Here is a 55,685-nt window from a genome sequence, read left to right on the forward strand (position 1 = left end):
CGGGACGCCGAGTTCAGTGCCTCCGGCAAGACGATCACCTTCCACGGCTTCATGAAGGCCTACGTCGAGGGCGCGGACGACCCGAACGCCGAGCTCGACGACCGCGAGAAGCGGCTGCCGCAGGTCGCCGAGGGCGACGCGCTGTCGGCCGAGGAGATCACGGCCGACGGCCACTCGACCAAGCCGCCGGCCCGGTACACCGAGGCCTCGCTGGTCAAGGAGCTCGAAGAGCGCGAGATCGGCCGCCCGTCGACGTACGCGTCGATCATCGGCACGATCCTGGACCGCGGGTACGTCTTCAAGAAGGGCACGGCGCTCGTGCCGTCCTTCCTGTCGTTCGCCGTGGTCAACCTGCTGGAGACGCACTTCGGCCGGCTCGTCGACTACGACTTCACCGCGAAGATGGAGGACGACCTCGACCGCATCGCGCGGGGCGAGGCCCAGTCCGTGCCGTGGCTGAAGCGGTTCTACTTCGGCTCCGAGGACGCGTCGGAGGTCGTACCGGCCGACGGCGACCACCTCGGCGGCCTGAAGGAGCTGGTCACGGACCTGGGCGCGATCGACGCCCGGGAGATCTCCTCCTTCCCGGTCGGCGACGGCGTCGTGCTGCGCGTCGGCCGCTACGGGCCGTACGTGGAGCGCGGCGAGAAGGACGCGGAGGGCCACCAGCGGGCCGACGTCCCGGACGACCTGGCGCCGGACGAGCTGACGGTCGCGTACGCGGAGGAGCTGTTCGCCAAGCCGAGCGGCGAGTTCGAGCTGGGCAAGGACCCGGTGAGCGGGAACGAAATCGTCGCGAAGGACGGTCGTTACGGCCCGTACGTGACGGAGATCCTCCCCGAGGGCACCCCGAAGACGGGCAAGAACGCGGTCAAGCCGCGGACGGCCTCGCTCTTCAAGTCCATGACCCTGGACACGGTCACCCTCGACGAGGCGCTGAAGCTGATGTCGCTGCCGCGCGTCGTCGGCGCGGACGCGGAGGGCGTGGAGATCACGGCCCAGAACGGCCGCTACGGCCCGTACCTGAAGAAGGGCACGGACTCGCGGTCGCTGGAGACCGAGGACCAGCTCTTCTCGATCACGCTGGACGAGGCCCTCGCGATCTACGCGCAGCCCAAGCAGCGGGGCCGTGCCGCGGCCAAGCCGCCGCTGAAGGAACTGGGCACCGACCCGGTCAGCGAGAAGCCGGTCGTCGTCAAGGACGGCCGCTTCGGGCCGTACGTGACGGACGGCGAGACGAACGCGACGCTGCGGCGGGACGACGACGTCGAGACCATCACGCCGGAGCGGGGCTACGAACTGCTCGCGGAGAAGCGCGCGAAGGGCCCGGCGAAGAAGACGGCCAAGAAGGCGCCCGCGAAGAAGGCCCCGGCCAAGAAGGCGACGGCGACGAAGGCCGCCGCGGCCAAGAAGACGACGACCGCGAAGAAGACGGCCGCCAAGAAGACGGCGACGAAGACGGCGACCAAGACCGCGGCGAAGAAGACGGCCGCCGCCACCCCGGCTTCGGACGAGTAGGCAACTGCCGCGACGCCGGCGGGGCTCCATCAGCCCCGCCGGCGTTCGAGGCGCGGGCGTTCGGGGGCGGAGCCCGCCGTAACGGCGCCGCACCCGAATCCCCCGGCAGGCGCGATGGGGCCGGGGTCACATCCGGGGTTGTCCACAGGCCCCCGCACCTGCCAAGCACAGCGGATAGGCTGGGCGGATGACGCGAGCCGAGCAGCCAACGGTCGTGACCGCCCCCGAGAACCCCACCTACGACGAAGCCCTAGCCGCGGACTCCCGCGAGCGAGCGGTGCGCGCCTTGCTGCGCACACCCAGGCTCCGTCGACTGTGGAGCGCCCAGCTGGTGAGCGGCATCGGTGATGCCCTCGCCCTGCTGGTCCTGGTGCTGCTCGCACTCCAGGCGGCCGTCTCCGAGGGCGCCTTCGGCGACGGGTACCGCGGCTGGGCGTTCGCCGTCGCGGCCGTCTTCGGGGTGCGCGTCCTGGCCACCCTCACCTTCGGCGCGGTCCTGCTCGGGCCCTTCTCCAAACTCCTCTCCCCGAAGGAGTCCGGCGGCCGGCTCGACCGCCGCTGGACGATGGTCGGCGCCGACGGGGTCCGCATCGCGCTGTTCGTGGTCGCCCCGCTCTGGCTCGACTGGATCCCGGCCCACGCGCTGACCGCGCTCCTGGCCACCGTGTTCGTCGCCGGCGCGGCCGAGCGGGTCTGGACCCTGGCCAAGGAGAGCGCGGCGCCCGCGCTGCTGCCCGCGCCGCCGCCGGAGGGGGCGACCGTGCGGCCGCTCCCGGACCACCTGGACGCGCTGCGTCGCCTGAACCTGCGTACCGCCTTCGCGGCGCTGCCCGCCGCGGCCGCCGCGCTGCTCGTCGCGACCCTGGTCGGCGAGGCCCTCGGCCTCGGCGTGGACTGGTTCGCGCTGAACCAGGCCGCCCTGGGCTCGTACGTGGCCGCCGGGTTGTTCGCCGCGTCCGTCTCGCTGCTGCTGCCGCTGGTGCTGCCCGGCGCGAAGACCCCGCGCCCGCGCTCCCCGCTGGAGGGGCTGCGCGCCCCCAAGGCGGGCGACCGGCCCGAGAAGGGGCGTACGGGAGCCATCCCGCTCCTCGTCCTGGCCTGCGCGGCGGTCGCCGGAGCCGTGGCGTCCGCCGCCGCCGTCGCCGTGCTGCACGCCTTCGACCTGGGCGGCGGCCCCGCCACCTTCGCCCTGCTGGTGCTGGCCCTGATCGGCGGCACCGGCCTCGGCATCCGCGCCACCCAGGCCGGGAAGGTGCTGCCCGCGCTGTCCCGGCGCCGGCTGCTGGCCCTCGCCATCGGGGTGTCCGGGCTGGCGCTGCTGCTGACCGGGCTGGTCCCGGACACCGCGACCGTGCTGTTCCTGTCGCTGCTCGCCGGCACCGCGGCCGGCGTCGCCGCCAACACCGGGCACACCCTGCTGGACCAGGAGACCGAGGAGTTCCGCCGGGCCCGGGTCACCGAGCACCTCCAGGCGGCCGTCCGCGTGGCCGTCGGCGTGGGCGCCGTCCTCGCCCCCGTCCTGGCCGCCGCGATCGGACCGCACCGGCTCGGCGGCGACGAGGTCGTCTTCGAGCACGGCGGCGCGGCGTTCACGCTGATGCTGGTCGGCGCCCTGCTGCTGCCGGTCGCCGTGGTCGTCCTGATCAAGGCCGACGACCGCGGTGGCGTACCCCTGCGGCGCGATCTGCGCGAGGCGCTGCGCGGCGGGGAGCCGGTGCAGGCCGCCTCCGACGCCGGGTTCTTCATCGCCCTGGAGGGCGGCGACGGGGCCGGCAAGTCCACCCAGGTCCAGGCGCTCGCCGAGTGGATACGGGGCAAGGGCCACGAGGTCGTCGTGACGCGCGAGCCGGGGGCGACCCCGGTCGGCAAGCGGCTCCGCTCGATCCTGCTCGACGTGTCCTCGGCCGGGCTGTCGAACCGCGCCGAGGCGCTGCTGTACGCCGCCGACCGGGCCGAGCACGTGGACACGGTCGTCCGGCCGGCCCTGGAGCGCGGCGCGGTCGTCATCTCCGACCGGTACATCGACTCCTCGGTGGCCTACCAGGGCGCCGGGCGCGATCTGTCCCCGACCGAGATCGCCCGTATCTCGCGCTGGGCCACCGGCGGGCTCGTACCGAACCTGACGGTGCTGCTGGACGTGTCGCCGGAGGCGGCGCGGGAGCGGTTCACCGAGGCGCCGGACCGGCTGGAGTCGGAGCCGGCGGAGTTCCACCAGCGGGTGCGGGCCGGATTCCTGACGCTGGCCGCCGCCGACCCCGGGCGCTACCTGGTGGTCGACGCGGGCCAGGACCCCGAGTCGGTGTCCACGGTCGTACGGCACCGCCTGGACCGGATGCTTCCGCTCTCGGAGGCCGAGGTGGCCGCGCAGATCGAGGCCCGCCGTCTCGCCGAGGAAGCGGCGAAGCGCAAGGCCGAGGAAGAGGCGGCCCGCAAGGCGGAGGAGGAGCGCCTGCGCGCCGAGGAGGAAGCGCGCCTGGCCCGTGAGGCCGAGGAGGCCCGGATCAAGGCCGAGGCCGAGGCCGCCCGCAAGGCGGAGGAGGAGCGGCTGCGCGCCGAGGAGGAGGCCAGGGCGCTGGCCGAGGCCGAGCGGCTGCGCGCGGAGGCCGAGGAGAAGGCCCGCGCGGCGGAGGCCGAGCGGCTGCGGAAGCAGGCCGAGGAGGAGGCCCGGCTGCGCGCGGAGGCCGAGGAGCGTCGGCTGGAGAAGCAGCGGCGGGCCGAGGAGGCGCTGGTGCGGGCCGAGGAGGCGCGCCGGCTGGCGGAGGCCTCGGCGGCCGCGGCTGCGGCGAAGGCCGCCGCCGATGCGGCTGCCGCCGCCGCTGCCCAGGCCGCGGCGCCTGCCCCGGCTCCGGCTGCCGAGCCCGCTGCGGCTCCCGCCCCGGCCCCCAAGGTCGAGATGCGCAAGGACCCGCTTCCGGACGACTCCGTGACCGTCGAGACCCGGACGGTCAAGCGGGTCGTGCGGCCGGACGACGAGACCCAGACCGTCCCGGTTCCGAAGGTGGATCCGGCGTCCTTCGAGGAGACCGCGGTGCTGCCGCCGGTCCGCCCGGCGGACGAGACGGCGGTGCTGCCGCCCGTACGCCCGGCCGACGAGACCGCCGTGCTCCCGCCCGTACGCCCGGCCGGCGGGGACGAGCCCGCCGCTCCCGAGGCCCGTGCGGCGTCGCAGCCGCCCGCCGCCCCGGCCGGACGGCGGCCCTCCGCCACGCGGCCGACCAGCCGGCGCCCGGAGGAGAACCCGGCCGACCGGGTGCCGCCGGGCATCTTCCGGGACTCCGGCGACGACGTGACCCGCGAGCTCCCGGTCGTCTCCGAGGAGGGCCGCCCGCGCCGGGCCCGACCGGCGTGGGCCGAGGAGACCCCGATGGACGATCTCCCGACCCTGGCGGACGAGCTGCTCGGCCCGCTGCGGGGCGACGAGGACGGCGAAGGCCGGTCCCGCCGCCGCTGACGGGGATTGTCAGTGGCGGGCGCCACACTGTGAGCAGGCGAACGGACAGCGAAAGGCGGTGGGCGGGATGCCCGTATGGGACGACCTGGTAGGTCAGGAGCGGGTGCAGACGCAGCTGGCCGCCGCCGCCCGCGACGCCGACGCCCTGGTCACGGCCATCACGAACGGGACGGCTCCGCCCGCCGCGTCCAAGATGACGCACGCCTGGCTGTTCACCGGACCGCCCGGCTCCGGGCGGTCCACCGCCGCCCGCGCCTTCGCGGCCGCGCTCCAGTGCACCAGCCCCGACCGCGCCCTCGGCGGTGAACCGGGCTGCGGGTTCTGCGACGGCTGCCACACCACCCTGATCGGCACGCACGCCGATGTGGAGATCGTCCGCACCGACCTGCTGTCCATCGGCGTGAAGGAGACCCGCGACCTGGTGCGCCGGGCCCAGCTGTCGCCGGCCGTCGGGCGCTGGCAGGTCATCGTCCTGGAGGACGCCGACAGGCTCACCGAGGGCGCCGGCAACGTGCTGCTCAAGGCCGTGGAGGAACCCGCTCCGCGGACGGTGTGGCTGCTGTGCGCGCCTTCGCTGGAGGACGTGCTGCCCACCATCCGCTCCCGCTGCCGGCACCTGACCCTGCGCACCCCGCCCGTCTCCGCCGTCGCCGATGTGCTGGTCCGGCGCGACGGCATCGCGCCCGCCGTCGCCGAGGCGGCCGCCCGCGCGACCCAGGGCCACATCGGCCGGGCGCGCCGGCTCGCCACCGACGAGGCGGCGCGGGCCCGCCGGGCCGCCGTGCTGAAGCTCCCGCTCCGGGTCGACGACGTGGGCGGCTGCCTCAAGGCCGCGCAGGAGCTGATCGACGCCGCCGCGGAGGACGCCAAGCAGGTCGCCGAGGAGGTCGACACCAAGGAGACCGAGGAGCTGCGGGCCGCCCTCGGCGCCGCCGCCGGCACCGGCGGGCGGATGCCGCGCGGCACGGCGGGCGTGATGAAGGAGCTGGAGGACCGGCAGAAGCGCCGCCGGACCAGGACCCAGCGCGACACCCTCGACCTGGCGCTGACCGACCTGACCGGGTTCTACCGGGACGTACTGGCCCTCCAGCTCGGCTCGGCCGTGGCCATCGCCAATGAGGAGATACGGCCGGACCTCGACCGGATCGCCCGCGCGTCGGGCCCGGAGCGCACGCTGCGGCGCATCGAGGCGATCATCGCGTGCCGGAACGCCCTCGACCGGAACGTGGCCCCGCTCCTCGCCGTCGAGGCCATGACCATGTCGCTCCGGGCGGGCTGACCGCCGGCAGTCGGCCCTGCCCGGCGGGTGTCCGGCACGTGCCAGGCGGGCGGTGCGCCGCGACGCCTGTTGACTCGTCCACCCGTACGAGTGATCCGGCGGTCCGGGGGCGGACAGTGCCCGGTCCGCGCGGGTCGGTGGCCACGCCCCGGCCGGCGGTCCACCGGCCGGGGCCGACGCCATCCGGCGGGCGGCGCGGGCAGGCCGTAGGCTCGCCGCATGGACACCAGTCGCCTGCTGCGTACCACCGGGACCGTGATCGCAGCCGCCGGGCTGCTGCTCTCCGGTTGCACCTCGGGCGGTGCGGGGACATCCCGGGCCGCCGAGTCGTCACCCGGCTCCACGCCTCCCGGCCCGGCCGCCACGCCCGGCGAGATCCCGGCCGCGCTGCGCCCGTACTACGACCAGAAGCTGAGCTGGCGCGACTGCGGTGTCCCCGGTTTCCAGTGCACCACCATGAAGGCCCCGCTGGACTACGCCAAGCCCGGCTCCGGCCAGGACACCGACATCGCGGTATCCCGCCGCCAGGCCACCGGCCCCGGCGAGCGGCTCGGCTCCCTCGTGGTCAACCCGGGCGGACCGGGGGGCTCCGGCATCGGGTACCTCCAGGCGTACGCGGGCATCGGCTATCCGACGTCCGTCCGCGCCCGCTACGACATGGTCTCCTTCGACCCGCGCGGGGTGGACCGCAGCAGCCCCGTCGAGTGCCTGACCGGGCCGGAGATGGACAAGTTCACGCAGGTGGACCAGACGCCGGACGACGAGGCGGAGCGGGCGCGGCTGGTCGAGGCGTTCAAGGAGTTCGCGGCGGGCTGCAAGGAGCACTCGCAGAAGATCCTGCCGCACGTCTCCACCGTCGACGCCGCCCGCGACATGGACATCCTGCGGTCGGCGCTGGGCGACAAGAAGCTGACATACGTCGGCGCCTCGTACGGCACCCTCCTCGGCGCGACGTACGCGGACCTCTTCCCGGGCCGCGTCGGCCGGCTGGTCCTCGACGGGGCGATGGACCCGTCCCGTCCGGCGCTCGAACTGAACCGGGACCAGACGGCGGGCTTCGAGACGGCCTTCGTCTCGTTCGCCAAGGACTGCGCCAAGCAGCCCGACTGCCCGCTCGGGCAGGGCGGTCCGGACGCGATGACGCAGCGCCTGAAGGAGTTCTTCCGCAAGGTCGACGCCCAGCCCGCGCCCACCGGCGAGCCGGGCCGCCCGCTGGGCGAGTCCCTCGCGACCACCGGGGCGATCGCGGCGCTGTACGACGAGAGCGCCTGGCCGCAGTTGCGCGAGGCCCTGACCGCGGCGATGAACGGCGACGGCTCCGGGCTGCTGGGCCTGGCCGACAGCTATTACGAGCGGGACGCGGACGGCAAGTACGCGAACCTGATGTTCGCGAACGCCGCCGTCAACTGCATCGACCAGCCCCCGGCCTTCAGCGGGCCGACGGCGGTCGACGCGGCCCTGCCGTCGTTCGAGAAGGCCTCCCCGGCGTTCGGCGCGGGGCTCGCCTGGGCCTCGCTGAACTGCGCGTACTGGCCGGTCAAGGCCACGGGCGAGGCGCGCCCGCTGGCGGCGAAGGGGGCCCCGCCGATCGTGGTGGTGGGCACCTTGCGGGACCCGGCGACCCCGTACAAGTGGGCGCAGGCGCTCGCGGGCCAGCTGGAGTCTGGCACCCTGCTCACGTATGACGGCGACGGGCACACGGCGTACGGGCGCGGCAGCGAATGCGTGGACAGCGCGATCAACCGCTACCTGCTGGAGGGCAAGCCCCCGGCGGACGGCAAGAAGTGCTGACGCCGCGCTTGTGGTGACGCGCTAGTGCCCTGACCCGGTCGCCTTGAAGTCCTTCGGCACCATCCACACCACGAGCACCAGCACCGCGCCCGCGATGGCGATGGAGACGTACGAGGTGGTGGTCAGGGCGCTGTCGAAGGCGTCCCGGGCCCGGTCCAGCAGTGCGATGCCCTCGGCGGCCGGCAGCCGCTCGGCGAGTTCCTTCGCGCCCCCGATCGACTCGGCGGCGCCGGCCGGGGCGCCCGCCATGTGCCGGGCGTAGGCGGCCCCGTGGATGGACCCGAGCAGCGCGACGCCGAGGCCCACGCCCAGTTCGTACGAGGTCTCGGACACGGCGCCGGCCTGCCCGGCTCGCTCGGGCGGGACCGCGGAGACGAGCACGGAGGCGGCGGTGGTGACGGCGAGGCCGTCGCCGAGCCCGATGGAGATGAGGAAGACGGCGACGTAGGCGTACGAGGTCGGCTGCGGGGCGAGCGCGAGCAGGACGAACCCGGCGACCAGACCGGCCAGACCCAGCGCCATGGCGGCGCGCACGCCGGGGCGGTGCATCAGGGCCGGCGCCAGCAGCGAGCTGACCAGCATCGCGAGCGCGGTGGGGAGGGTGCGCAGGCCGGCCTCGAAAGGCGTGTACCCGTGGACGTACTGGAGCCACAGCGACACCAGGAACAGCGCGGCGCCGGCGGCGAGCATGGCCATCAGGGTGGTGAGCGCGGCGGCGGTGAAGGGCGGGTTCCGAAAGAGCCGTACGTCGAGCAGCGGATCGGGGAGCTTCAGCTGCCGCCGGGCGAACCAGGCGAGGAGCCCGATCGCGACGAGCAGGATGACGAGGTCGGCGGCGGCCGGGCTGCCCCGGGCCACGTGCTTGATCCCCCAGGCGAGGGCGACGATGCCGACGACGGAGAGCACGGCGCTGGGCCAGTCGAGGGGGTGGCTGCCGGCGGCCTTGTACTCGGGCAGCAGCCAGACGCCGGCGATGACGGTCACGACCACGACGGGGACGTTGACCCAGAAGGCCGCGGCCCAGCCGTACCGCTCGACCAGCAGCCCGCCGACGAGCGGCCCGATGGCGGCACCGGCGCCGGCCACGGCGGCCCAGATGCCGATGGCGCGCGCCCGCTCGCGGGGGTCGGTGAAGATGTTCCGGATCAGCGAGAGCGTGGACGGCATGACCATGGCCCCCCCCGATGCCGAGGAGCACGCGCCCGGCGATGAGCTGCGCGGAACTCCCGGCGGTCGCGGCGACCACCGAGGCCACGCCGAAGAGCACGAAGCCGATGAGGAACAGCTTCCGGCGGCCGTACCGGTCCCCGACGGCTCCGGTGGTGACGAGCAGCCCGCCGAGGACCAGGCCGTAAATGTCGATGATCCAGAGCTGCTGGAGCGCGGTGGGCTGTAGATCATCGATGAGGGAGGGCAGCGCGACGTTCAGGATGGTGGCGTCCATCGCCACCAGCAGCAGACTCGCGCACAACACGGCGAGCATCGCCCAACGCCCGCCCCCGGCACTGCCTGCGTCATCCACGGCTCGGGCCACGGCATCCCTTCGGGGGCGCACAGCACCACAACGTGCCCGATAGGGCACATCTGCCCCAGTATGCGACGCATTTCCACCCCTCGCACAACCCGGTTCGGGGCACCCCGATTCACCCTGTAGACTTGGCGCCGCTGCTGATGAGCGCCTCCCTCACCCGGAAGACGTGTCTCCGCAGCGGCGCCGCCTTAGCTCAGTTGGCCAGAGCAACGCACTCGTAATGCGTAGGTCTCGGGTTCGAATCCCGAAGGCGGCTCTGTAGAAGCCCCAGGACTCACTCGCCGTGACCTGGGGCTTTTGCTATTTCCGGGATACTGCGCCGCCGCCGTGCTCCGGCCTGGCGTTGGCCTGGATCGGCGGGCCGTCGCCCCCCGCGCGCTGCGGACGGCTCGCCGAGTAAGACGTGTTGGCGCGGCCCGGCCTCTGTGGGGCGGGTGGCGCGGCAGCCGGCCCGTCGAGGCCCGGGGGTTGGCGACCGATGGGTTTCGGTTCGTCTACCGGGAGTCCGTTCCGGGGTGTGTCCGTTGCCAGGCCCAGCGGGTGAGGGCGCCGATGGCGAGCGACACGATGATGGCGCCCCAGTCGATGACGTGGGGGAGGCCGGGGAAGAAGGCGAAGAAGGCGAGGGCCGTCAGGGCGCCGGCGAGGAACGCGGCGGTGCCGGCGTGACGGAGTCTCGTGGGCGGGCGGTTCGGGCGATTCATGTGCGGCTCACTTTGTGATGTGGTGGCACTGACTGACCCGGCGCACGCCGTTGATGTGGAGGTGGGCGCAGGCTTTGCCGAAGCGGGGGAGGGTCTGCGGCGCGTTGTTGCGCATCGGGTGGATCTCGCACTCGGTGTGGGTCTTGCCGCTGGAGGTGCGGTACGTCTTGTTGTTGGTGTCCGCGTACGTGAAGTCGATGCGCCAGTTGCAGAAACCGGCGTTGAGGGCGCCGACGAAGCCGCAGTCGACGCCGGCGTTCTGGTAGGTGATCTTGCGGCCTTCGCCCCGGATGATGTGGGTGAACATGCAGCCCGTGGGGACCTTCATGGTCACGCCTCCGATCGGGTAGTCGAAGGTGGCGACGGGGGTCGATCCCGCGGCCGTGGCGTGGGCGGGTGCCGGGGATAAGAGGGCGAAGGCGGCCGCGCCGGCGACGGCGGCCGCGATGCGGGACGTGACGTTCGTGATCACGCTGGTGCGCTTTCGGTGGGGGTGCGGCTGTCGAGCGGAGAGCTGCTCTGGCCGCTCGCGGGTGCGCCCCGGCGCCGCCGTCCACTACGAAGAGTGATCAGCTGATGTGCATGCTGACCCGCTGATAGGCCTGGCTGCGTTGCGGGCACGGCACCCCGGCCGCAGCGGTCGCCGGGGGGTGGGGGCGGGGATAGCTTGGGGAGGTGGGGGCCGGGTCGCGTGTGGCAGGAGGCCGGGTATGAGTACACGGTGGTGTGGGGCCGCGGCCGGGGTGGCCGCGGTGGGGTTGGTCGTGGTGCCCCTGGGGTTCGGGGCGGGGTACGTGTCCGAGGGGGCGCCGACGCCCGGGGCTTCACCTTCCGTATCCGCGACCCCGCAAGGCGACGCGTTTCCTCGGCTCACGCCCGCCGTGGCCCGGCAGTTGGACCAGGTGGTGCAGAAGGTGATGGCCGACGCCAAGGTGCCGGGGGTGATGGTGTCGCTGTCGGCCCCCGGCAAGGGCGAGTACGTGCGGACCTTCGGCATCGCCGACAAGGCGACCCGTGCGCCGATAGCCACCGATATGTACATGCGGATAGGGAGCGAGACCAAGACCTTCACCGTGACGGCCCTGCTCCAGCTCGTCGACGAGGGCAAGGTCGGGCTGGACGACCCCATCGGGAAGTACGTGTCGGGCGTGCCCAACGGCGACCGGATCACCCTGCGCGAGCTGGCGGGCATGCGTTCCGGGTTGTTCAACTACTCCGAGGACGAAGGCTTCTTCAAGGCCCTGACCAGCGATCCTCGGCGGCCCTTCACCCCGCAGGAGCTGCTCGACTACTCCTTCAAGCACCCGGTGCTCTTCGAGCCCGGCGCGAAGTTCTACTACTGCAACACCAACCTGATCCTGCTCGGACTCGTGGTCGAGAAGATGACCGGGCAGAACCTCGCCGACTACGTCAACGAGAAGGTCACCAAGCCGGCGGGACTGGCCCACACCCTCTTCCCCAAGGGCGCGGAGTTCCCCACTCCGCACTCCCAGGGCTACACCAACCAGACCGCCACCGGAAAGGTCGAGGACGCGGCGGACTGGAACCCCTCCTGGGGCTGGGCGGCCGGTGCGATGATCTCCCGGCTCGACGACCTGAAGCAGTGGGCCAGGGTGCTGGCCACCGGCGAACTGCTCACGCCCGCCACCCAGGCGCAGCGGCTCAAGGTCGTCCCCGCCGCGGGTCTGCCCGACACCGGATACGGCCTGGGCATCTTCAACGTGGACGGCTGGATCGGCCACAACGGCTCGCTCCCCGGCTACCAGTCGCTGACCATCTACCTCCCGGAGCCCAAGGCCACGCTGGTCGTGCTGCTCAACACCGACATCTCCCATCAGGGCTCCGAACCCAGCTCCCTGTTCGGCGAGGCCATCACCAAGACGGTGACCCCGGACCACGTCTTCCGGCTGCCCGCCCAGCCGGTCCCCGGGTCGAGCTGAGCGGGCGCCCCCGCGCACAATGGCGTGCATGAGCAATCAGGCAGAGATCGTCATGCGCGCCGCGGACGAGGACGACATCGACACGGCGGCCGCCCTGTTCCGCGGCTACCTCGACTTCTACGAGGTCGCCGTCGAGGACCCGGACCGCCCCCGCGCGTTCCTCGCCGAGCGGATCCGGTCCGGCGAGTCCCTGGTCCTCCTCGCGGACGCGCCCGGGGCCGGCACGGTCGGGTTCGCGCAGGTCTACCGGACGTTCTCGTCGCTCGCCCTGCGCCCCATGTGGATCTTGTCCGACCTGTACGTGGCCCCGCCCGGGCGGCGCAGCGGCGCGGGCCGGGCGCTGCTGAGGGAGGTGCTGCGGCGCGCCGGGGCGGCCGGGGTGGCGGGCGTGCAGCTGGAGACGGCGTACGACAACCACGTCGCGCAGGCGCTGTACGAGGCGGAGGGCTTCGAACGCGACGAGTTCCACATCTACTTCCACGGGCTGAAGCCTTCGGAATGAGGCAGGCAATGAAGCAGCCGAGCAGCCGAGCAGCCGATGAAGCAGCCGATGATGCGGTCGGGGTGAAACATTCTCCCGTCCTCGTCGCGTCAGTGGGGTGAGGCGTACGCGAGGGGGAGTTCATGCGGCAGGGTCGCGGAGACAGATCAGGGTTCCGTGAGTTCGCGGCGGCGCGGTCGGGGCACCTGTACCGATCGGCCTGCCTGCTGACCAGCGGGGACACCCACCTCGCGGAGGACCTCGTCCAGGAGACCCTCGGGCGGATGTACCTGCTCTGGGGGCGGATCTCCCGGATCGACAATCCGGCGGCCTACGCGCAGAAGGTGCTGGTACGGGCCTTCCTGACCCACCGTCGGCGCCGGTCGGCGGGGGAGAGCCCGGTCGGGGAGTTCCCCGACGCGGGCGCGGCGGCTGGCGGCGGCGACGCGGCGCTGCGGATCACGCTGTTGGACGCCCTGGGGCGGCTGGCGCCCAAAGACCGGGCGGTGCTGGTGCTGCGGTACTGGGAGGACCGCAGCGTCGAGGAGACCGCCGACGCGATGAACGCCAGCTCGGCGGCCGTACGGACCCGCACCACCCGGGCGCTGGCACGGCTGCGGGAGCAACTGGGCTGCAGCCTGGCCGAGTTCGCCGAGCGTTGAGCCGATGCGTTGCCGAGTGGCCGAGTGGCCGAGTGGCTGAGTAGTTGAGTCGTTGGGCCGTTGAGTTGTTGAGCGCGCCGTTCCCTCTCCTTCTTTTTCTTACCCCGTGACGTGGAAGGTCTGGTTCCCCATGCCCTTTGAAGATGAGCTCGGCAATGCCCTCCGGCACGCGGGGGACGGATTCACCACTGACGGGCAAGCCCTCGTGGACGCCGGCGAGCAGCGCGGACGCCGGCTGGTGGCGCGTCGGCGGGCGGCCGTGGTCGGCGGGTCGGTGCTGGCCCTGGCGGTGATCGGTACGGGCGGCGCCTACACCGGCGGGCTGTTCGACGGCCCGGGCGGCTCTGGCGGTGCCGGGCAGGTGAACGTCGCCACGCCGCCGGAGGTGTCGAGCGGTCCGACGACGGCGCCGGCGGCCGGCGGCGCGCGGTCGCGGATGGGCAGCGGGGCGGTCTCCGCCGAGCAGCTGGTCACCGTACTCAAGCAGCTGCTGCCCGGAGGGAAGGTGTCCGGCACCAAGGCGCGGGGAACCGGCGACGTGGTGGGCCCGAGCGTCAGCGGCGTCTACGACGACGGCAAGGGCAAGGCGGCGATCGGCGTCAGCCTCTCGCGTACCGACCCGAACGGGCGGAGCACGGCGGACGGGCTCGAATGCCCCGACAAGGACACGCTGGACTACGACGACTGCACGAGCGAGACGCTCGCGGACGGCTCGAAGGTCATGATCTTCCAGGGGTACGAGTACCCCGACCGCCGCGTGGACACGAAGCTGTGGCGGGCCACGCTGGTGACCAAGCAGGGCTTCCAGGTCGAGGCCATGGAGTGGAACGCCCCGGCGGAGAAGGACGCGAAGGTCTCGCGGCCCGCTCCGCCGCTGAGCCCGGCGCAGCTCAAGGCCTTCGTCGACTCGCCGCTGTGGCACCCGGCGCTGAAGGACCTGCCGGCCGCCCCGCCCGAGGAGCAGACGTCCGGCCCGGCCCCCGCCGGGGCCGACGCGCGCCTCGTACTGGAATCCCTGGTGCCGAAGGAGAACGGGATCAAGGCCGTCTCCAAGGGCGGCGAGAACGACTACGCCTACATCGTGCTCGACGACGGCAAGGGCAAGTCGCTCGTGCAGGTGAACGTGCAGGCGAACATGGGGGACACGCTCGGGGGTCACATGGGCGGCAGCGACGTCCTGCCCGACGGCACCAAGGTGCTGGAGAAGAAGCAGCCCGGTGAGAAGGGCGGCCAGGGCGTGGTCTGGTGGTCGGTCGACACGCTGCGCCCGGACGGCCGTCGGGTGGTGATCTCCGCCTTCAACACCGCCAACCAGAACAAGCCGGCGACGCGGAAGGAGCCCATCCTGACGCTCGAGCAGCTCAGGGCGATGGCGCTCGACCCGAAGTGGTTCGGCTGACGGGGCGCGCGGGGCGCGCGGGGCGGGTGGGGTCGGTGAGGTCTCACTTGGCGTCGGCGTAGCACTCCACGATCGCGGTGGTGAAGGGGAACCGGACCGGGGTGTCGCCGAAGGCGATGCGGCCGGCCCGGTCCCCGGCGGCGCGGATGGCCTCGGCGACGGCCTCGGCCTCCTCGGCGGGGCAGTGCACGATCACCTCGTCGTGCTGGAAGAACACCAGCTCGGCCCGCATCCCGGCGGCGGCGATGGCCTGGCGCAGGGCCGCGAGCAGGAGCAGCGCCCAGTCGGCGGCGCTGCCCTGGACGACGAAGTTACGGGTGAACCTGCCGCGGGCGCGGGTGTTGGAAGAGGCGTAGCTGGGGGTCCAGGCGTCCTCGCGCTCCTGCGGGGCGGACTGGGGGATTCCGGCCTCGCCGTCGGTGTCGCCGTGCTCGGAGGCGGCCGGTGGCGGGCAGGTGCGGCCCAGCCAGGTCCGTACGAGGCGGCCCTCCTCGCCGGCCTTGGCGGCTTCGTCGACGTAGGCGACGGCCTGCGGGAAGCGGCGGCGCAGCGCGGCCAGGTTCTTGAGGCCGTCGCCGGAGGTCTGTCCGTAGACGGCGCCGAGGACGGCGATCTTGGCCATGTCCCGGTCACCGGCGAAGCCTTGGCGGGAGATGGCGGTGTAGAGGTCCTCCGGGCGGCCGGCGACCTCCATGAAGGCGGGGTCGCGGGAGATCGCGGCGAGGACGCGGGGCTCCATCTGGTCGGCGTCGGCGACGACGAGCCGCCAGCCGGGGTCGGCGACGACGGCCCTGCGGATCACCTTGGGGATCTGCAGGGCCCCGCCGCCGTTGGTGACCCAGCGGCCGGTGAGGGTGCCGGCGGGGATGAACTCGGGGCGGAAACGGCCGTCGTGGACCCAGTCGGCGAGCCAGGACCAGCCGTGCGCGGTGTAGATCCGGTACAGCTTCTTGAACTCGACGAGGGGTTCCACGGCCGGGTGGTCGAGTTCCTGGATCTCCCAGCGGCGGGTGGACTTGAGCTTGATGCCGGCTTCGGCGAACGCCTTGATGACGTCGGCGGGGAGTTCGGGGCGGACGCGGCGGCCGAACGCGTCGGAGATCCGGTCGGCGAGCTCCGCGAGGCGGCGCGGCTGGCCGCCGCCGGCGTAGCGCTCGCCGAGCAGTTCGGTGAGCAGGGCGCGGTGGACGTCGGCCCGCCAGGGGAGGCCGGCGCGGTGCATTTCGGCGGCGACGAGGAAGGCGGCCGACTCGGAGGCGGTCAGCAGGCGCATGCGGTCGGGGTGGGCGGTACGGGTGTGGCGGGCGGCCTGGTCGGCGTAGACGGCGAGCAGGGCGTCGAGGGGGAGGGGTGTGGGGCGGGGGTCGAAGAGGGAGTCCTGGGTGCCGGGCTCGGCGGCGCGCTGCGGGGGGTCGGGCGGGACGGGGGCGCCGGTGAGGCGGGCCCATGCGGCGGCGGCGGAGCGGGGTTCGCCGAAGCGGCCTTCGTGGCGGAGCAGGAGGAGTTCGGCGTTCTCGATGTCGTAGCAGCGCTCGACGGTCACGCCGGAGGCGAGGAGGCGGGGGTACACGGCGGGGGTGGAGCGCCAGATCCAGCGGGTGCCGGGGGGTGCGGTGGCGACCGCGTCGGCGGGGTCGCGGTGGCGGGCCGCCTGGGCGGCGCGGCCGTCTCCGCCGCTTACCGGGGCAGCGTGCCACCAGCCGTCGCCGTCCTCGGCGAGGGCCCAGCGGGCGGCGGGGTCGCTCATGGGTGCGAGTCTCCCACCGGCCACTGACATCCCGGCGCCGCCTCCACCGCTGGCGGGGCGGCATTTCCCGCCGGTGTGCGGGCGGTGGCCGCGGGGCGCGGCGCCGCTGCCGGGGGCCGCCCCCCGTGCACCCGCGCCTCAACCGCCGGCGGGGCTGGGGTTTCCCGGCCGGGGTGGTTGGGCGCCCGGCGCGGCTGGGCTGTGCCGGTGTTCGTGTGCCGGTGCGGAGCCGCTGCCGGGGGCCGGCCCCCGGACCCCCGCGCCTCAACCGCCGGCGGGGCTGGGATGGCTGGCGGGCTGGGATGGCCGGCGGGGCAGGGGTTGCCGGCGGGGTTGTGCCGTCCGGGTATGGGACCCGGGACGGGTAGGCGCGGGCGAGGGCGGGGGTGGCGCAGCGGACCCCCGTGCCGTTGGGCGGATACCGCCGGCCCCGCCCGCGGGTCAGGGGAGGGCGTTCGCGTAGACCGTGAGGGCGTCGAGCGGCGGGCGGGCCAGGAGGGTGGAGAGGGTGCCCTGGTCCGTAGCGGCGAGGAAGCCTGCCGCTATGGCCGAGTACGTGCCGATCAGCATCGGGACCTGGAACGGCGCCGCGCCGGAGGCGGCGGCCAAGGCTTCGCGGGTCGGGCCGAGAGCGGCGGGGGCGTAGGCGGCGCCCGTCGCCCCCGCGAGGTCCGCGCCGCTCAGGGCGCGCTCGCCGACCAGTTCGTACACCCGCCCGGCATGGGCCCCGGCGTCGAGGGACACCCGTACCGCCACCTCCGCCAGGTCCTCGCGGGCCACCGCCGCCAGCCGGCCCTCGCCCAGCGGCGCGGTGATCCGCCCGTCCGGCCCGGGGGCGGCGAGCCCCGCGAGGAGTTCCGCGTAGAGCCCGTTGCGCAGGACGGTCCACGCCGGCACCGTCGAATCCCGCAGCCGGCGTTCCGTCCAGCGGTGCGGGAGCGCGTACGGGAGGTGGTCCCCGGCCTCCGTCAGGCTGGTGTAGACGACGTGTCCCACCCCGTCCCGCTCGGCCGCCGCGATCACCGCCCCGTGGCGGGCGATGACCTGGTCGTCCTCCCCGTACCCGGCGGAGATCAGCAGCAGGACGTCCACCCCCGCGAAGTCCAGCGTGCCGGGCGCGTCGAAGTCCACCCGGACCTGGTCGGGGCCGTCCGGCCGACGCGTGCCGATCCGTACGTCGGGCCGGCCCGCCAGGCGCGCCGCGATCAGCGAGCCGAGTCCGCCCGAGGCGCCGGTCAGCATGAGCGTGGGGGTGGGGGTGGGTGTGGGCACGGGAAGTCCTTCGCGCTGACGGCTGTTGGTGATCAGGGAGAGCCGGATGGTCAGAGTGGGTCAGAGTGGTCAGGGACATCGTGTGCCGGGGGCGCGCGGCGCGTAAGGAGGCACTTTCATGTCAGCAGGGCACACCGGGGTAACCGGCACCCGGGTCACCGACCAGGCGTCGGCCGTCATCTCGTGCGACGACGACTGCGGGATCCGCGACGTCCTCGACCGGATCGGCGACAAGTGGTCGGTCCTCGTCGTCGTCCAGCTGGCGGCCGGCGTCCATCGGTTCAAGGAGCTCCAGCGCGCCGTGGACGGCATCTCCACCGGCATCTCGCAGCGCATGCTCACCCTCACCGTCCGCCGCCTGGAGCGCGACGGGCTGGTCTCGCGCACCGTGTACCCGACCGTCCCGCCCCAGGTGGAGTACGAGCTGACCCCGCTCGGCCACAGCCTCACCCACCTGATCAAGGGCCTCGCCGACTGGTCCCTCGTCCACCGCCCGCAGATCGAGGCAGCCCGCCGCGCATGGGACGCCACGGCGGACATGCCAAGCTGAGAGGCGTGAAAGACACCGTCGACCGCGCCTTCGCCGCCGCCCTCTACGCCCAGGACGACACCGGGCTGGACACCGGCGCCTCGCTGCTCGCCGCCGATCCCGGCCGGTGGGGCGAGGTCGCGCGGGAGCTGCTGGCGCGCGGGGAGGCGTACGTACGGCAGGCCTGGGAGCGGGGCTGGCAGCCGGCGGACGTACTGCGGCTGGTGCGGCGGGACCTCGATGAGCGGCACATACGGATCGCCGGCGACCTGATCGCCGGCGAGGCGCGCCGCTACGCCCGGCTGCCCGAGCGCTGGACCGACGCCGAGGTCTGGTGGACGGATGCCAAGGACGCCAGGGACGGACGCGGCGGCAAGGACGCCAGGGACGGGAATGGCGGCAAGGGCGGCAACGGCGCCAAGGACGGACACGGCGACGGCGCCTACGGGGAGCGGCTCGCGGCGCGTGAGAAGGCGGACCGGTTCAGTCTGGCGACCGCACTGCTGGAGGTGTTGCGGCTGCTGATCAGGCTGCCCTCCATCGAACCGGTGGGTCCGGTTCCCGGCGACCCCGCCGGCGACGCCCTGGAGCACGCGCACATCGAGCCGCGCATGCTCGGCCGGATCCGCGCGCTGCTCGCGAAGGCCGAGGCGACCAACTTCCCGGAGGAGGCGGAGGCGCTCAGCGCCAAGGCGCAGGAGCTGATGGCCCGGCACACCGTCGACGAGGCGCTGCTCGCGGCGAGCGGCAAGGGACCGGCCCAGGTGCCCGGGGCCTGCCGGATCGGCGTCGAGCCGCCGTACGAGGAGGCCAAGGCGGTGCTGCTGGACGCGGTGGCCACCGCGAACCGCTGCCGGGCAGTGTGGAACGGCGCCTTCGAGTTCTCCACGGTGGTGGGGTTCGAGAGCGATCTGGAGGCCGTCGAGCTGCTCTACACCTCGCTGCTCGTGCAGGGCACCGCCGCCATGACCCGCGCCGAGGCCGCCCAGCGCTCCGGCGGGCGCAAGCGGACCAAGACCTTCCGGCAGTCCTTCCTGCTCGCCTACGCCAGCCGGCTCGGCCAGCGGCTCGCGGAGGCGGCTGAGAACACCGCGACCGAGGCCCCGGACAACCTGCCCGCCCTGATCGCCCGCGACGTCGCGGTCGGCTCGCGGGCGGACGAGATGTTTCCGCGGACCACCACCACCCGGCTGCGCGGCGCCACCGACCACGCGGGCTGGGAGGACGGCACGGCAGCCGCCGACCGCGCCCACATGGGCAGCAAGCGGAACCCCCTGCCCCGCTAGTGCTGTGACCGGCAAACCTTCCCGGTCACAGCACTAGTCGCGCCCGGACTTCGTCGGTTCCGGATCGGCGTCCTGTTCGCCGCGCAGCGCCCGCGTCTCCGCCTTCAGGATGCGCAGGGACTTGCCGACCCCGCGGGCCATCTCGGGGAGCTTCTTCGAGCCGAACACCAGCAGGCAGACGATCAGCAGTATCGCCAGGTGCCAGGGTTCGAGGGCGTTCCGGAGCATGCGCGTACCCACCTTCCATGGACCCGCACGGCCAAGGAGGCCGGCGGGCCCATCGAACCCCCTCGACCGGACCAGGACAAATCTGAAGAAGTCCTGAAACGGGCCCGAGGCCTTACCCTCGTCCCCATGAGCTGGACGCGGGCGCTGAAGCACACCGTCCGCACGGGCATGGCGATCGAGCGCACGCCTCTGGAACCCCTCATCGCCCTGCGCGCGACCGTCGGCCTCGCGCTCGTCATCGCCGCCGGGCTCGCACTCCTCGGGCCCGGCGCCGCCGCCAGTTCAGCGTTCGGTGCCTTCATGGCCGCGATCGCGACCTTCCAGCCGAGCTGGCGCCCGCGTCCGGTGCTCGCCCTCTCCTCCGGGCTGACGCTGGCGGTGTCCACCTTCGCCGGCTACCTCGTCGGCGCCTCGAACACCGCGCTGTTCCTCGCCCTGCTCGCCGTCTGGACCTTCCTCGCGGGCCTGATGTGGGCCGCGGGGGCCACCGCCGGGATCATCGCCTCCGGCAACGTCGCGATCATGCTCGTCACCGTCACCCTGCCGACCTCCGTGCCCCAGGCCGCCGGGCACGCCGCGATGATCGCCGCCGGCGGGGTGGTCCAGGCGCTGCTCATCGTGCTGTTCCCGATCCGCCGCTGGGGCGCCCACCGCGACGCCCTCGCCGACGCGCTCGCCGGGGAGGCCGACTACGCCCGGCGGCTGCGGCAGGACCCCGTCGCGCCCTTCGACCCGCAGCCCCTGATGAAGGCGCGGGACGCCGCCGCCGTGACGGTGCGCCAGGCCCGGCGGCGGCCCGCCGAGCTGCACGGGGCGCGGGGGCTCGCGGAGCGGATCCGTCCGGTGTTGGCCTCGCTCGCCGATCCCGCGGTCGGGGCGCCCGCCGAGGGGCCGGCCCGCGACCGGGCGCGGGAACTGCTGGCCGCGGCGGCGGAGGTCCTGGACGCCGCCGCGCGGGCGATCCGTCAGGGCGAGCCGGTACGGCTGCCCGGGCCCTCGCTGGCCGTGCTGAAGGCGCCGGACCTGGGCGATGTCCTCACCGGCCCGGCGCTGCGGGCCGCGCGTCGGCTCGCCGCCCTGCTGGACGACGTACTGGAGACGGCCGAGCCCGGGTCCGGCCGCACGGCGGATCCGCAGGCGTCGATGCTGCGGCCGCCCCTGCGGGCGCTGGTGCCGGTGGTCCTGAGGGCGGTACGGGCCGAACTGCGCCCGGGGTCGCCCGTGCTGCGGCACGCGGTGCGGCTCACGGCGGCGGCCTCGGCGGGCTACCTGATCGGGCAGGCGCTGCCGTTCGGGCACGGCTACTGGGCCCCGATGGCCTGCGTGATGGTGATGCGGCCCGACTTCACCCAGACCTACGCGCGGGCCGTCGCCCGCTTCGGCGGGACGCTGGTCGGGGTCGCGGTCGCGACCGCGATCGTGCAGCTCGCCCAGCCGGGGATGTACCTGTCGGGCCTCCTCGCGGTGGTCAGCGCGGGGCTGATGTACGTGCTGATGCGCACCGGGTACGCCGTCGCGCAGGTCTTCGTCTCCGCGTACGTCGTCTTCCTGCTCGGCATGGGCGGGGTGCGCTGGGACCAGACCGTGCCCGACCGCGTCGCCCTCACGCTGGTCGGCGGGCTGCTCGCGATGCTCGCGTACGCCGTCTACCCGGCCTGGGAGACCCCGCGGCTGCGGAACCGGCTGGCCGACTGGCTCGCCGCCGTCGGGCGGTACGCGGCGGCCGTGCTCGGCCAGTACGCCGACCCGGCCGGGGCCCGCCCGGCCGATGTGCGGGCGGCGCTGCTGGCCACCCGGGACGCCCGGATCGCCTGGCAGGAGACCCTGGACCGGGCCGCCGGGGAGCCGGTGCGCCACCGCGGGCTGTCCCGGGCCGCCGCCGACGGCGCGGGTGACGCCGTGGCCGCGCTGGGCCGCAACGCCATGCTGCTGGAGGCCCACGTCCCGGACCGGAGCCAGGCCCCGGTGCCGGGCGCGGCCGCGCTCGCGGAGGCTCTGCGGAGCTCGACGGAGGCGGCGGCGAAGGCCGTGCGGGAGCGCCGGGTACCCGAGTGGGACACCGTCCGCACCCTTCTGACCAGCTGGGACGCCCCGCAGGCAGGGGTGTTGCGGGGAGCCGCCGGGCAGCTGCTGGACGCGCTGGACGAGGTCTCCGAGGCGCTGCGCCCCTGAACTGTGATCAAGGGACCACTGCGCGTGCACGTGCATCTGCCCATGCATGCGCTTATGAACACAGCTATGATCCGGTGGAGTTGACATCTGCACTATCGGGGGCTTCCTGTGGACCACGCGTACAACGGGATGGCAGCTGCAGAACTCGACGGCGTGACCTGGCAGAAGAGCAGACACAGCAACTCGCAGGGATCCTGCGTGGAGTTCGCCAAACTGCCGGGCGGCGCCGTCGCCGTGCGCAATTCACGCTTTCCGGACGGTCCGGCGCTCGTGTACACGCCGGCCGAGATCGAGGCGCTGCTGCTGGGCGTCAAGGACGGCGAGTTCGACCACCTGATCGCCTGAATCGCTGCCCGAAGGGCCGCATGAGGGAACAGCGCTCTGATCGCGCCATGCACGTGCACTGGCCGGGACTGATCTAAATGATCAACCCCGGCCAGCTGTCGTTTGTCTGGTGATTCGTCCCCTGGCCGGAATCCGGTCAGTCCTGGAGCATGAACAGCGCCCAGACCACCTTGCCGGTCAGCCGCCCCGCGAGCGGGTGCCAGCCCCAGCTGTCGCTGTACGAGTCCACCAGGAACAGCCCGCGCCCGGACTCCAGGTCGCAGTTCTCGTCCGTCCGCTCGGGCGTGAACGAACCCCCCGGCCGGTCCTCGCTGGGATCGCGCACCGCGCACACCAGCCGCGTGCTCCACCTCATCAGATGCAGCCGTACCGGTGCCTCCGGCTCGCCCGCGGCGCGCGCGTCGTCCGGCAGGGCATGGCGCAGCGCGTTGGTGACGAGTTCGGAGACGACGAGGGCCACGTCGTCGAAGCGGTCGTCCAGGCCCCACTGGGACAGCGTGGACCGGGTGAACGAACGGGCGCCCCGCACCGCCTCGTAGCGGGCGGGCAGAGCGCAGGAGGCGGACCCGGAGACAGCCGTGGGGTCGACCGGGGGAAGCCCCTGCCGTAACGGCTCGAGCATGGTCGATCCATTCGTCCCCATGCGAGGCACTCCCGGGATTCGCGGACTGAGCGGTGACTCTGTCCAAAAAGAACTGCGGGGTGGGTCCGGCGCCGGCGCGATGAGCACGCAGGTGCGCGGGGACCATCGTTCCGAATGCGGAAGTCAGATGCAAGGGCAGATGCACGTGCACGCGCCGGACCTGTCCACTCCCGTGATGGTTCTTGCTCATTTCTTCCTACGCATACTTACGGACTTCTTTTCCGGGACGCCGGATTCCGTTACAGAACGAGTACGGACCGATGCGTTTTGGTGGCAGACTGCGGGCCCAGGGGTACGGGGGCCCCGCGACGCACACGGCACGCACGCGTAGACCAACGCGCAACCATCGCGATGGGGAGGGCAGGACAAGTGACCGCAGAAGCCAGCGGTTCTGTGGTGCGCCGCATCCTCCTGGGCTCGCAGCTCAGGCGACTCCGAGAATCCCGCGGCATCACCCGTGAGGCGGCCGGCTACTCGATCCGCGCATCCGAATCGAAGATCAGCCGCTTGGAGTTGGGAAGGGTGAGCTTCAAGGCCAGGGACGTCGAGGACCTCCTCACGCTCTACGGGGTCACGGACGGCGCGGAGCGGGAGTCCCTTCTGGGGCTGGTCCGCGAGGCCAACGCGGCGGGCTGGTGGCACAGTTACGGCGACGTGCTGCCCAACTGGTTCCAGACGTACATCGGGCTCGAAGGCGCGGCCTCGCTCATCCGCATCTACGAAGTCCAGTTCATCCACGGTCTGTTGCAGACCGAGGCGTACGCCCACGCCGTCGTCAAGCGCGGCATGCCCGGCGCCGGCTCCGCCGAGATCGACCGCCGCGTCGCGCTGCGCCTGGAGCGGCAGAAGGTCCTCGTCTCCGAGAATGCCCCGGTCTTCCACGCCGTCCTCGACGAGGCGGCACTGCGCCGCCCGTACGGCGACCGGGAGGTCATGCGGGGACAGCTGGAGCACCTCATCGAGGTCTCCCAGCGCCCCAACGTCCAGCTCCAGGTGATGCCCTTCTCCTTCGGCGGCCACGCGGGCGAGAGCGGAGCCTTCACCCTGCTCCGGTTCCCCGAGTCCGACCTCCAGGACATCGTCTATCTGGAACAGCTCACCAGCGCCCTCTACCTGGACAAAGAAGAGGAAGTGGCGCAGTACGGAAGGGCGATGGAGCGGCTCCAGGCCGACTGTCCCGACCCCGACCGGACGCGAGATCTCCTGCGCGGTCTGCTCCAACTGTCTTGATTCGCACGTAGTATGACGTCTGATCAGTGCATGACGACCGATCGGTCTCCGGTGCAGCGCACGGGTGCGCGCTCGCAGTAAGGGATGGCATGTCCATATTCACCGACGTGGCTCACCAGTACATAGATGGCGAATGGCTGGCCGGAACCGGTTCGTGGGACATCATCGACGTCAATCCGTACAACGGTGAGAAGCTGGCGGCCATCACCGTGGCCACCGTCGAGCAGGTGGACCAGGCCTACCGCGCCTGCGAGCGGGCCCAGAGAGAATGGGCCGCCACCAGCCCGTACGCGAGACGCGAGATCCTCGAACGCGCCCTGCGGATCACCGAGGAGCGCGAGAAGGAAATCGTCGAGGCGATGATCGACGAGCTCGGCGGGACGCGCCCCAAGGCCGAGTACGAGGTCTACCTCGCCAAGGAGTTCATCCGCGAGTCGATCCAGCTGGCCATCCGCCCCGAGGGCCGGATCCTCGCCTCGCCCGTCACGGGCAAGGAGAACCGGGTGCAGCGCCTCCCGGTCGGCGTGATCACCGTGATCAGCCCCTTCAACTTCCCGTTCCTGGTGACCCTGAAGTCGGTCGCCCCGGCGCTGGCGCTGGGCAACGCGGTCGTGATCAAGCCGAACCAGAACGCCCCGGTGGTCGGCGGCGGGCTCATCGCCAAGATCTTCGAGGACGCCGGGCTGCCGGCCGGGCTGCTCAACGTGCTGGTCACCGACATCGCCGAGATCGGCGACGCGCTGCTGACCCACCCCGTCCCGAAGGTGATCTCCTTCGCCGGCTCCGACCGGGTCGGCCGGCACGTCGGCGCGGTCGCCGCCCGGCACTTCAAGCGGACGGTCCTGGAGCTCAGCGGCAACAGCGCGCTCGTCGTCCTGGACGACGCGGACCTCGACTACGCGGTGGACGCGGCCGTCTTCAGCCGCTTCGTGTACCAGGGCCAGGTCTGCATGGCCGCCAACCGGATCCTCGTGGACGCCTCGATCGCCGAGGAGTTCACCGAGAAGTTCATCGCGCGGGTGCGGAGCCTGAAGACCGGCGACCCGCACGAGGCCGACACCCAGATCGGCCCGCTGATCAACTCCTTCCAGGCCGACGCCCTGACCGCGCTGGTGGACCGCGCGGTGGAGGCCGGCGCGCAGGCGCTCGTCCGGGGGTCTACGCGCGGCAACCTGGTGGAGCCGACCGTGCTGGCGGGACTGCCCGAGGACTCCCCGCTGCTGGGCCAGGAGATCTTCGGCCCGGTGGCGCTGCTGGTGGTCTTCGACGGCGAGGAAGAGGCCGTACGGCTGACCAACGCCACCCCGTACGGGCTGAGCGGCGCCGTGCACACCCGGGACGTGGAACGCGGGGTCCGGTTCGCGCAGCGGATCGAGACGGGGATGATCCACGTCAACGACTCCACCATCGGGGACGAGCCGCTGGCGGCGTTCGGCGGGGAGAAGGCCTCGGGGCTGGGCCGGCTGAACGGCGACGCCACGGTGGAGGCCTTCACCACCCAGAAGTGGATCTCGGTCCAGCACGGGCGCAGCCACTTCCCGTTCTAGCGGTGGTGCGCGGGGGGTTCCGTCGAAAGGCGGAGGGTCGCGCCCAATAGAGGACAGGAACTGACCGCAACCCTCCGTAGCGTGGTTCTTGTCAGCACGAGACACCCACGCGAAGGCGGTTGGTCAGCATGGTCACTCACGTTCCCTCCGAGTCCTACGGCGACGAGCGCGGCGCGCTCCTGTCCTTCGTGGAGGCCCAGCGCGGCGGGCTGCGCCGCTCGGTGCTCGGCCTGAGCGAGGAGCAGGCCGCGAGCCGCCCGAGCGCGAGCGAGCTGTCCCTGTCGGGGCTGCTGAAGCACGTCGCGGAGTGCGAGCTCAACTGGCTGCGGCTGGCGCAGCAGCGGCCGAACGAGCTCCAGCGCACGGAGGAGACCTGGGGCGACAGCTTCCGCCTCGTCGGCGAGGAGACGGTCCCGCAGATCCTCGCGTTCTGGGACGACGTGGCGGCGCAGACCGCCGAGTTCGTCGCCGGCCTGCCCAGCCTGGACGAGAGCTTCCCGCTGCCGCCCGCGCCGTGGTTCCCGAAGGACGGCAAGGTCTCGATGCGCTGGATGCTGCTGCACCTGGTGGAGGAGTTCGCCCGGCACGCGGGCCACGCGGACATCGTCCGGGAGTCCCTCGACGGCAAGACCGCCTTCGAGCTGGTGGCGCAGGCCGCCGAGACGGCGTAGGGGCCCTTCGACGGGGCTGGATAGCCTGGCTCCATGTCAGCGACGCGGCTTCTCGTCCTCGGGGCGGTCCGGCAGCACGGGCGGGCGCACGGCTACCAGGTGCGGGCCGACCTGGAGTACTGGGGCGCCCACGAGTGGTCGAACCTCCAGCCCGGCTCGATCTACCACGCGCTCAAGCAGATGGCGAAGCAAGGCGTCCTGCTCGCGCACGAGGTGGCGCCGAGCGCGGCGGGCGGGCCGCCGCGCACCGAGTACGAGGTGACGGCCGCCGGGCGCGAGGAGTTCTTCCGGCTGCTGCGGGAGGCGCTGGCCGCGTACGACCAGAAGACGGACGTGCTCTCGGCGGCGCTCGGGTTCATGGTGGACCTGCCCCGCGCGGAGGTGCTGGGGCTGCTGCGGGAGCGGCTGGCCCGGCTCGGCGCGTGGCGCGCGGCCGTGACGGAGTACTCCGCTCCGCACGGCGCCCCCCGTGCGCCGGGCCACATCGGGGAGATCACGCACCGCTGGGTCCACTCGGCGGACGCCGAGGCCGACTGGACCCGGGGCCTGATCGCCCGTATCGAAGGCGGCGCGTACCGCTTCGCGGGCGAGGGCGGCGACCCGTTCGCGGCGGAACCCGGACCGGGACTTGCACCTCACGCCACGTGAGGGACCACGGTGAGGGGCGTACCCAACCAGAGGAGCGGGACGAAATGAGCTACTCCGTGGGCCAGGTCGCCACGTTCGCCGGAGTCACGGTGCGCACCCTGCACCACTACGACGAGATCGGGCTGCTCTCCCCGAGCGGCCGCAGCCACGCGGGACACCGGCGTTACGACGACGCCGATCTCGACCGGCTGCAGCGCATCCTGTTCTACCGGGAGCTCGGCTTCCCGCTCGACGAGGTCGCGGTCCTGCTGAACGACCCGGACTCGGACCCGAGGGAGCACCTGCGCCGGCAGCACGCCCTCCTGTCCGACCGGATCGCCCGGCTCCAGCGGATGGCCGAGGCCGTTGAGAACGCCATGGAGGCACACCGAATGGGCATCAACCTCACGCCCGAGGAGAAGTTCGAGGTCTTCGGGGACCACGACCCCGACCAGTACGCCGAGGAGGCGGAGCAGCGCTGGGGCGGCACCGACGCGTACAAGGAGTCCGCCCGGCGGGCGGCCACGTACACGAAGGACGACTGGAAGCGGATCCAGGCGGAGATGGAGGACCTCAACCGACGGCTCGGCGACCTGATGGCGTCGGGCGCGGCGGCGGACTCCGCCGAGGCCATGGACCTCGCCGAGGAGCACCGCGGCTGGCTGAGCCGCAACCACTACGACTGCCCGTACGAGATGCACGTCTGCCTGGGTGAGATGTACGTCGCGGACGAGCGGTTCACGGCCTTCTACGACGCCGTCCGGCCCGGTCTGGCGGTCTTCGTGCGGGACGCGATCCTCGCCAACGCGGTCCGCGGCGTGTAGCCGGATCTTCGCGACATCGTCTTGTGACGGCCCCCTCGGGTACCTGGAACCCGGTGGGGGCCGTGTGCGTTGATAATTGAGACCACCGTCTTGTCCGCCTGCCTGTCCGCAGACACCCGCACATGTCCGCAGAACCCCGCAGACCCCCCGATCCAGGAGAGCCCGGAACTCGTGTACACGCTTGCGCTCGGCCCTGAGTGGCTGTCCCCGGACTATCTGATCTCGCACTTCGGCCTGATCGGCATCCTGGTCATCGTCTTCGCCGAATCGGGACTGTTCGCGTTCCTGCCCGGCGACTCCCTGCTGTTCACGGCGGGCCTGCTGGTCGCGAACGGCGAGTACATCAAGCAGCCGCTGTGGCTGGTCTGCACCCTGATCGTGGCCGCCGCGATCATCGGTGACCAGGTCGGCTACATGATCGGCAAGTTCTTCGGCCCGAAGCTCTTCAACCGCCCGAAGTCCAAGGTCTTCAAGCGGGAGAACCTGGACAAGGCGCACGAGTTCATGGACAAGCACGGCCCGAAGGCCATCGTGCTCGCCCGTTTCGTCCCGATCATCCGCACCTTCGCGCCGATGGTCGCGGGCGCCGGGTCGATGAAGTACCGCACCTTCCTGACGTACAACGTCATCGGTGGCATCGGCTGGGGCGCGGGCATCACGATCGCGGGCTACTGGCTCGGCCAGATCGACCTGATCAAGAACAACATCGAGGCGATCCTCGTCCTGATCGTCCTCATCTCCCTGATCCCGGTGATCTTCGAGGTGATGAAGGCCCGCAAGGAGGGCAAGGCGGCCGCCGCGGCGGCGCCGGCCGGCGGCCCCGCGGAGCCGCAGGGCCAGGGCCAGCGCGGCCGCCACGCGAAGCGCTGACGCGCTGCCCGTACTTCTCGTCCGTACGCCCCGGAGACCCGCCAGAGTCTCCGGGGCGTACGTGTTCCCGGCCGGGGCCGTGCAGAGCTGCGCAGAGCTGTTCGGAGCAGCTCAGAAGCCGCGGGTCCGCTTCGCCGCGCGGCGCTTGGCGGCGCTCGCCGCCCCCGGGATGCGCATGAACAGGCGCGAGGCCTCCGACCCGAGGTTGACCCCGATCGCGATGGCCAGGGCGATGGCGGCGGCGTTCGTCAGCGAGCCCAGGCCCTCGTTGAGCTTGTCCTCGGCGATCAGCAGCAGCCCGTAGTACGTCGCCGAGCCGGGCAGCAGCGGGCCGATCGCGGCGGTCACGTACGGGAGCGCGGAGGCGAACCGGTAGCGCGAGAAGAGCTGCCCGAACAGGCCGACCAGCCCGGCGGCGATGGCGGTGGAGGCGACCGGGGCGATCCCGCCCGCGTAGTGCAGGGCCCCGTACGTCACCCAGGCGACCGCGCCGTTCAGGGTCACGATCCACACGGTGGAACGTTCCTGCTGGAGCAGGATCGCGAAGGTGAACACCAGCACCATCGACGCCGCGATCTGGATCAGCGGCCGCTCCGTGATCAGGAGGGCCTCCTCCGGATTGAGCGTGGCGCCCAGCTGGAGGCCGAGGTAGAGCACGACCAGCACGCCCATGATGATGCCGATGAAGAGGTACATGACCTCCAGCAGGCGGGCGGATGCGGTGATGTAGAAGCCGGTCAGGCCGTCCTGGACGGCCGCGACCAGGGCCCGCCCGGGCAGCAGGGCGAACAGCCCGCCCGTGATCACGGCCGAGGCCCGGACGTCGATCTCGGCCAGCTTCAGAGCCACCCCGAGGCACGCGGGCGGCATCGCGGCGGCGACGAACTGGTAGAACTCCGGAAGCCCGCGGCCGGCGCACAGCCAGGCGAGCCGGTCGCCGAGGACCGCCCCGATCGCGGCCGCGAAGAAGACGACCACGCCACCGCCGACCAGCGTCGACGCGGCCCCGGCGAGCAGTCCGGCGGCGGTGGTCAGCATCCAGCCGGGGTACGGGTGCCGGTTGCGGCGGATCTCGGCGAGGCGGCGGTACGCCTCTTCGAGGGAGATGTCGATCCCGGGGTGGCTGATGTCGTCCACGAGCCGGAACACGGCCGAGAGCCGGGTGTAGTCGGTGCCCCGGCGGCGCACCGTCCGGTTCGCCGAGACGGGGTCGTCCACCAAGGACGGCTGGTGCGTGATGGACAGCAGCGTGAACGTGACGGTGGGCTCGCAACGGTCCAGCCCGTAGCTGCGCGCCACCGCGAACATGGCGGCCTCGACGTCCTCGGCGCCCTCGCCTCCCGCGAGCAGCAGCTCGCCGATGCGGAGGGTGAGGTCGAGTACGCGGCCCACGGCGGGCCCGCTCTCGCTGAGCCGCTGCGCGGGCTCGGGGACGGGGCGGACGTCGACCGGCATGCGGAGCATGGTGCGCATGCGGTCCTGCCAGGGGGACTCCGTCATGCGGGACACCGGGAAGCCGTGGGCGGGGGTGTAGGCGGCCGGGGAGTACTGGGCGCTGTAGGTGGCGGGCGGCGCGAACGCCGACCCCTCCGGCTCGGGCGGCTGCGCGGCGAGCCCGTCGGGCACGGAGAACTCGGAGGTCGGCTGGTCCTCTTCGACCCCCTCCGCCTCGATCCCGGCCGGGGAGGTGAAGGCACTGTGCGCCTCGTCGGATTTCGGCTTCCGGTCCTCGACGCCCCCGGATCCCTCGCCCTCCGCCACGCGTCCTCCAGTCCTGGCCAGCCCGGGTATCAGTATGCGGATCCGTTTCCTCCCCGGCGAAACGACGCCGGACGGCGGACCCGCACCGGGACACGACGACGGGCGGCGCCCCCTCCATGAGGGAGCACCGCCCGCGGTGTCACGGGGGCAGCGGGAGGTCCCGCTCACCCGTTGCCGAGCGGCCGGCTCAGTGGTGGCCGCCCTGCGCCTCCAGGCGCTTGTACGAGGCCTCGATCTCGGCCTCGGCCTCGGTGCGGCCCACCCAGTTGGCGCCCTCGACCGACTTGCCCGGCTCCAGGTCCTTGTAGACCTCGAAGAAGTGCTGGATCTCCAGGCGGTCGAACTCCGACACGTGGTGGATGTCGCGCAGGTGCTCGACACGCGGGTCCGAGGCCGGCACGCACAGCAGCTTGTCGTCGCCGCCCGCCTCGTCCGTCATGCGGAACATGCCGATCGCGCGGCACTTGATGAGGCAGCCGGGGAAGGTCGGCTCGTCCAGGATGACCAGCGCGTCCAGCGGGTCGCCGTCCTCGCCGAGGGTGTTCTCGACGAAGCCGTAGTCCGCCGGGTAGCTGGTGGAGGTGAAGAGGCGACGGTCCAGACGGATCCGGCCGGTCTCGTGGTCCACCTCGTACTTGTTCCGCGAACCCTTGGGGATCTCGATGGTGACGTCGAACTCCACGTCCTGCTCCTCCATGCTTCGGGACTGCATTGATACAGATGCGTGCGCGTCCGTCCCAGCCCTGCCGGGTGGGGTGCCATGCTCGCGGCAAGACGCAATGGTTAAGTGTCCCTCACGCATATCCGTGATCGCGAAAGGGGCTGGTCCGAGGTGCCCTTGGTCAAGACGTGGCAGCTCATCGCGGCATCGGCCGTCGCCGGCCTCGTCCTGTCGGCCGCGACGGTCTCCGCCGCAGGTCCCTGGGACTCCGGCCAGCGTAAGGCCGAGCGGGACAAGGCCGCCTCCTGGAGCCGGACGGGTGGCGCAGATCACGGCTCCGAGCCGCTCCCGGAGGCCGCGCCCAGCGCCCCGGCGGTGCTTTCCGGCCTCCCCGCGGCCCGCCGGGCCGGAAAGCAGGCGGGCCGGCAGTCCGGCTCCGGCTCCGACGCCCTCGCCGAGGCGCTGCGGCCGCTGCTCGCCGATCCCGCGCTCGGAGCGGTCCGTGCCGCCTCGGTCGTCGACACCGCGACCGGGCAGGTGCTGTACGAGGCCAAGCCGCGCGAGGCGATGACCCCCGCCTCCACCACCAAGATCGCCACCGCGACGGCGGCCCTGGCCGCGCTCGGCCCCGAGCACCGCTTCCGCACCACCGTGACCCCCGGCGCCGGGCCCGGGCAGATCATCCTGGTCGGCGGCGGCGACCCGTCCCTCACGGCGAGGAAGAAGCCGCCGGCCGGCTCCGGGGGCAGCCTCGTCGCCCTGGCCGCCGACACCGCCCAGGCCCTCAAGGCGGCCGGCACCGACAGCGTGAGCCTCGGCTACGACGACTCGCTCTACTCCGGCCCCGCCCGCCACCCGATCGGCCTCAACCCCAACATCGCGCTGCTGACCGCGCTGACGGCCGACGAGGCCCGGACCAACGACTCGCTCTCGGGCCCCGTCGCACGGTTCCCGGACCCCTCCGGAGAGACCGCCCGGGCCTTCGCCGAGCTGCTCAAGGAACGCGGCATCAAGGTCACCGCCGCACCCGCCAAAGCCAAGGCCGCCGCGGACGCCGAGCCGCTGGCCACCACCCTGTCCACGCCGCTCGGCGGCCTCGTCGAGCGGATGCTGACCAACAGCGACAACGACATCGCCGAGGCCCTCGCCCGCCAGACCGCCCTCGCCTCCGGGCAGCCCGGCAGCTTCGAGGGCGGCGAGAAGGCCGTCGCCGCGCGGCTCGCCGCGCTGGGCATCGACACCACCGGCTCCCGCTTCGCCGACGGCAGCGGCCTGGACCGCGCCGACAAGGTCAGCGCGGGCCTGCTGACCGCGCTCCTGGCGAAGGCCGCCGACCCGCAGCGGCCCGAACTGCGGCCCGTCCTCACCGGACTGCCCGTCGCCGGGTTCAGCGGCACCCTGCGGGGCCGGGGCGGCGGCGACTCCCCGGCCGCCGGGCTGATCCGGGCCAAGACCGGCACCCTCTCGGGCGTGAACTCCCTCGCGGGCACCGTCGTCGACCCCTCCGGCCGGCTCCTCGCCTTCGCGTTCCTCACGGCCGACACCCCGGGCCCCGAAGGCGCCGAGAGGGCGCTCGACAAGCTGGCGGCCACCGTCGCGAGCACGCGCTGAGGGGGTCCGCCGCGGCGCCGGTCCACGTACGGTTGACGCATGACGAGCATCGGTGGTGCGGAGATGGTCGACTGGAACCTCGCGGTGGCGACGGCGACCCGGCTGGTGCGGCCGGGTCCGGAGGTCAGCCGCGACGAGGCCCGGGCCGTGGTGGCGGAGCTGCGCAGGCACGCCAAGACCTCTGAACGGCACGTGCGCGAGTACACGCGGATGGTGCCCGAGAACGCGGCGGTGCAGGACACGCCCGTCCTGGTCGTCGACCGGGCCGGCTGGGTCAAGGCCAACGTGGCCGGCTTCCGGGAGCTCCTCGGCCCCCTGCTCGGCAAGATGCAGGACCGCCGCGGCAATCCCCCCGGCGGCGCCGTGCTCGGCGCGGTCGGCGGCAAGGTCACCGGCGTCGAGCTGGGCATGCTGCTCAGCTTCCTGGCCTCCCGGGTGCTCGGCCAGTACGAGACCTTCGCGCCGGCGGCGCTCGACCTGCCGGGCTCGGCCACCGGCGGGCGACTGCTCCTCGTCGCCCCGAACATCGTGCACGTGGAGCGGGAGCTGGGGGTGAACCCGCACGACTTCCGGCTGTGGGTGTGCCTGCACGAGGAGACGCACCGTACTCAGTTCACGGCCGTGCCCTGGCTGCGGGACCACCTGGAGGGCGAGATCCAGACGTTCCTCGGCGCCACCGAGATGGACCCGATGAACGTACTGGAGCGGCTGCGCGAGGCCGCCCAGTCCTTCGCGGGCGCCCGGCCCGCCGACGAGCAGGGTGACGACGGGCGCTCGCTGGTGGAGCTCGTGCAGACGCCCGAGCAGCGCGAGGTGCTGGGGCGGCTCACCGCCGTCATGTCCCTGCTGGAGGGGCACGCCGACTACGTGATGGACGGGGTCGGGCCCGGCGTGGTGCCCTCGGTCGCCGAGATCCGCGAGAAGTTCCAGCAGCGCCGGGCGAGCGGCGCGGGCCGGCTGGACGCCGCGCTGCGCAAGCTGCTCGGGCTGGACGCGAAGCTGCGGCAGTACCGGGACGGGGAGCGGTTCGTGCGGGCCGTCGTCACCGAGGTCGGGATGGACGGCTTCAACCGGGTGTGGACCTCCCCGAACACCCTGCCGACGAAGGCGGAGATCGCCAAGCCGGCGGACTGGGTGGCCCGCGTGCACGGGAAGTGACGGCGTGTACGGGAAGTGACGGCGCGCGCCCGAGGCGAAAACGACAAGTAAGGCGACCGAGAGTGACTCGGGACGCGTAAACGTGTCTCACTGGGGGAAGAAGCGTCACCCTTCCGAGGGACCGTGGGGCGTGGAAGGGCGTGCGATGCTCGGGGAACGGCTCGGCTCTGTCACCATCGACGCACTCTGAGTGACAACTCCCGGCACGCACCACACCCCGAAGCCTCCGAGGCATCCGAGGCATCCGAACTTCACCGAAGGGCACCGGACATGGGTCCCCATCCTGCGGTCGCGGCGATACGCCTGGCGGTCCGCCGCGTACTCCACGACGTCCTGACCGACCTCACCGACCGTCCCGCCGACGGCCGCGACCCCGTCGGCACCCCCGGCGGCGCCCCGCCGCTCGTGCTCGTCGCCTGCTCCGGCGGCGCCGACTCCATGGCGCTCGCCTCCGCCCTCGCCTTCGAAGCCCCCAAGCTCGGCATCCGGGCCGGTGGCATCACCGTCGACCACGGCCTCCAGCCCGGCTCGGACCTGCGCGCCGCCGAGGTCGTCACCCGCATGACCGCGCTCCGCCTCGACCCGGTGGAGTCCGTCGCCGTGCGCGTCGGCCGCGACGGGGGCCCCGAGGCCGCCGCCCGCGACGCCCGCTACGGCGCCCTCGACGAGGCCGCCGACCGGCTCGGGGCCTGCGCCGTGCTGCTCGGCCACACCCGGGACGATCAAGCCGAAACCGTCCTGCTCGGCCTCGCCCGCGGTTCCGGCATCCGCTCCCTCTCCGGCATGGCCGAGGTCTCCGGCGGGCCCGGCCGTACGAACCGCTACCGGCGCCCCTTCCTCCAGGTCGACCGGCAGACCGCCCGCAAGGCCTGCATGGTCCAGTCCCTCCCCGTCTGGGACGACCCGCACAACGCCGACCCCGCCTACACCCGCTCCCGGCTGCGCCACGAGGGACTGCCCGCCCTCGAGAAGGCACTCGGCAAGGGAGTCGTCGAGGCGCTCGCCCGTACCGCCCAGCTCTCCCGCGACGACGCCGACGCCCTGGACTCCTGGGCCGCCGAGGCGGAGACCGGCGTACGGGACGCCGACGGCCGGCTGGAGTGCGCCAAGCTGTACGCCCTGCCCCCCGCCGTCCGCCGCCGCGTGCTGCGCCGCGCCGTGGTCGCGGCCGGTTCCCCGGCGGGCTCCCTCTTCGCCCGCCACATCGAGGAAGTCGACCGCCTCATCACCGGATGGCGGGGTCAGGGCGCCATCAACCTGCCCGGCCGGGTGGAGGCCCAGCGGCAGGGTGGCAGACTTGTCATCCGGCAGGGCTGATTGGTGCTGAACCACGGCTGAGTCCTCCGGGGCACCCCCGGAGCCCCGGCCGTCGACGAAAGTGATGCGGGTGGACGAGAAGGACATGGGCGACGACCTCCAGTCGGTGCTCATCACCAAGGAAGAGATCGACGCGAAGCTGGCCGAGCTGGCCGCGAAGATCGACGCGGAGTACGCGGGCAAGGACCTGCTCATCGTCGGTGTGCTCAAGGGCGCGGTGATGGTGATGGCGGACCTGGCGCGTGCCTTGTCCACCCCCCTCACCATGGACTGGATGGCGGTGTCCTCGTACGGCGCCGGGACCCAGTCCTCGGGTGTGGTCCGGATCCTCAAGGACCTGGACACCGACATCAAGGACAAGCACGTCCTGATCGTCGAGGACATCATCGACTCCGGTCTGACGCTGTCCTGGCTGCTGTCGAACCTGGGCTCCCGCCAGCCGGCCTCCCTGGAGGTCGTCACGCTGCTGCGCAAGCCCGACGCCGCGAAGGTCGCGATCGACGTGAAGTGGGTCGGCTTCGACATCCCCAACGAGTTCGTCGTGGGCTACGGCCTCGACTACGCGGAGAAGTACCGCAACCTGCCGTTCGTCGGCACGCTCGCGCCGCACGTCTACGGCGGCTGACACGCACCCGCGCCCTCGGGTCCCCGACGGGAACCTGAGGGCGTCGCCCGCCGTTGGAGCATGCGAAGGCGGGTTTGTCAGCCGTCCCACGAGGCCGCGGGTGACAATTCAGGGGTACATTCCGAAGAACAGTCTTTACTCACAGCAGCATTTACCTACGGGCAGGAGGGACGGGGTGCTCAGCGCCCCGTATGGATGGACGTGAAGCGATACTTCCGTGGGCCGGTCATGTGGATCGTGCTGGCCGTCCTCGCCGTGGTCGTGTTGATGAACGTCGTCGGCTCCGGCGGCGGCTACAAGTCGGTGGAGACCAGCGAGGTCATCAAGGCGATCAACAGTGGCCAGGTGGACAGCGCCAAGCTGACCACCGGTGACAGCCAGATGATCAAGATCGAGCTGAAGAAGGGCCAGAAGCTCGGCGACAACGACGGCACCAAGTTCCAGGCCAACTACATCGGGGACCAGGGCGTTCAGCTCGCCCAGAACCTCCAGACCAAGTACGAAGCGGGTCAGATCCCGGACGGGTACACCGTCTCGCCGGACAAGACGAGCCCGTTCCTGAGCGTGCTGCTCTCGCTCCTGCCCTTCGTCCTCATCGTCGTGGTCTTCCTGTTCCTGATGAACCAGATGCAGGGCGGCGGCTCCCGGGTCATGAACTTCGGGAAGTCCAAGGCCAAGCTCATCACCAAGGACACCCCGAAGACGACGTTCGCCGATGTCGCGGGCGCGGACGAGGCCGTCGAGGAACTCCACGAGATCAAGGAGTTCCTCCAGGAGCCGGCGAAGTTCCAGGCCGTCGGCGCCAAGATCCCCAAGGGCGTGCTGCTGTACGGCCCGCCCGGCACCGGCAAGACCCTGCTCGCGCGTGCCGTCGCGGGCGAGGCCGGTGTGCCCTTCTACTCGATCTCCGGTTCCGACTTCGTCGAGATGTTCGTCGGTGTCGGTGCCTCGCGTGTCCGCGACCTGTTCGAGCAGGCCAAGGCCAACGCGCCGGCGATCGTCTTCGTCGACGAGATCGACGCCGTCGGCCGGCACCGCGGTGCGGGCCTCGGCGGCGGTCACGACGAGCGCGAGCAGACCCTCAACCAGCTGCTCGTCGAGATGGACGGCTTCGACGTCAAGGGCGGCGTCATCCTGATCGCCGCGACGAACCGTCCCGACATCCTCGACCCGGCGCTGCTGCGCCCGGGCCGCTTCGACCGGCAGATCGCGGTCGACCGGCCCGACATGCAGGGCCGTCTGGAGATCCTCAAGGTCCACCAGAAGGGCAAGCCGGTCGCTCCGGACGTCGACCTCTCGGCCGTCGCCCGCCGCACCCCCGGCTTCACGGGTGCCGATCTGTCCAACGTCCTGAACGAGGCCGCGCTGCTCACGGCCCGCTCGGACCGGAAGCTGATCGACAACCACATGCTGGACGAGGCGATCGACCGCGTCGTGGCGGGCCCGCAGAAGCGGACCCGGATCATGTCGGACCGGGAAAAGAAGATCACCGCGTACCACGAGGGCGGTCACGCCCTGGTCGCGGCGGCCTCCCCGAACTCCGACCCGGTCCACAAGATCACGATCCTGTCCCGCGGCCGGGCCCTGGGCTACACCATGGTCCTGCCCGACGAGGACAAGTACTCGACCACGCGCAACGAGATGCTCGACCAGCTCGCGTACATGCTGGGCGGGCGCGCGGCCGAGGAGCTGGTCTTCCACGACCCGACCACGGGCGCGGCGAACGACATCGAGAAGGCCACCGCCACGGCGCGGGCCATGGTCACGCAGTACGGCATGACCGAGCGTCTCGGTGCGATCAAGTTCGGCGGCGACAACACCGAGCCGTTCCTGGGCCGCGAGATGTCGCACCCGCGGGACTATTCGGAAGAGGTCGCGGCGCTGGTCGACGAAGAGGTCAAGAAGCTCATCGAGACCGCGCACAACGAGGCCTGGGAGATCCTGGTCGAGAACCGCGACGTCCTCGACAACCTCGTCCTCGCGCTGCTGGAGAAGGAGACGCTGAACAAGGAGCAGATCGCCGAGATCTTCTCGACGATCGTGAAGCGTCCGGCCCGCCCCGCGTGGACCGGCTCCTCCCGCCGCACCCCGTCGACCCGTCCGCCGGTGCTCTCTCCCAAGGAGCTCCAGCTGACGAACTCGGCGAACGGCACCTCGGCGGCGAGCTCGCCGGTCGTGTCGGTGGAGAAGGCCCCGGAGCCCTCCCCTGAGGATCGCCCCGAGTAATCGGCGGTCGACCCCTCCGGAATGGATGCCGCGCCCCCCAGGTTCTAGCCTGGGGGGCGCGGCACTTTCACGTGCCCGCGAGCGCGAGTGCACAGGCACACAGGAACGAGGATGAGATGACCGACCCAGTGACCCTGACCGGTGGCGAGGGCACGATCGGCGAGTTCGACGAGAAGCGCGCCGAGGCGGCCGTCCGAGAGCTCCTGATCGCGGTCGGCGAGGACCCGGACCGCGAGGGCCTCCTGGAGACCCCGGCGCGTGTGGCGCGGGCGTACAAGGAGATATTCGCCGGCCTGTACCAGCGGCCCGAGGAAGTCCTGACGACCACCTTCGACCTGGGTCACGACGAGATGGTCCTGGTCAAGGACATCGAGGTCATGTCGAACTGCGAGCACCACCTGGTGCCGTTCCACGGTGTGGCCCACGTCGGCTACATCCCGTCCACCGACGGCAAGATCACCGGGCTGTCGAAGCTGGCCCGCCTCGTGGACGTGTTCGCCCGCCGCCCGCAGGTGCAGGAGCGGCTGACCACGCAGATAGCCGACTCCCTCATGGAGATACTGGACCCGCGCGGGGTCATCGTGGTCATCGAGTGCGAGCACATGTGCATGACCATGCGCGGCGTCCGCAAGCCGGGCGCGAAGACCATCACCTCGGCGGTCCGCGGCCAGCTCCGCGACCCCGCGACGCGCAACGAGGCCATGAGCCTGATCATGGCCCGCTGACGGTCGCGGGGGCGTCCCTCTGAGAGGACCGCGGGCCGGGGCCGCTGCGGCTCTGGGAGTGGCTGGGGCCCCGCCACTCGTTCTGATCACCCGGCCAGAGCCCTCTAGAGTGTGCTGCTGAAGATCGTCAGGGGCCGTCCGGGGTGGGTGGCTCCGCTACGGGGGAGTCGGTCAGTGGTGCGCGCTCGTACGGTTTCGGCCCAGTGGATACGGGGTGGGCTCGCGCTCGCCTGTGGCGGTGTTCTCGTCGGCTGCGGGGGGTCTGCGGAGGGCGGGAAGGCCGGCTCCGCGGCGCCGGCAGCGCCCGCCGCGCCCGCGGCGTCTACGGCGGCGTCCGGGGCCGCCTCCGCATCCGCCTCCGCCGCGCCGTCCGCCGCGCCCTCGGCCGGTGGCGCGGACCGGCTCGCGGGGCGGGGGCCGGTGCTGGAGGCGAAGCGCGCGGAGTACCGGCACTCCGTGCGGATCGTCGGTGCCGAGATCAGCCCCAACACCCCCGAGGAGCCGGCGCCGAGCGGGCTGACGTACATCCAGCTCGTGCTGCGGGTCACCGGCGAGCCGGGCCGGCAGCTCAAGGCCCCGAAGCCGTCCGGTCACTGGGTCGTGGAATTCGACGGCTGCGAGGCGGCTCGGCAGAAGAATTCCAAGGTGACCTGCGCCTACGTGGACGGCGCCACGAACTACTACACCCGCGCCGACATGGAGACGGACGAGTTCGGCCCGGGAGTGGACAGCAAGTTCGGCGGAACCCTGGAGGCGGACACGCCGTACTGGATCCGGGCCTGGCAGCTCGTTCCGGAGGGCGCGGACCTGTCCAAGGCCAGGTTCTGTGAGTGGCGGATGGGGTCCGCGACCAACGACAACTGCATCCCCGTCGGCGAGATCACCGCCAAGAAGCCCGCCCCGGCCCCGGCCGGGTGAGTCAGGCGCGGGCCGGGGAGTCCGCGGTGGGGTCGTCGTCGTCCTCGGGGAGCTTCAGGACGTGCTCCAGGAAGAGGGCGGCGGCGATGACGGCCGCGCCCGCGACCACCGAGGCGCCCGCGTACCAGGTCTGGTCGCGGCGCGCCGGGACGTCCAGGGCCTCGGTGAACAGGAAGACGCCCACGCCGCCGTACATGCCCGCCACGAGCGCCGCGACGAGCGCGCTGGCCTGGCCGAAGACCACCGCGCGGGCCGCCATCAGCGGCTCGACGCCCTTGGCGCCCGGGCGCCGCTCGCGCTGGGCCTTGAGGCGGGTGCGCAGCGACAGCGCCGTGGCGAACAGCACCACCGCGATGACGGCCAGGACGATCGGCGCGGCCAGCGGGACGCCCGGCAGCGTGCCGTAGGCGTTCCACAGGCGGGCGCCGGCCCACGAGAGCACCCCGGCGACCACGAAGATGCCCGCCAGGACCGCCGGCCTCAGTTGCTTCACGTGCCCGTTCCCCGCTTTCTGAGCCGATTCGTCAGCAGTGAACAGGCTAACGACTACTCGGGGAGGTGGAGTTCCAGGTCGGGGCGCGCGGTCACTCCGGTCAGGCCGACTTCGGCCAGCAGCGCGGCGACCGGGCCGCGGCCGGGGATCTGGGCCTCGGGGTCGATGTCGTGCCACGGGGCCAGGACGAAGGCCCGCTGGTGGGCCCGCGGGTGCGGGAGGGTGAGGACGGGGTCGTCGGAGACGACCTCGGCGTACGTGACGATGTCGACGTCGATGGTGCGCGGGCCCCAGCGCTCGTCGCGGACGCGGTCGAACGCCTCCTCGATGGCGTGGCCGCGTTCCAGCAGCGAGGACGGCGGCAGGGTCGTCTTCAGCGCGACGACCGCGTTGAGGTACGAGGGCTGCGAGCCGGGCGCGACGCCCCAGGGCTCGGTCTCGTAGACGGGGGAGACGGCCTTGACCCGCAGGCCCGGCGTGTCGCCGAGGGCGTCGATGGCGCCCTGGAGGGTCTCCAGCCGGTTGCCGAGGTTCGAGCCGAGCGCGATCACGGCCCACTTGGGGTTGGACAGGGTGACGTCCGCCGCGTCGACCGTCTCGACGACGGACGCCGGTACCGGCTGGACGGTGGGGTCGCTCTGGGCGTTCAGTCCGTTGTTCACGCGCGGCTCCGGGTGATCGTGATGGTCACGTCGTCGAAGGGGACGGTGATGGGCGCGTCCGGTTTGTGGACGACGACCTCCACCTGCGCCACGGCGTCGTGCTTGAGGCACTGCTGGGCGATCCGCTCGGCGAGGGTCTCGATGAGGTCCACGGGCTCGCCCTGGACCACGTCGACGACTTCCTCGGCCACGACGCCGTAGTGGACGGTCTTGGCCAGGTCGTCGCCGGCCGCGGCCGGGCGGGTGTCGAGGTGCAGCACCAGGTCGACGATGAAGGTCTGGCCTTCCTCGCGTTCCCGGGGGAAGACGCCGTGGTGCCCGCGAGCCTTGAGGCCGCGCAGCGCGACACGATCCACGCGAATCACTCCTGTTTCGTAGGTTCTTCCGGTCCCGGGACTCCCCGGGGCCATGGGCCTACGCCGAGTGCGGTCGGCGTCGTCCACCTTCGAATTTACCTGCGGCAAACCCCCTGCCCCGCCCGAGGGGTCAGTCCGTGTCCTCTTCGTCCTCATCTTCGGAGTCCGTAAGGACCGGTGAACCGTGGTGGGACCAGAGCAGCCAGCCTCCGGATGTGCGACGGAACACATTCGTGGCGACGACCAGCTGGCCGACGAGCGGGCCGAGCTCGCCGCCGTCCTGGGCGGGCCCGCCGCTGAGGATGTTCTCCGTACACGTGACCAGTGCGGTGTCACCTATGACGGCCACTTTGGTGTCGGTGAGGAAGAACTGGATGTACTCCGTGTGGGACATGATCAGCGCGTAGGAGCGCAGCACCTCGCCGCGGCCGGAGAGCACCGGCCAGCCCGGGTGCACGCAGGAGATCTCGTCTTCGAGCCAGAGCGCCGACAGAGCGTCGAAGTCCCCCCGCTCCATCGCCTCGTAGAAGGCCGTGTTGGCCTCTTCGACGGCTTCGATGTCGGTACGGCTCACCGTGCCCCTTTCCTGCCCGTACGGGTGCTGCCGCGGGTCGCGGTCCGGACGGGTGTCCGGATCACAGAGCCCCTTCCACGGCGCGGGCCACCCGAACCGCGTCGGCGGTGGCCCGTACCTCGTGGACCCGTACGGCCCAGGCACCCTGGTGGGCGGCGATGGCGGAGACGGCGGCGGTGGCCGCGTCGCGCTCGCGGGCGGGCGGCACGGCGGCGCCCGCGGCGGCGCCGGCCAGGACGCGGCCGAGGAACCGCTTGCGGGAGGCGGCGACCAGCAGCGGGAAGCCGAGGGCGCGGAGCTCGGGGAGGTGGGCGACGAGGGCCAGGTCGTGCTCGGCCATCTTGGCGAAGCCGAGGCCGGGGTCGACGAGGAGCCGCTCGGGGGCGATGCCGCCGGAGACGACGGTGTCGATGCGGGTGCGGAGCTCGGCGGTGACCTCGGCGAGCACGTCGTCGTAGACGGCGAGGCTGTTCATGTTCTCGCTGAAGCCGCGCCAGTGCATGACCACGAACGGCACCTCGGCGGCGGCGACGGCCGGGATCATGCCGGGGTCGGCGAGGCCGCCGCTGACGTCGTTGACCAGGGCCGCGCCGGCGGCGACGGCCTGCGCGGCGACGGATGCGCGCATGGTGTCGACGGAGACGACGACGCCTTCGGAGGCGAGGCCGCGCACGACGGGGACGACGCGGCGCAGCTCTTCCTCCTCGTCGACGCGGGGGGCGCCGGGGCGGGTGGACTCACCGCCGACGTCGACGAGGTCGGCGCCCTCGGCGACGAGGTCGAGGCCGCGCTTGACGGCCGCCGTGGTGTCGAACCAGCGGCCGCCGTCGGAGAAGGAGTCGGGGGTGACGTTGACGACCCCCATGACCCCGCAGCGGTCCCAATCCGGCAGCCCTGTGACCCGGCCCCTGTCGGCGACCGCGCGGTGCGTGTTCATGGACTCAAGGGTAGGCCGCCGTCCCTGGCCGGGAGGAACGAGGCAGTCCGGGCGCCTGCGCCCCCGGCCCGGGCTCCCCGGCCCGGGCTCCCCGGCCCGGGCTCCCCGGGCCGGGCTCCCCGGGCCGGGCTCCCCGGGCACGGCCGGACGGGTCCGGCGGGCGGGGAGAGCTCCCGGACACGGGGCGGCCCGCGGCGGGAGCGACGCGGGTCGCGTCCCGGCGCGGGCCGTGGGGTCGGGGGTGAGCCCGGCGGCAGGTTCCGCCCGGCCAGGGCCTAGGCGGCGGCGATCTCGCGTTCCTTCTGGGTCGGGACCGCCGTCACGTGGGTGTGGGCGCAGGTGCGGACCGGCTTGGGGCGGCGGCGGCTCGCGAAGAGGCGGGGGAGGGCCAGGGTGACGAAGCCCTCCGCCTGCATCGCGGCGAAGCCGATGCGCGGCAGGTCACGCGTCGTGCGGAACACCACGAAGCGCGGCTCCCAGCGGGGCTTGAACTTCGCGTTGAACTTGTACAGCGACTCGATCTGGAACCAGCGCGACAGGAACACCAGCAGGCTGCGCCACATCCGCAGCACCGGCCCGGCGCCGATCTTCTCGCCGCGCGCGAGGGCCGAGCGGAACATCGCGAAGTTGAGCGAGACCTTCTCGATGCCCAGGGACGGCGAGGCCTCCAGGGAGGCGACGATCAGCAGCTCGTTCATGCCGGGGTCGGCGGCGCGGTCGCGGCGCATCAGCTCCAGCGACATGCCGTCCTTGCCCCACGGCACGAAGTGCAGCACGGCCTTGAGGTCGCCGAACGGCGAGGTGTCGCCCTCCTCCACCCGGTGCGCGGTGGCGATGAAGCAGTCGCCGTCGCCCGGGTCGCCGACCCGGCCCAGGGCCATCGAGAAGCCCCGCTCGGTGTCGGTGCCGCGCCACGCGTCGGCCGCGCCGCGCACCTGCTCCAGCTCCTCCTCGGTCAGCTCGCTGACCCGGCGGACCTTGGTGGTGTAGCCGTTGCGCTCGATGCGCTTCACCATCTGGCGGACATTGCGCATGGCCCGGCCGGAGAGGGAGAAGTCTTTGACATCGACAATCGCCTCGTCACCCAGCTCCAGGGCGTCCAGCCCGGTCTCGCGGGTCCACACCTCGCCGCCGGTCTCGCTGCACCCCATGACCGCCGGCGTCCAGGAGTGCGCCTTGGCCTCCTCCATGAACCGCTCGATGGCGCCGGGCCAGGCCTCGACGTCGCCGATCGGGTCGCCGGAGGCGAGCATCACGCCGGAGACGACGCGGTAGGTGACGGCCGCCTTGCCGCTGGGGGAGAAGACGACGGCCTTGTCGCGGCGGAGCGCGAAGTGGCCCAGCGAGTCGCGGCCGCCGTGCCGGGCCAGCAGCTCGCGCAGCTTGACCTCGTCGTCGGCGGTGAGCCGCGCGGCCGGGTGCTCGGGGCGGAACGCCAGGTAGATCGTGGTCAGGGCGGTCAGCATGCCGAGGGCGCCGAGCGAGTAGCCGACGATCCAGGAGACCCGGCCCGCGTAGTCGACGGGTCCCTCGAAGCCGAACAGCCCGTAGACGACGTGGCTGATCTGCTCGTAGACGCCGGGGTTGCCGACGACCTTGCCCGGGTGGGAGTTGACGATGACCAGCCCGAGGCCGATCGAACCGGCGCTCATCAGTACGAAGTTCGCGAGCGCCTTCCAGCGGCTGCGCGGGTCCGGCAGCGCCTTGAATTCACCCTGGTGGCGCAGCAGCAGCGCGAGGAGCGCCGCCGCGATGACCACGCCGATGACCGAGTGCCGGTACGTGAACTGCGCCACGGCGCCGGCCGGCAGCAGCACCACGGCCGCCCGCCAGGCGCGCCGCTTGCGGCGCTTGAGGCCGTGCGCGAGCAGCAGCAGCAGTACGCCCGCGCTCAGCGCGAGGGCCGCCGCGAAGGGGCCGAGGGAGCCGGGGAGCACCTCGGTGACCGCGTGGAACCTGCTGTGCCGGAATCGCGGGAACACCCCTGCCGCGATGTCCAGGAGGCCGACGACCGTGACGGCCATACCCACCAGGCCGGGCACGGTTTCCGGTCGTGGTCCGCGCAAGATTCGCCCCGCCCGACTCGGAACCTGTCCGGACTTATCGCCATCTATCCTGCTAGACATCGCTTCCCGTTGCTCCGCGAGAGATCATGTGGCCGAAGGCCGCGACAGCCTCCGGAGTGTGGTGCGTCCCTTAGGACGACATCGGAGGGGAGCGGGTTCACTCTTCCGCCGAGAAAAACTCGTCCTGCCATCAGAAAGACGACTGACTGCTCATGGGTCTCACCAGTAATACGGTTCTGGCGCTGGCCATCGTCGCCGGTGTGCTGCTGTTCGCGGCCACGGTCTGGTTCTGGCCAAAGCTCTCCGGCCGCACCTGGCGTGCCTTCACGGGCCGGATCGGACTCCTGCTGGCGACCCAGCTGGCGCTCTTCTCGGCCGTCGGTCTGGCGGCGAACAAGTCGTTCCTCTTCTATGGATCCTGGGCCGACCTGTTCGGTCAGGAGACGTCGATGGGCAAGGTCGTCGACCACTCGATGAGCAGCAAGGACATCAAGGTCGTCGACAAGCAGAAGCTGGACGTCCCCGGCGGCGGCAAGCCGCAGGTCGGCGGACAGATCCTGAAGGTTGCCATAACCGGGGAGAAGTCGAAGATAACGAGCCCCGGGTACGTGTGGCTGCCGCCGGAGTACTTCCAGCCCCAGCACAAGCACCAGAACTTTCCCGCGGCCATCGTGCTGACGGGCTACCCGGGCACGGCGGAGAACCTGATCAAAGGGCTGAACTACCCGATGACGGCCTTCAAGCAGGCCAAGCAGGGCAAGATGAAGCCGATGATCCTGGTCATGCTGCGGCCGACCGTCGCGCCGCCGCGCGACACCGAGTGCGTGGACATACCCGATGGCCCGCAGACCGAGACGTTCTTCGGGCACGACCTGCCGAAGGCCATCCAGGGCACCTTCCGGGTCGGTGACAAGCCGCGGAACATGGGCTTCATCGGCAACTCCACGGGCGGCTACTGCGCCCTGAAGATCGCCACGCACTACCCGCAGACCTTCGGCGCCGCCGCTGGTCTCTCCGCGTACTACGAGGCCCCGGACGACCCGACCACCGGAAATCTGTTCCACGGGGACGAGAAGCTGAAGAAGCGTGCCGACGTCCTGGAGAGCATCGGGAAGAAGGAGCCGATCGGTACGTCGTTCCTCGTCACCAGCAGCCAGAAGGGCGAGCCGAACCTCGCCGACACCAAGAAGTTCATCAAGAAGGTGAAGAGCCCGGACCGGGTCTCCTCGATCATCCTGGAAAGCGGCGGCCACAACTTCAACACCTGGCGCCGTGAGATCGCGCCGATGCTGGTGTGGATGAGCGACCGCATCCAGGCCTGAGGCCCCGGCCGGCCGCCTACGCCTCCTGCAGCTGGGCCCGGCGCAGCGCCCGGTGCACCCCTTCGGGGGTGAGTACGCCGACCAGCGCGCCGGTGTCCGGATCCGTGACCGCGATCCGGCCCGAGTCCTCCTGCAGCAGCAGCGCGAGCGCCTCGCGCAGACTCGCCCCCAGCGCCACTTCGGCGGTGGGGGCTTTCCCGTCGGCGGCCGCGGCCTCGGCCGGCACCACGTCGGCCGGCCCCACCGGGGTGACCGCGAGCCGCTTGAGCCCCCGGTCCGCGCCGACGAAGCCCGCGACGTAGTCCGTGGCCGGCGCGGCGAGCACCGCCGCCGGGCGGGCGAACTGCTCGATGGTGCCGCTGCCGTAGACGGCGATGCGGTCGCCGAGCCGGATCGCCTCCTCCAGGTCGTGCGTGACCAGCAGGATCGTCTTGCGCACCGTCTTCTGGAGGGCCAGGAACTCGTTTTGGAGGCGTTCGCGCACCACCGGGTCCACCGCGCCGAACGGCTCGTCCATCAGCAGCACCGGCGGGTCCGCCGCGAGCGCGCGGGCCACGCCGACGCGCTGGCGCTGCCCGCCGGACAGCTGCTCCGGGTACCTGCCCCCGTAGACCGCCGGATCGAGCCCGACGAGTTCGAGCAGCTCTGCCGCCCGCGCGCGGGCCTTGGCCTTGGGGGTGCCGATCAGCTGCGGGACGGTCGCCGTGTTCTCCAGCACCGTCTTGTGCGGGAACAGTCCGACCTGCTGGATGACGTACCCGATGCGGCGGCGCAGCTCGACCGGGTCGGCGGCGGCGATGTCCTCGCCGCCGAGCAGGATCCGGCCGGAGGTCGGCTCGATCAGCCGGTTGACCATCTTCATCGTGGTCGTCTTGCCGCAGCCGGACGGGCCCACGAGCGTGACCAGCTCACCCTCCGCGACCTCGAAGGACAGGTCCTCGACGGCCGTCGTCCCGTCGGGGTAGCGCTTGGTCACGTGCTCGAATCGGATCACCCGACCATCCTCCCTCACCCGCGCCTCGAAATTTGTGACGGGAGTATTACCCCCGTGCGAAGGGTTCCGGCCATTGTCGGCCCCGGGGGTTAGGGTCGGTCCTGACCGTGCCGTTCGTACGGGTGTACGTGGTGGTGGCGAGGGGGGTGAGGGCATGGCCGGGCAGAACTGCCTGGTGGCGAACGACTGGTTCTGCTGGGAGTACGTCACCTCCCGCTCCCAGGAGCTCACCGACGCCACGGTCCAGCACGTGTGGATCACGGCCGTGTCGGTGCTCATCGGCCTCGTCGTGGCCGTCCCGCTCGCGCTGCTGGCCCGCCGCGGCCGCCGCTGGGCGGCCCCCGTGCTGGGCCTGACCACCCTGCTCTACACGGTCCCCTCGCTCGCCATGTTCTCCCTGCTCCTGCCGCTCTTCGGGCTGTCGGCGGCGCTGGTGGTGACCGGGCTGGTGCTGTATTCGCTGACCATCCTGGTCCGCAACGTGCTGGCCGGCCTGGAAGCGGTCCCCGAGGACGTACGGGAAGCCGCGCGCGGGATGGGGTACGGGCCCGGGCGGCTGCTGTGGCAGGTCGAACTGCCGCTGGCGCTGCCCGCGGTGCTCGCCGGGGTCCGGATCGCCACCGTCTCCACGATCGCGCTGACCACCGTCGGCTCCATCGTCGGCAAGGGCGGGCTGGGGAACCTGATCGCCCCGGCCGTGAACAGCTCCTTCAAGGCCCAGGTGCTCACCGCCTCGGTGCTGTGCGTGCTGCTCGCGCTGGTCGCGGACCTGCTGCTGCTCGGGACCGAGCGGCTGCTCACGCCGTGGACCCGGGCGACGCGGCGCGCGGGCGCGGCGCCCGCTCCGGCCGCGGCCGACGCGCCGGCCGACGCTCTGACCAAGGGGGCCTGACGGCATGGGGGTACTGGGCGGGGCCTGGGACTGGCTGGCGAACGGCGCCAACTGGTCGGGGGAGAACGGTGTCTGGCACCGGCTCGGCGAGCACGTCTTCGTGAGCGGCGTGGCCCTGGCCGTCGCCTGCGCGGTGGCGCTGCCGGTCGGCCTGTGGCTCGGGCACCTCGGCAAGGGCGGCGCCCTCGCGGTGAACGTCTCCAACGTGGGCCGGGCGATCCCCGTCTTCGCGGTTCTGGCGCTGTTCATGGTCTCGCCGCTGCGCAGCGCGGGCAACGTGCCGACGATCATCGCGCTGGTGCTGTTCGCCATCCCGCCCCTGTTGACCAACGCGTACGTGGGCATGCGGGAGGTGGACCGCTCGGTGGTCGAGGCCGCCCGGGGCATGGGCATGTCCGGCGGCCAGCTGTTCCTGCGGGTGGAGCTGCCGCTCGCGCGCGGACTGGTGATGACGGGCCTGCGCTCGGGCGCCGTCCAGGTCATCGCCACGGCCACGATCGCGGCGATGGTCGGCCAGGGCGGCCTCGGTCGGATCATCACCGCCGGGTTCAACACATACAACACGGCGCAGGTCTTCGCGGGAGCGCTGCTGGTGGCACTGCTGGCGCTGGTGGTGGAGGGCGCGCTGGTGGCCGCGGACCGGCTGCTGCTGCGGCGCCCGGCGCCGGCGGCCCGCTGAGCTTTCCTCTCTTTCCGTCCCTTGAATGGAGTAACCATGAGCAAGTCCACGCGTGTCCTCGGCGCGGCACTGGGTGCGGTGGCCCTGACGGCTTCGCTGACCGCGTGCGGCGGCGACAGCCTGGAGAAGTCCAAGGACGGCGGCTCGTCCTCCTCGTCCGCAGGGGCCTCCGGGGGCGCGAAGGGCAAGCTGGTGATCGGCGCGGCCGGCTTCACCGAGTCCAACGTGCTGGCGGAGCTCTACGCGCAGGTGCTGGGGGACGCGGGCTACGACACCTCGATCACCACGGTCAACAACCGCGAGCTGTACGAGCCCTCGCTGGAGAAGGGCGAGATCGACGTCGTCCCGGAGTACGCGGCCACCCTCGCGGAGTTCCTCAACGCCAAGGTGAACGGCGCGAAGGCGCCGGAGGAGAAGCCGGTCGCCTCCAGCGACCCGGCGGCGACGGTCGCCGCGCTGGAGAAGCTCGCCGGCCCGCTCGGCCTGAAGGTGCTGCCGGCGGGCGCGGCGGTCGACCAGAACGCCTTCGCGGTCAGCAAGGAGTTCGCCGGGAAGAACAACCTGAAGACGCTCTCCGATCTCGGCAAGTCCGGCCTGAAGGTGAAGATCGCCGCGGGCGACGAATGCGCCGTACGGCCGTTTTGCGCACCGGGTTTGAAGAAGACGTACGGAATCGACGTTTCCGGCATCGACCCCAAGGGCGTCGGCACCCCGCAGTCGAAGCAGGCGGTCAAGGACGGCGTGGACCAGCTGGTGCTGACCACGACCACGGACGCCACCCTCGACAGCTTCGGCCTGGTCCTGCTGGAGGACGACAAGTTGCTCCAGAACGCCGACAACGTCGTGCCGGTGGTCAACGCCAAGGACGCGGGCGCCCCGGAGGTCGCGGCCGCCCTCGACAAGCTGACCAAGGCGCTCACGACGGCCGATCTGGTCGCCCTCAACCGGAAGGTCGACGCGGAGCGCGCGAAGCCCGCGGACGTCGCGAAGGCCTACCTGGAGTCCAAGGGACTGATCCAGAAGTAGCGGAGGCGCGGTTGGTGGAGAAATGACGGTTAACTGCCCGGCAAGAGATTGCCGGGCGGCTACCCCACTGGGCACCCACGCCCTGTAAATTTCAGGCCATGCCCCGTGGACGCCACCGCAATCCCGAACCCCTGCACCGGCTGCTCACCCCGACGACCGTCGCCGGTGTCTCCGTCGCCAGTGCCGCCGCGGCCTGGCTGCTGGCAGAACCGATTCCGCTGCGCCTCCTCGTCGCCCTCGCCGGGGCCGTGGGTGTTGCCGGCGCGGTCGTCATGCGGTCCTGGGACCGCGCGGCCGGCCGCCGGGTGGCGGAGCTGGCCCGCGAGCGGGTCAAGGACGAGTGGAAGACCGAGGAGCGGATAGCCGAGCTGGAGTCGGACCTCGAAGAGGCCCGGGTCCTGCGGGCCAGGCTCGACACCAAGCTGCGCGCCAAGCGGGTCGAACTGGCCGGTCTGCGTGGGGAGCACGCCGCGCTGCTGCGCCGGTACGCGACCGCCGAGACCGAGCGGGCGAGCGCCCTGGAGCGGCGCCGGCTGCTGGCCATCGAGGCGGCCTCGGCCCCGGCGGCCTCCGCGCCCAAGGAACTTCCCCCCGTCACCGAGGAGCGCACCTCGGCCGGCGCGCCGACCGCCGTCGGCTACGCCCGGGCCAACGCGGCCATGGCGGCGCTGGTCCGCAAGGCGGAGGCCGCGCACGCCCGCTCGGCCGCCACCGCCTCGGTCCCGGCCCGGCGCCCGGCCGCGACGGTGGCCCCGTACTCGCCGCCGCGCCGGACCGCCTCGCGCGTCGAGGGCGGCTTCGACTTCTTCGGCACCAAGACGGCGGCGCAGGCCCGCGCGGTGATCGAGGCGGTCCAGAACGAGGACCTGGCCGACGTGGTGGGCGCGGAGGTGCTCGCGGTCCACAAGGCGGAGTCCGCCCAGGGCCGCCCGGCCGAGCCGGAGTTCAAGCAGCCCACGCCGGAGCAGCGCGCGGTGGGCCAGGTCATCGACCTGACGGCCCACGACGAAACGGAACCGATCGACGTGGTCCGGCTGCGCACCGCGATCTCGTAGCGCCCGCCAGTCCCGGTGCGAGGCCGGCGGCCGCCGGCTGCCGGCCGGCCTCGCCGGCTCAGGGGTAGGCCAGGACCAGGCCCGTCGCCATCGTCTCCAGCAGGATCTGGATGGCGAGCGCTGGCTCCGCCGCCACGGGCGGCGCGGCCAGCGCCACCACCATGGCCACCAGCGCGACACCGAGCAGCGCCGCGAACGCCGCGATCGGGAAGTGCGTGCAGCCGCCGTACACCAGGCAGCGCGAGCCCGTCTCCGTGGCCAGGACCGCGATCTTCGCGAGGACCAGGGCGGGCAGCAGCAGCACGGCGGAGACGATCGCGGGCGTGACGGTGCGCTTGCGGGATGCGGAGGGCCGCGGGGTGACGGTGGCGGGCTGTGCGTTCCAGGTCATGCGAAGATCCTGGCCCGCCCCGGCCGGAGGGGGATCCGCATGGGTACTCAGCCGCGGGTGACTTCGTACTCAAGGCGTTGAGAAGGCGATGCCCGGGGGAGGCGGTGCCCGGGGGGCGGCGCGGCCCCGGGGGGAGGCGGTGCCCCGGGAGAGGCGCGGCCTCAGAACAGGGGCAACTGTCCCGGGAGCGGCGGGAGTACGAAGCCGTCCAGGGTCGGCGCCGAGGCGCCGAGCGTCACCCGCGCCCGGGAGCCGGGGCAGGAGACCAGCTCACCGCGCCCGCCGGGCGGGTCGTGCCGGGCGATGCGGCCGGCGGTCACGGCGCAGTCGCGGCCGCAGGAGGGGCAGGCCCGTCTGGGGGAGTGGGACATGCCCCAAGTCTGCCCTGCCGCACCGACAGTGGCCGCGGCGCGGCCCGTGGCCGGTCGCCCGTGGCCCTATTTGTCGATGTCTCCGACCACGAAGAACAGCGAGCCCAGGATCGCCACCATGTCCGCGACCAGCTGCCCGGGCAACAGCACCGCCAGCGCCTGGATGTTGTTGTAGGAGGCGGAGCGCAGCTTCAGCCGGTACGGGGTCTTCTCGCCCTTGGAGACGAGGTAGTAGCCGTTGATGCCGAGGGGGTTCTCGGTCCACGCGTACGTGGCCCCCTCGGGCGCCTTCAGCACCTTGGGCAGACGCTGGTTGATCGGCCCCGGCGGCAGCTCCGCCATCCGGTCCAGGCAGGCCACGGCCAGGTCGAGCGCGTTGTGCGTCTGGTCCAGCAGGCATTCGAAGCGGGCCAGGCAGTCGCCCTCGGTACGGGTGACCACCTTCAGGACGTCCTGGAGCTCCCCGTACGCCAGGTACGGCTCGTCGCGGCGCAGGTCGAAGTCGACGCCGGAGGCGCGGGCGATCGGCCCGGAGACCCCGTACGCGTGCACGGCCTCGGCGGACAGCACGCCCACCCCGCGCGTGCGGCCGCGGAAGATCTCGTTGCCGCGGACCAGCTTGTCGTAGACGTCCATGCGGGTGCGGACGTCGGCGATCGCGGCGCGCGCCCGGCCGAGCCAGCCCGCCGGGAGGTCCTCCTTGAGGCCGCCGACCCGGTTGAACATGTAGTGCATGCGGCCGCCGGAGATCTCCTCCATGACGGCCTGGAGCTCCTCGCGCTCGCGGAACGCGTGGAAGATCGGGGTGATTCCGCCCAGTTCGAGGGGGTACGAGCCCAGGAACATCAGGTGGTTCAGCACGCGGTTCAGCTCGGCGAGCAGGGTCCGCATCCACACGGCCCGCTCGGGGACCTCCATGCCGAGCATCCGCTCGACGGCCATGACCACGCCGAGTTCGTTGGAGAACGCGGACAGCCAGTCGTGGCGGTTCGCGAGCATCACGATCTGGCGGTAGTCGCGGGCCTCGAAGAGCTTCTCGGCGCCCCGGTGCATGTAGCCGACCACCGGCTCGGCGCTGACGATCCGCTCGCCGTCCAGGACGAGCCGCAGGCGCAGCACGCCGTGCGTGGAAGGGTGCTGGGGTCCGATGTTGAGCACCATGTCGGTGCTCTCCGCCGCTCCGCCGATGCCGACCGTGGTCTCCGTCATGGGCGCATTGTCTCAGCCCTAGGGTGGGGGGATGGAAACGGGCACGAACGGTGAGACGGGCCGAGCGCGGTGGGTGGGTCTGCCGGGCGGGCTGCTCACGCTGCGGCGGCTGCTGCTGGTCCTGTGGATGACGCTGCTCACGGCGGTGACGGCGGTCGTGCTCGCGCTGACGGCCGGGCCCGCGTGGGCGGCCCTGGGCGCGCTCTGGCTGCCGGTGGCGGCCTGGGGATGGGTGCTGCTCGGCCGGAACTGGCGGTCCTGGCGGTACGCCGAGCGCGCCGACGACCTGCTGATCAGCCGCGGTGTGCTGTGGCGGGAGGAGACGGTGGTCCCGTACGGGCGGATGCAGCTGGTCGAGGTGACCTCGGGCCCGCTGGAGCGGCGCTTCGGGCTGGCCTCCGTACAGCTGCACACGGCGGCCGCGGCCACGGACGCGAAGATCCCGGGGCTGGCGCCGGCCGAGGCGGAGCGGCTGCGGGACCGGCTGTCGGAGCTCGGCGAGGCAAGGTCGGCGGGGCTGTGAGCGCCGAGGAGCCGCAGGCCGTCGCGGTCGCTGTTGCCACCGGCGTCGAGCGGAGGCTGCACGTCCTCACGCCGCTGCGGCGGGCGTGGGTGCCGATCGCCGCGACCGTCGGCGTCGTGGCCCAGCAGGGCGACCGGGTCGCGGAGTGGGTGGGCGGGCTGCCGCGCGGCCTGCAGGCGCTGACCATGGCGGGCCTGGTCGTGGTGTTCGGCCTGTACGGGTTCCTCAGCTGGTGGTTCACCCACTACGCGGTGACCGACTCCGAACTGCGCATCCGCACCGGTCTGCTCTTCCGGCGCACCGCGCACATCCGGCTCGACCGGATCCAGGCCGTGGACGTGACCCGGCCGCTGCTGGCCCGGGTGGCCGGGGTCGCGAAGCTGCGGCTCGACGTGATCGGCACCGAGGAGAAGGACGAGCTGGCCTTCCTCGACGAGCGGGAGGCGGTGGCGCTGCGCGCCGAGCTGCTGGCCCGGGCGGCGGGCTTCGCCCCGTCCGAGGCGGTCGCGGTCGGCGAGGCCCCGGAGCGGGAGCTGCTCCGCGTCGCCCCCCGGGAGCTGGTGGTCTCGTTGCTGCTCACCCTGTCGGTGTGGGCGGCGCTGGCCGCGGGGCTCGTCGCCCCGGTCGTGGTGTGGTGGGTCAGCGACAGCCCCTGGGCGGCCGCCGTCACCCTCCTCCCCATCCTGGGCGGGGTCTGGGCGGGTACGGCCGGGCGGTTCCTCGGCGAGTACGACTGGACCGTCGCGGAGTCCCCGGACGGGCTGCGGCTCGACCACGGGCTGCTGGACCGGGCGCACGAGACGGTGCCGCCGGGCCGGGTCCAGACCGTGAAGCTGGTGGAGCCGCTGCTGTGGCGGCGCCGCGGCCTGGTCCGGGTGGAGCTCGCGGTGGCGGGCTCGAAGAACGAACTCCTGGTCCCGGTGGCGACGCGGGAGGCCGCCCAGGACGTGATCGCCCGGGTCCTGCCGGGCGCGGACCTGGCGGCGCTGGAGTTCAGCCCGTCGCCGCGGGCCGGATCGCGCTGGGTGGTCCCGGTGTGGTGGAAGGGCTACGCCCTGGCGGTCTCGGACGACCTGTTCGCCGCCCGCCACGGCCGGCTGTGCCGGCGCACCGAGATCGTCCCGCACGCCAAGGTGCAAAGCGTCCGGATGACACAGGGCCCCTGGCAACGCGCCCGCGGCGTGGCCGACGTATCCGTCGACACGGGCGCGAACGGCACGGTCACGGCCCGCCTCCGCCCGACCCCGGAAGCCACCACCCTCCTCCACGCCCAGGCCGCCCGCTCCCACACGTCCCGCGCGACCGCCCGCCCGGACCGGTGGATGACGTGAAGGGCTCGACGTACGGATTCCGGACCGCCCGGGGGCGTAGGGGGCCGGGCTAGGCTCGGAGTTGAGCGTGGCGACCCGATCCATGAGGAGGCGGCATCGTGACCGAGCGCAAACCCCCCGGCGTCAGCGTCGAGTCCTGGGTGGACCGGCAGATTCGGGAGGCCGCCGAGCGCGGGGAGTTCGAGAGCCTGCCGGGCTGGGGCAAGCCGCTGGCCTCGCTCGATGCCCCGTACGACGAGATGTGGTGGGTCAAGGAGAAACTGCACCGCGAGGGGTTCGCGGTCCTGCCGCCCGCGCTGGCGCTCCGCAAGGAGGCCGAGGACGCGCTGGAGGCGGCCCGCGGGGCCCGCACCGAGCGCGCCGCGCGGGACATCCTCGCCGCGGTCAACGAGAAGATCCGCGCGGCCCTGCGCATGCCCCCGCCCGGGCCCCCGCTGGGCCTCACCGAGTACGACGTCGAGGCCGAGCTGGCGGCCTGGCGCGAGAGCCGCGAGGGCCGCGAGGGCGCGTAGCCGCGCGTGCCGCTCCGTACGGGGCCCGCGCGGGTCCCGCGCTCCGCCAGGGGTCAGCCCGCGCCGCCGCCTGCGCGGACCAGGCCGGTTTCGTAGGCGAGGACCACCACCTGGACGCGGTCGCGCAGGCCCAGCTTGGTGAGGATGCGGCCCACGTGCGTCTTGACCGTGGCTTCCGACAGGACCAGGCGGGCCGCGATCTCGCCGTTCGAGAGGCCCTGGGCGACCAGCAGCATGACCTCGCGCTCGCGCTCCGTCAGCCGCTCGATCTGCTTGTTCTGCGGCTCCTGCGTCGTCGTCGGCAGCATCGGCGCGAAGCGGTCCAGCAGGCGCCGCGTCGTCGACGGGGCGACCACCGCGTCGCCGCTGTGCACCGAGCGGATCGCGGCCAGCAGCTCCGCCGGCGGCACGTCCTTCAGCATGAACCCGCTCGCGCCCGCCTTCAGGCCCGAGAACGCGTACTCGTCCAGGTCGAAGGTGGTCAGGATGATCACCTTGGGGTGCTCGTCCGGCTCACAGATGCGCCGGGTCGCCTCGACGCCG

At 72.4% G+C, this 55,685-nt stretch carries 52 protein-coding genes, 1 tRNA gene and 2 pseudogenes (2 of these 55 only partly in view); 34 read left to right on the top strand and 21 right to left on the bottom strand.

Annotated elements, in window-relative coordinates; all coding sequences use genetic code 11:
* From topA to OG982_RS16490, 4 genes are all read left to right on the top strand, one after another.
* Positions 1-1,518, top strand: the 3' portion of a protein-coding gene (gene topA / locus OG982_RS16475) for a type I DNA topoisomerase (RefSeq protein ID WP_266786104.1). 1,311 nt of this gene lie to the left of the window's left edge; 1,518 of the gene's 2,829 nt are visible here — the last part of the coding sequence; the start codon falls outside the window, past its left edge; the stop codon is at positions 1,516-1,518.
* Positions 1,519-1,705: 187 nt separating this feature from the next.
* Positions 1,706-4,969, top strand: coding sequence for a dTMP kinase (tmk, locus tag OG982_RS16480; protein WP_266786102.1), 3,264 nt, complete (start codon positions 1,706-1,708; stop codon positions 4,967-4,969).
* Between the two features lie 67 nt (positions 4,970-5,036).
* A complete protein-coding gene (locus OG982_RS16485; protein WP_266786100.1) occupies positions 5,037-6,248 on the top strand; it encodes a DNA polymerase III subunit delta' in 1,212 nt (403 codons plus the stop codon).
* 219 nt (positions 6,249-6,467) lie between these two features.
* Complete coding sequence (locus OG982_RS16490) at positions 6,468-8,039, top strand: alpha/beta hydrolase (protein ID WP_266948788.1); 1,572 nt, start codon at positions 6,468-6,470, stop codon at positions 8,037-8,039.
* A 21-nt stretch (positions 8,040-8,060) separates the two neighbouring features.
* On the opposite strand, the gene OG982_RS16495 is transcribed toward OG982_RS16490, so the two are convergent.
* Both OG982_RS16495 and OG982_RS16500 read right to left on the bottom strand, forming a co-directional pair.
* On the bottom strand, positions 8,061-9,206 hold the full coding sequence (locus tag OG982_RS16495; RefSeq protein ID WP_266948789.1) for an MFS transporter: 1,146 nt from the start codon (positions 9,204-9,206) through the stop codon (positions 8,061-8,063).
* Between the two features lie 58 nt (positions 9,207-9,264).
* Positions 9,265-9,522, bottom strand: a pseudogene (locus tag OG982_RS16500) (MFS transporter); the annotation flags it as partial.
* 230 nt (positions 9,523-9,752) lie between these two features.
* Between OG982_RS16500 and OG982_RS16505 the strand changes: the two are divergent.
* A tRNA-Thr gene (locus OG982_RS16505) sits at positions 9,753-9,826 on the top strand.
* 238 nt (positions 9,827-10,064) lie between these two features.
* Here OG982_RS16505 and OG982_RS16510 read toward each other — a convergent pair.
* Both OG982_RS16510 and OG982_RS16515 read right to left on the bottom strand, forming a co-directional pair.
* A complete protein-coding gene (locus tag OG982_RS16510) occupies positions 10,065-10,274 on the bottom strand; it encodes a hypothetical protein (protein WP_266948791.1) in 210 nt (69 codons plus the stop codon).
* A gap of 7 nt (positions 10,275-10,281) precedes the next feature.
* The gene (locus tag OG982_RS16515; RefSeq protein ID WP_266786075.1) at positions 10,282-10,746 is read right to left on the bottom strand and encodes a hypothetical protein; all 465 of its coding nucleotides are present in this window, start codon (positions 10,744-10,746) and stop codon (positions 10,282-10,284) included.
* A 238-nt stretch (positions 10,747-10,984) separates the two neighbouring features.
* Here OG982_RS16515 and OG982_RS16520 point away from each other — a divergent pair, with 238 nt between their 5' ends.
* The 4 genes from OG982_RS16520 (at position 10,985) to OG982_RS16535 (ending at position 14,756) form a co-directional block, all read left to right on the top strand.
* Entirely contained in the window at positions 10,985-12,214 is a 1,230-nt protein-coding gene (locus OG982_RS16520; RefSeq protein ID WP_266948793.1) for a serine hydrolase, read from the top strand.
* 28 nt (positions 12,215-12,242) lie between these two features.
* Positions 12,243-12,716, top strand: coding sequence for a GNAT family N-acetyltransferase (locus tag OG982_RS16525; protein WP_266786071.1), 474 nt, complete (start codon positions 12,243-12,245; stop codon positions 12,714-12,716).
* Positions 12,717-12,838: 122 nt separating this feature from the next.
* Entirely contained in the window at positions 12,839-13,357 is a 519-nt protein-coding gene (locus OG982_RS16530; RefSeq protein WP_266948794.1) for a SigE family RNA polymerase sigma factor, read from the top strand.
* 130 nt (positions 13,358-13,487) lie between these two features.
* Positions 13,488-14,756, top strand: coding sequence for a hypothetical protein (locus OG982_RS16535; RefSeq protein ID WP_266948795.1), 1,269 nt, complete (start codon positions 13,488-13,490; stop codon positions 14,754-14,756).
* A gap of 43 nt (positions 14,757-14,799) precedes the next feature.
* Here OG982_RS16535 and OG982_RS16540 read toward each other — a convergent pair whose 3' ends face one another.
* On the bottom strand, positions 14,800-16,503 hold the full coding sequence (locus OG982_RS16540; protein ID WP_266786065.1) for a bifunctional 3'-5' exonuclease/DNA polymerase: 1,704 nt from the start codon (positions 16,501-16,503) through the stop codon (positions 14,800-14,802).
* A 441-nt stretch (positions 16,504-16,944) separates the two neighbouring features.
* Entirely contained in the window at positions 16,945-17,775 is an 831-nt protein-coding gene (locus tag OG982_RS16545) for an NAD(P)H-binding protein (RefSeq protein ID WP_266948797.1), read from the bottom strand.
* A gap of 118 nt (positions 17,776-17,893) precedes the next feature.
* On the opposite strand from OG982_RS16545, the gene OG982_RS16550 reads away from it, so the two are divergent.
* Entirely contained in the window at positions 17,894-18,325 is a 432-nt protein-coding gene (locus OG982_RS16550) for a helix-turn-helix domain-containing protein (protein ID WP_266786061.1), read from the top strand.
* A gap of 5 nt (positions 18,326-18,330) precedes the next feature.
* Positions 18,331-19,590: a DUF2786 domain-containing protein gene (locus tag OG982_RS16555; protein WP_266948799.1), complete on the top strand. Its 1,260-nt coding sequence runs from the start codon at positions 18,331-18,333 to the stop codon at positions 19,588-19,590.
* A 33-nt stretch (positions 19,591-19,623) separates the two neighbouring features.
* On the opposite strand, the gene tatA is transcribed toward OG982_RS16555, so the two are convergent.
* Positions 19,624-19,818, bottom strand: a complete 195-nt coding sequence (gene tatA / locus OG982_RS16560; RefSeq protein WP_266786057.1) for a Sec-independent protein translocase subunit TatA — start codon at positions 19,816-19,818, stop codon at positions 19,624-19,626.
* 126 nt (positions 19,819-19,944) lie between these two features.
* Here tatA and OG982_RS16565 point away from each other — a divergent pair, with 126 nt between their 5' ends.
* Entirely contained in the window at positions 19,945-21,990 is a 2,046-nt protein-coding gene (locus OG982_RS16565) for an FUSC family protein (protein WP_266786055.1), read from the top strand.
* Positions 21,991-22,119: 129 nt separating this feature from the next.
* Positions 22,120-22,335: a DUF397 domain-containing protein gene (locus OG982_RS16570; RefSeq protein ID WP_051696354.1), complete on the top strand. Its 216-nt coding sequence runs from the start codon at positions 22,120-22,122 to the stop codon at positions 22,333-22,335.
* Positions 22,336-22,471: 136 nt separating this feature from the next.
* Here the strand turns inward: OG982_RS16570 and OG982_RS16575 are convergent, their stop codons facing one another.
* Positions 22,472-22,978, bottom strand: coding sequence for an ATP-binding protein (locus OG982_RS16575; RefSeq protein ID WP_266786051.1), 507 nt, complete (start codon positions 22,976-22,978; stop codon positions 22,472-22,474).
* Between the two features lie 351 nt (positions 22,979-23,329).
* On the opposite strand from OG982_RS16575, the gene OG982_RS16580 reads away from it, so the two are divergent.
* The 6 genes and pseudogenes from OG982_RS16580 to OG982_RS16605 all read left to right on the top strand — a co-directional run.
* Complete coding sequence (locus OG982_RS16580; protein ID WP_266786049.1) at positions 23,330-24,208, top strand: helix-turn-helix transcriptional regulator; 879 nt, start codon at positions 23,330-23,332, stop codon at positions 24,206-24,208.
* 89 nt (positions 24,209-24,297) lie between these two features.
* Positions 24,298-25,755, top strand: a complete 1,458-nt coding sequence (locus OG982_RS16585; protein WP_266786047.1) for an aldehyde dehydrogenase family protein — start codon at positions 24,298-24,300, stop codon at positions 25,753-25,755.
* Between the two features lie 128 nt (positions 25,756-25,883).
* A complete protein-coding gene (locus OG982_RS16590) occupies positions 25,884-26,426 on the top strand; it encodes a DinB family protein (RefSeq protein WP_266786045.1) in 543 nt (180 codons plus the stop codon).
* 33 nt (positions 26,427-26,459) lie between these two features.
* Positions 26,460-27,074 carry a PadR family transcriptional regulator gene (locus OG982_RS16595; protein ID WP_266948801.1) on the top strand — a complete coding sequence of 205 codons (615 nt, stop codon included), beginning with the start codon at positions 26,460-26,462 and terminating at the stop codon, positions 27,072-27,074.
* Between the two features lie 44 nt (positions 27,075-27,118).
* Positions 27,119-27,877: a MerR family transcriptional regulator gene (locus tag OG982_RS16600; RefSeq protein ID WP_266786042.1), complete on the top strand. Its 759-nt coding sequence runs from the start codon at positions 27,119-27,121 to the stop codon at positions 27,875-27,877.
* Positions 27,878-28,048: 171 nt separating this feature from the next.
* Positions 28,049-28,687, top strand: a pseudogene (locus OG982_RS16605) (VTT domain-containing protein); the annotation flags it as partial.
* A gap of 171 nt (positions 28,688-28,858) precedes the next feature.
* Here the strand turns inward: OG982_RS16605 and OG982_RS16610 are convergent.
* Complete coding sequence (locus OG982_RS16610; protein ID WP_266786040.1) at positions 28,859-30,508, bottom strand: threonine/serine exporter ThrE family protein; 1,650 nt, start codon at positions 30,506-30,508, stop codon at positions 28,859-28,861.
* A gap of 187 nt (positions 30,509-30,695) precedes the next feature.
* Positions 30,696-31,190: an inorganic diphosphatase gene (locus OG982_RS16615; protein ID WP_008742522.1), complete on the bottom strand. Its 495-nt coding sequence runs from the start codon at positions 31,188-31,190 to the stop codon at positions 30,696-30,698.
* Positions 31,191-31,340: 150 nt separating this feature from the next.
* Here OG982_RS16615 and dacB point away from each other — a divergent pair, with 150 nt between their 5' ends.
* The 7 genes from dacB (at position 31,341) to OG982_RS16650 (ending at position 39,749) form a co-directional block, all read left to right on the top strand.
* Positions 31,341-32,780: a D-alanyl-D-alanine carboxypeptidase/D-alanyl-D-alanine-endopeptidase gene (gene dacB, locus OG982_RS16620; protein WP_266786038.1), complete on the top strand. Its 1,440-nt coding sequence runs from the start codon at positions 31,341-31,343 to the stop codon at positions 32,778-32,780.
* Positions 32,781-32,819: 39 nt separating this feature from the next.
* Positions 32,820-33,938: a zinc-dependent metalloprotease gene (locus OG982_RS16625; RefSeq protein ID WP_266786036.1), complete on the top strand. Its 1,119-nt coding sequence runs from the start codon at positions 32,820-32,822 to the stop codon at positions 33,936-33,938.
* Between the two features lie 270 nt (positions 33,939-34,208).
* Positions 34,209-35,255: a tRNA lysidine(34) synthetase TilS gene (tilS, locus tag OG982_RS16630; protein ID WP_266786034.1), complete on the top strand. Its 1,047-nt coding sequence runs from the start codon at positions 34,209-34,211 to the stop codon at positions 35,253-35,255.
* Between the two features lie 64 nt (positions 35,256-35,319).
* A complete protein-coding gene (hpt, locus tag OG982_RS16635) occupies positions 35,320-35,880 on the top strand; it encodes a hypoxanthine phosphoribosyltransferase (RefSeq protein WP_037794157.1) in 561 nt (186 codons plus the stop codon).
* A 195-nt stretch (positions 35,881-36,075) separates the two neighbouring features.
* Positions 36,076-38,106: an ATP-dependent zinc metalloprotease FtsH gene (gene ftsH / locus OG982_RS16640; RefSeq protein WP_266948803.1), complete on the top strand. Its 2,031-nt coding sequence runs from the start codon at positions 36,076-36,078 to the stop codon at positions 38,104-38,106.
* A 116-nt stretch (positions 38,107-38,222) separates the two neighbouring features.
* Positions 38,223-38,831, top strand: coding sequence for a GTP cyclohydrolase I FolE (gene folE, locus OG982_RS16645; protein WP_073797943.1), 609 nt, complete (start codon positions 38,223-38,225; stop codon positions 38,829-38,831).
* 177 nt (positions 38,832-39,008) lie between these two features.
* On the top strand, positions 39,009-39,749 hold the full coding sequence (locus OG982_RS16650; RefSeq protein ID WP_266786027.1) for a hypothetical protein: 741 nt from the start codon (positions 39,009-39,011) through the stop codon (positions 39,747-39,749).
* 1 nt (position 39,750) lies between these two features.
* On the opposite strand, the gene OG982_RS16655 is transcribed toward OG982_RS16650, so the two are convergent.
* The 6 genes from OG982_RS16655 to OG982_RS16680 all read right to left on the bottom strand — a co-directional run bounded on the left by OG982_RS16655 (position 39,751) and on the right by OG982_RS16680 (position 44,897).
* On the bottom strand, positions 39,751-40,242 hold the full coding sequence (locus tag OG982_RS16655; RefSeq protein WP_266786025.1) for a DUF3180 domain-containing protein: 492 nt from the start codon (positions 40,240-40,242) through the stop codon (positions 39,751-39,753).
* A gap of 53 nt (positions 40,243-40,295) precedes the next feature.
* On the bottom strand, positions 40,296-40,904 hold the full coding sequence (folK, locus tag OG982_RS16660; protein ID WP_266786023.1) for a 2-amino-4-hydroxy-6-hydroxymethyldihydropteridine diphosphokinase: 609 nt from the start codon (positions 40,902-40,904) through the stop codon (positions 40,296-40,298).
* Positions 40,901-41,260: a dihydroneopterin aldolase gene (folB, locus tag OG982_RS16665; RefSeq protein WP_037794153.1), complete on the bottom strand. Its 360-nt coding sequence runs from the start codon at positions 41,258-41,260 to the stop codon at positions 40,901-40,903. The genes folK and folB overlap by 4 nt, the downstream gene beginning before the upstream one ends.
* A 130-nt stretch (positions 41,261-41,390) precedes the next feature.
* On the bottom strand, positions 41,391-41,834 hold the full coding sequence (locus tag OG982_RS16670) for a nuclear transport factor 2 family protein (protein ID WP_266786020.1): 444 nt from the start codon (positions 41,832-41,834) through the stop codon (positions 41,391-41,393).
* Positions 41,835-41,895: 61 nt separating this feature from the next.
* The gene (gene folP, locus OG982_RS16675; RefSeq protein ID WP_266786018.1) at positions 41,896-42,771 is read right to left on the bottom strand and encodes a dihydropteroate synthase; all 876 of its coding nucleotides are present in this window, start codon (positions 42,769-42,771) and stop codon (positions 41,896-41,898) included.
* 275 nt (positions 42,772-43,046) lie between these two features.
* A complete protein-coding gene (locus OG982_RS16680; protein ID WP_266786016.1) occupies positions 43,047-44,897 on the bottom strand; it encodes a phosphatidylglycerol lysyltransferase domain-containing protein in 1,851 nt (616 codons plus the stop codon).
* Positions 44,898-45,049: 152 nt separating this feature from the next.
* Here OG982_RS16680 and OG982_RS16685 point away from each other — a divergent pair, with 152 nt between their 5' ends.
* Positions 45,050-46,159 (top strand): esterase family protein, encoded by a 1,110-nt coding sequence (locus OG982_RS16685; RefSeq protein WP_266786014.1) that lies wholly within the window; start codon positions 45,050-45,052, stop codon positions 46,157-46,159.
* Between the two features lie 16 nt (positions 46,160-46,175).
* Here OG982_RS16685 and OG982_RS16690 read toward each other — a convergent pair whose 3' ends face one another.
* The gene (locus tag OG982_RS16690) at positions 46,176-47,153 is read right to left on the bottom strand and encodes an ABC transporter ATP-binding protein (RefSeq protein ID WP_266948804.1); all 978 of its coding nucleotides are present in this window, start codon (positions 47,151-47,153) and stop codon (positions 46,176-46,178) included.
* 154 nt (positions 47,154-47,307) lie between these two features.
* Between OG982_RS16690 and OG982_RS16695 the strand changes: the two genes are divergently transcribed.
* From OG982_RS16695 to OG982_RS16710, 4 genes are all read left to right on the top strand, one after another.
* Positions 47,308-48,045 (top strand): ABC transporter permease, encoded by a 738-nt coding sequence (locus tag OG982_RS16695; RefSeq protein ID WP_266948805.1) that lies wholly within the window; start codon positions 47,308-47,310, stop codon positions 48,043-48,045.
* A 4-nt stretch (positions 48,046-48,049) separates the two neighbouring features.
* Positions 48,050-48,724, top strand: coding sequence for an ABC transporter permease (locus OG982_RS16700; protein ID WP_266786008.1), 675 nt, complete (start codon positions 48,050-48,052; stop codon positions 48,722-48,724).
* 36 nt (positions 48,725-48,760) lie between these two features.
* A complete protein-coding gene (locus tag OG982_RS16705) occupies positions 48,761-49,750 on the top strand; it encodes an ABC transporter substrate-binding protein (protein ID WP_266786006.1) in 990 nt (329 codons plus the stop codon).
* Positions 49,751-49,848: 98 nt separating this feature from the next.
* On the top strand, positions 49,849-50,805 hold the full coding sequence (locus OG982_RS16710; protein WP_266786004.1) for a hypothetical protein: 957 nt from the start codon (positions 49,849-49,851) through the stop codon (positions 50,803-50,805).
* Between the two features lie 58 nt (positions 50,806-50,863).
* On the opposite strand, the gene OG982_RS16715 is transcribed toward OG982_RS16710, so the two are convergent.
* The 3 genes from OG982_RS16715 to OG982_RS16725 all read right to left on the bottom strand — a co-directional run bounded on the left by OG982_RS16715 (position 50,864) and on the right by OG982_RS16725 (position 52,776).
* Positions 50,864-51,196, bottom strand: a complete 333-nt coding sequence (locus OG982_RS16715) for a hypothetical protein (protein WP_266786002.1) — start codon at positions 51,194-51,196, stop codon at positions 50,864-50,866.
* 161 nt (positions 51,197-51,357) lie between these two features.
* Positions 51,358-51,567: a hypothetical protein gene (locus tag OG982_RS16720; RefSeq protein ID WP_266786000.1), complete on the bottom strand. Its 210-nt coding sequence runs from the start codon at positions 51,565-51,567 to the stop codon at positions 51,358-51,360.
* Between the two features lie 66 nt (positions 51,568-51,633).
* Positions 51,634-52,776 (bottom strand): NADH-quinone oxidoreductase subunit D, encoded by a 1,143-nt coding sequence (locus OG982_RS16725; RefSeq protein WP_266785998.1) that lies wholly within the window; start codon positions 52,774-52,776, stop codon positions 51,634-51,636.
* Positions 52,777-52,807: 31 nt separating this feature from the next.
* On the opposite strand from OG982_RS16725, the gene OG982_RS16730 reads away from it, so the two are divergent.
* From OG982_RS16730 to OG982_RS16740, 3 genes are all read left to right on the top strand, one after another.
* Positions 52,808-53,299, top strand: a complete 492-nt coding sequence (locus OG982_RS16730) for a PH domain-containing protein (RefSeq protein ID WP_266785996.1) — start codon at positions 52,808-52,810, stop codon at positions 53,297-53,299.
* A complete protein-coding gene (locus OG982_RS16735; RefSeq protein ID WP_266948807.1) occupies positions 53,296-54,630 on the top strand; it encodes a PH domain-containing protein in 1,335 nt (444 codons plus the stop codon). The genes OG982_RS16730 and OG982_RS16735 overlap by 4 nt, the downstream gene beginning before the upstream one ends.
* A gap of 98 nt (positions 54,631-54,728) precedes the next feature.
* The gene (locus OG982_RS16740) at positions 54,729-55,142 is read left to right on the top strand and encodes a DUF1992 domain-containing protein (protein ID WP_266785992.1); all 414 of its coding nucleotides are present in this window, start codon (positions 54,729-54,731) and stop codon (positions 55,140-55,142) included.
* Between the two features lie 53 nt (positions 55,143-55,195).
* Here the strand turns inward: OG982_RS16740 and OG982_RS16745 are convergent, their stop codons facing one another.
* Positions 55,196-55,685 carry the 3' portion of a response regulator transcription factor gene (locus OG982_RS16745; RefSeq protein ID WP_266785990.1) on the bottom strand. The gene runs 185 nt beyond the window's last position, so 490 of the gene's 675 nt are visible here — the last part of the coding sequence; its start codon lies beyond the right edge, outside the window; it ends in the stop codon at positions 55,196-55,198.

It is taken from the genome of Streptomyces sp. NBC_01551, assembly GCF_026339935.1.
Classification (GTDB): Bacteria; Actinomycetota; Actinomycetes; order Streptomycetales; family Streptomycetaceae; genus Streptomyces.

Coding starts and splice junctions, on each gene's coding strand:
- OG982_RS16495 (WP_266948789.1), bottom strand. CDS start 9,206: ATGCCGTCCACGCTCTCGCTGATCCGGAACATCTTCACCGACCCCCGC.
- OG982_RS16535 (WP_266948795.1), top strand. CDS start 13,488: ATGCCCTTTGAAGATGAGCTCGGCAATGCCCTCCGGCACGCGGGGGAC.
- folE (WP_073797943.1), top strand. CDS start 38,223: ATGACCGACCCAGTGACCCTGACCGGTGGCGAGGGCACGATCGGCGAG.
- ftsH (WP_266948803.1), top strand. CDS start 36,076: ATGGACGTGAAGCGATACTTCCGTGGGCCGGTCATGTGGATCGTGCTG.
- OG982_RS16715 (WP_266786002.1), bottom strand. CDS start 51,196: ATGACCTGGAACGCACAGCCCGCCACCGTCACCCCGCGGCCCTCCGCA.
- OG982_RS16595 (WP_266948801.1), top strand. CDS start 26,460: ATGTCAGCGACGCGGCTTCTCGTCCTCGGGGCGGTCCGGCAGCACGGG.
- tmk (WP_266786102.1), top strand. CDS start 1,706: ATGACGCGAGCCGAGCAGCCAACGGTCGTGACCGCCCCCGAGAACCCC.
- tilS (WP_266786034.1), top strand. CDS start 34,209: ATGGGTCCCCATCCTGCGGTCGCGGCGATACGCCTGGCGGTCCGCCGC.
- OG982_RS16490 (WP_266948788.1), top strand. CDS start 6,468: ATGGACACCAGTCGCCTGCTGCGTACCACCGGGACCGTGATCGCAGCC.
- OG982_RS16510 (WP_266948791.1), bottom strand. CDS start 10,274: ATGAATCGCCCGAACCGCCCGCCCACGAGACTCCGTCACGCCGGCACC.
- OG982_RS16710 (WP_266786004.1), top strand. CDS start 49,849: ATGCCCCGTGGACGCCACCGCAATCCCGAACCCCTGCACCGGCTGCTC.
- OG982_RS16590 (WP_266786045.1), top strand. CDS start 25,884: ATGGTCACTCACGTTCCCTCCGAGTCCTACGGCGACGAGCGCGGCGCG.
- OG982_RS16730 (WP_266785996.1), top strand. CDS start 52,808: ATGGAAACGGGCACGAACGGTGAGACGGGCCGAGCGCGGTGGGTGGGT.
- hpt (WP_037794157.1), top strand. CDS start 35,320: ATGCGGGTGGACGAGAAGGACATGGGCGACGACCTCCAGTCGGTGCTC.
- OG982_RS16705 (WP_266786006.1), top strand. CDS start 48,761: ATGAGCAAGTCCACGCGTGTCCTCGGCGCGGCACTGGGTGCGGTGGCC.
- OG982_RS16585 (WP_266786047.1), top strand. CDS start 24,298: ATGTCCATATTCACCGACGTGGCTCACCAGTACATAGATGGCGAATGG.
- OG982_RS16550 (WP_266786061.1), top strand. CDS start 17,894: ATGTCAGCAGGGCACACCGGGGTAACCGGCACCCGGGTCACCGACCAG.
- OG982_RS16720 (WP_266786000.1), bottom strand. CDS start 51,567: ATGTCCCACTCCCCCAGACGGGCCTGCCCCTCCTGCGGCCGCGACTGC.
- OG982_RS16520 (WP_266948793.1), top strand. CDS start 10,985: ATGAGTACACGGTGGTGTGGGGCCGCGGCCGGGGTGGCCGCGGTGGGG.
- OG982_RS16570 (WP_051696354.1), top strand. CDS start 22,120: ATGGCAGCTGCAGAACTCGACGGCGTGACCTGGCAGAAGAGCAGACAC.
- OG982_RS16685 (WP_266786014.1), top strand. CDS start 45,050: ATGGGTCTCACCAGTAATACGGTTCTGGCGCTGGCCATCGTCGCCGGT.
- OG982_RS16625 (WP_266786036.1), top strand. CDS start 32,820: ATGACGAGCATCGGTGGTGCGGAGATGGTCGACTGGAACCTCGCGGTG.
- OG982_RS16525 (WP_266786071.1), top strand. CDS start 12,243: ATGAGCAATCAGGCAGAGATCGTCATGCGCGCCGCGGACGAGGACGAC.
- OG982_RS16575 (WP_266786051.1), bottom strand. CDS start 22,978: ATGGGGACGAATGGATCGACCATGCTCGAGCCGTTACGGCAGGGGCTT.
- folP (WP_266786018.1), bottom strand. CDS start 42,771: ATGAACACGCACCGCGCGGTCGCCGACAGGGGCCGGGTCACAGGGCTG.
- OG982_RS16700 (WP_266786008.1), top strand. CDS start 48,050: ATGGGGGTACTGGGCGGGGCCTGGGACTGGCTGGCGAACGGCGCCAAC.
- tatA (WP_266786057.1), bottom strand. CDS start 19,818: ATGCTCCGGAACGCCCTCGAACCCTGGCACCTGGCGATACTGCTGATC.
- OG982_RS16600 (WP_266786042.1), top strand. CDS start 27,119: ATGAGCTACTCCGTGGGCCAGGTCGCCACGTTCGCCGGAGTCACGGTG.
- OG982_RS16695 (WP_266948805.1), top strand. CDS start 47,308: ATGGCCGGGCAGAACTGCCTGGTGGCGAACGACTGGTTCTGCTGGGAG.
- OG982_RS16680 (WP_266786016.1), bottom strand. CDS start 44,897: ATGTCTAGCAGGATAGATGGCGATAAGTCCGGACAGGTTCCGAGTCGG.
- OG982_RS16580 (WP_266786049.1), top strand. CDS start 23,330: ATGGGGAGGGCAGGACAAGTGACCGCAGAAGCCAGCGGTTCTGTGGTG.
- OG982_RS16725 (WP_266785998.1), bottom strand. CDS start 52,776: ATGACGGAGACCACGGTCGGCATCGGCGGAGCGGCGGAGAGCACCGAC.
- OG982_RS16485 (WP_266786100.1), top strand. CDS start 5,037: ATGCCCGTATGGGACGACCTGGTAGGTCAGGAGCGGGTGCAGACGCAG.
- OG982_RS16530 (WP_266948794.1), top strand. CDS start 12,839: ATGCGGCAGGGTCGCGGAGACAGATCAGGGTTCCGTGAGTTCGCGGCG.
- OG982_RS16540 (WP_266786065.1), bottom strand. CDS start 16,503: ATGAGCGACCCCGCCGCCCGCTGGGCCCTCGCCGAGGACGGCGACGGC.
- OG982_RS16565 (WP_266786055.1), top strand. CDS start 19,945: ATGAGCTGGACGCGGGCGCTGAAGCACACCGTCCGCACGGGCATGGCG.